At 43.2% G+C, this 57,671-nt stretch carries 45 protein-coding genes, 1 pseudogene and 1 riboswitch (2 of these 47 running past the window's edge); of the genes and pseudogenes, 35 read left to right on the top strand and 11 right to left on the bottom strand.

Going from position 1 to position 57,671, the window contains the following annotated elements; translation table 11 throughout:
* A protein-coding gene (locus JHD44_RS11900) for an isocitrate lyase (RefSeq protein ID WP_199462963.1) crosses the window boundary here: on the bottom strand, positions 1 to 361 show its beginning. The gene continues 1,235 nt to the left of window position 1, outside the view; 361 of the gene's 1,596 nt are visible here — the first part of the coding sequence; the start codon lies at positions 359 to 361; the stop codon falls past the left edge of the window.
* Between the two features lie 364 nt (positions 362 to 725).
* Here JHD44_RS11900 and JHD44_RS11895 point away from each other — a divergent pair, with 364 nt between their 5' ends.
* Together JHD44_RS11895 and JHD44_RS11890 are read left to right on the top strand one after the other, a co-directional pair.
* Positions 726 to 2,900, top strand: a complete 2,175-nt coding sequence (locus JHD44_RS11895) for a malate synthase G (protein ID WP_199462962.1) — start codon at positions 726 to 728, stop codon at positions 2,898 to 2,900.
* A 149-nt stretch (positions 2,901 to 3,049) separates the two neighbouring features.
* Positions 3,050 to 3,658, top strand: a complete 609-nt coding sequence (locus JHD44_RS11890) for a hypothetical protein (RefSeq protein ID WP_199462961.1) — start codon at positions 3,050 to 3,052, stop codon at positions 3,656 to 3,658.
* 51 nt (positions 3,659 to 3,709) lie between these two features.
* On the opposite strand, the gene JHD44_RS11885 is transcribed toward JHD44_RS11890, so the two are convergent.
* Positions 3,710 to 4,195 (bottom strand): 6,7-dimethyl-8-ribityllumazine synthase, encoded by a 486-nt coding sequence (locus JHD44_RS11885; protein ID WP_199462960.1) that lies wholly within the window; start codon positions 4,193 to 4,195, stop codon positions 3,710 to 3,712.
* A gap of 100 nt (positions 4,196 to 4,295) precedes the next feature.
* A riboswitch (FMN riboswitch) is annotated at positions 4,296 to 4,442 on the bottom strand.
* Positions 4,443 to 4,656: 214 nt separating this feature from the next.
* Here JHD44_RS11885 and JHD44_RS11880 point away from each other — a divergent pair.
* The 19 genes and pseudogenes from JHD44_RS11880 to JHD44_RS11795 all read left to right on the top strand — a co-directional run bounded on the left by JHD44_RS11880 (position 4,657) and on the right by JHD44_RS11795 (position 29,558).
* The gene (locus tag JHD44_RS11880) at positions 4,657 to 5,193 is read left to right on the top strand and encodes a PAS domain-containing protein (RefSeq protein WP_199462959.1); all 537 of its coding nucleotides are present in this window, start codon (positions 4,657 to 4,659) and stop codon (positions 5,191 to 5,193) included.
* Between the two features lie 4 nt (positions 5,194 to 5,197).
* Positions 5,198 to 6,193: pseudogene (locus JHD44_RS11875) on the top strand (methyl-accepting chemotaxis protein); the annotation flags it as partial.
* Between the two features lie 6 nt (positions 6,194 to 6,199).
* Complete coding sequence (locus JHD44_RS19235) at positions 6,200 to 6,694, top strand: CZB domain-containing protein (RefSeq protein WP_418903731.1); 495 nt, start codon at positions 6,200 to 6,202, stop codon at positions 6,692 to 6,694.
* A gap of 74 nt (positions 6,695 to 6,768) precedes the next feature.
* Positions 6,769 to 7,068: an MliC family protein gene (locus JHD44_RS11870; RefSeq protein WP_199462957.1), complete on the top strand. Its 300-nt coding sequence runs from the start codon at positions 6,769 to 6,771 to the stop codon at positions 7,066 to 7,068.
* 100 nt (positions 7,069 to 7,168) lie between these two features.
* A complete protein-coding gene (gene cobJ, locus JHD44_RS11865; RefSeq protein WP_133560675.1) occupies positions 7,169 to 7,945 on the top strand; it encodes a precorrin-3B C(17)-methyltransferase in 777 nt (258 codons plus the stop codon).
* A 21-nt stretch (positions 7,946 to 7,966) separates the two neighbouring features.
* Complete coding sequence (cobM, locus tag JHD44_RS11860) at positions 7,967 to 8,746, top strand: precorrin-4 C(11)-methyltransferase (RefSeq protein WP_199462956.1); 780 nt, start codon at positions 7,967 to 7,969, stop codon at positions 8,744 to 8,746.
* A gap of 9 nt (positions 8,747 to 8,755) precedes the next feature.
* Positions 8,756 to 9,832 carry a cobalamin biosynthesis protein CobW gene (cobW, locus tag JHD44_RS11855; RefSeq protein WP_199462955.1) on the top strand — a complete coding sequence of 359 codons (1,077 nt, stop codon included), beginning with the start codon at positions 8,756 to 8,758 and terminating at the stop codon, positions 9,830 to 9,832.
* Between the two features lie 12 nt (positions 9,833 to 9,844).
* On the top strand, positions 9,845 to 13,693 hold the full coding sequence (cobN, locus tag JHD44_RS11850) for a cobaltochelatase subunit CobN (RefSeq protein WP_199462954.1): 3,849 nt from the start codon (positions 9,845 to 9,847) through the stop codon (positions 13,691 to 13,693).
* Positions 13,694 to 13,758: 65 nt separating this feature from the next.
* Positions 13,759 to 14,994 carry a sirohydrochlorin chelatase gene (locus tag JHD44_RS11845; RefSeq protein WP_199462953.1) on the top strand — a complete coding sequence of 412 codons (1,236 nt, stop codon included), beginning with the start codon at positions 13,759 to 13,761 and terminating at the stop codon, positions 14,992 to 14,994.
* A gap of 124 nt (positions 14,995 to 15,118) precedes the next feature.
* On the top strand, positions 15,119 to 16,903 hold the full coding sequence (locus JHD44_RS11840; RefSeq protein WP_233402072.1) for a diguanylate cyclase domain-containing protein: 1,785 nt from the start codon (positions 15,119 to 15,121) through the stop codon (positions 16,901 to 16,903).
* A gap of 117 nt (positions 16,904 to 17,020) precedes the next feature.
* The gene (locus JHD44_RS11835; RefSeq protein ID WP_325097095.1) at positions 17,021 to 17,605 is read left to right on the top strand and encodes a hypothetical protein; all 585 of its coding nucleotides are present in this window, start codon (positions 17,021 to 17,023) and stop codon (positions 17,603 to 17,605) included.
* 289 nt (positions 17,606 to 17,894) lie between these two features.
* A complete protein-coding gene (locus JHD44_RS11830; protein WP_199462950.1) occupies positions 17,895 to 19,850 on the top strand; it encodes a methyl-accepting chemotaxis protein in 1,956 nt (651 codons plus the stop codon).
* A gap of 164 nt (positions 19,851 to 20,014) precedes the next feature.
* The gene (locus tag JHD44_RS11825; protein ID WP_199462949.1) at positions 20,015 to 20,782 is read left to right on the top strand and encodes a substrate-binding periplasmic protein; all 768 of its coding nucleotides are present in this window, start codon (positions 20,015 to 20,017) and stop codon (positions 20,780 to 20,782) included.
* Between the two features lie 19 nt (positions 20,783 to 20,801).
* Complete coding sequence (locus JHD44_RS11820; RefSeq protein ID WP_199462948.1) at positions 20,802 to 22,838, top strand: putative bifunctional diguanylate cyclase/phosphodiesterase; 2,037 nt, start codon at positions 20,802 to 20,804, stop codon at positions 22,836 to 22,838.
* Between the two features lie 112 nt (positions 22,839 to 22,950).
* Positions 22,951 to 24,540: an ABC-F family ATPase gene (locus tag JHD44_RS11815; RefSeq protein ID WP_199462947.1), complete on the top strand. Its 1,590-nt coding sequence runs from the start codon at positions 22,951 to 22,953 to the stop codon at positions 24,538 to 24,540.
* A 105-nt stretch (positions 24,541 to 24,645) separates the two neighbouring features.
* Positions 24,646 to 26,016 (top strand): HD-GYP domain-containing protein, encoded by a 1,371-nt coding sequence (locus JHD44_RS11810; protein WP_199462946.1) that lies wholly within the window; start codon positions 24,646 to 24,648, stop codon positions 26,014 to 26,016.
* Positions 26,017 to 26,557: 541 nt separating this feature from the next.
* Positions 26,558 to 28,420, top strand: a complete 1,863-nt coding sequence (locus JHD44_RS19130) for a methyl-accepting chemotaxis protein (protein WP_199462945.1) — start codon at positions 26,558 to 26,560, stop codon at positions 28,418 to 28,420.
* A gap of 150 nt (positions 28,421 to 28,570) precedes the next feature.
* Complete coding sequence (locus JHD44_RS11800) at positions 28,571 to 29,227, top strand: NAD(P)H-binding protein (RefSeq protein ID WP_199462944.1); 657 nt, start codon at positions 28,571 to 28,573, stop codon at positions 29,225 to 29,227.
* Between the two features lie 97 nt (positions 29,228 to 29,324).
* Complete coding sequence (locus JHD44_RS11795) at positions 29,325 to 29,558, top strand: DUF2789 family protein (RefSeq protein WP_199462943.1); 234 nt, start codon at positions 29,325 to 29,327, stop codon at positions 29,556 to 29,558.
* Between the two features lie 56 nt (positions 29,559 to 29,614).
* Here JHD44_RS11795 and JHD44_RS11790 read toward each other — a convergent pair whose 3' ends face one another.
* The gene (locus tag JHD44_RS11790) at positions 29,615 to 31,789 is read right to left on the bottom strand and encodes an esterase-like activity of phytase family protein (protein WP_199462942.1); all 2,175 of its coding nucleotides are present in this window, start codon (positions 31,787 to 31,789) and stop codon (positions 29,615 to 29,617) included.
* Between the two features lie 262 nt (positions 31,790 to 32,051).
* On the opposite strand from JHD44_RS11790, the gene JHD44_RS11785 reads away from it, so the two are divergent.
* Positions 32,052 to 34,100 (top strand): EAL domain-containing protein, encoded by a 2,049-nt coding sequence (locus JHD44_RS11785; protein WP_199462941.1) that lies wholly within the window; start codon positions 32,052 to 32,054, stop codon positions 34,098 to 34,100.
* A gap of 51 nt (positions 34,101 to 34,151) precedes the next feature.
* Here JHD44_RS11785 and JHD44_RS11780 read toward each other — a convergent pair whose 3' ends face one another.
* Positions 34,152 to 35,234, bottom strand: a complete 1,083-nt coding sequence (locus JHD44_RS11780) for an ABC transporter substrate-binding protein (RefSeq protein WP_199462940.1) — start codon at positions 35,232 to 35,234, stop codon at positions 34,152 to 34,154.
* Positions 35,235 to 35,449: 215 nt separating this feature from the next.
* On the opposite strand from JHD44_RS11780, the gene JHD44_RS11775 reads away from it, so the two are divergent.
* From JHD44_RS11775 to JHD44_RS11760, 4 genes are read left to right on the top strand one after another with little or no spacing between them, the layout of a single operon-like run.
* A complete protein-coding gene (locus JHD44_RS11775; RefSeq protein ID WP_199462939.1) occupies positions 35,450 to 36,505 on the top strand; it encodes a FecCD family ABC transporter permease in 1,056 nt (351 codons plus the stop codon).
* A 2-nt stretch (positions 36,506 to 36,507) separates the two neighbouring features.
* Positions 36,508 to 37,341 (top strand): ABC transporter ATP-binding protein, encoded by an 834-nt coding sequence (locus JHD44_RS11770; protein WP_199462938.1) that lies wholly within the window; start codon positions 36,508 to 36,510, stop codon positions 37,339 to 37,341.
* On the top strand, positions 37,331 to 37,771 hold the full coding sequence (locus JHD44_RS11765; protein WP_199462937.1) for a pseudoazurin: 441 nt from the start codon (positions 37,331 to 37,333) through the stop codon (positions 37,769 to 37,771). Before JHD44_RS11770 ends, JHD44_RS11765 begins: the two co-directional genes overlap by 11 nt.
* 8 nt (positions 37,772 to 37,779) lie before the next feature.
* Positions 37,780 to 38,991 carry an MFS transporter gene (locus tag JHD44_RS11760; RefSeq protein ID WP_199462936.1) on the top strand — a complete coding sequence of 404 codons (1,212 nt, stop codon included), beginning with the start codon at positions 37,780 to 37,782 and terminating at the stop codon, positions 38,989 to 38,991.
* Positions 38,992 to 39,039: 48 nt separating this feature from the next.
* On the opposite strand, the gene JHD44_RS11755 is transcribed toward JHD44_RS11760, so the two are convergent.
* The 4 genes from JHD44_RS11755 to JHD44_RS11740 form a co-directional block, all read right to left on the bottom strand.
* Positions 39,040 to 39,609: a porin family protein gene (locus tag JHD44_RS11755; RefSeq protein WP_199462935.1), complete on the bottom strand. Its 570-nt coding sequence runs from the start codon at positions 39,607 to 39,609 to the stop codon at positions 39,040 to 39,042.
* Between the two features lie 226 nt (positions 39,610 to 39,835).
* Positions 39,836 to 40,444 carry an OmpW family outer membrane protein gene (locus tag JHD44_RS11750; RefSeq protein ID WP_199462934.1) on the bottom strand — a complete coding sequence of 203 codons (609 nt, stop codon included), beginning with the start codon at positions 40,442 to 40,444 and terminating at the stop codon, positions 39,836 to 39,838.
* 224 nt (positions 40,445 to 40,668) lie between these two features.
* Positions 40,669 to 42,789 carry a glucans biosynthesis glucosyltransferase MdoH gene (gene mdoH / locus JHD44_RS11745; protein ID WP_199462933.1) on the bottom strand — a complete coding sequence of 707 codons (2,121 nt, stop codon included), beginning with the start codon at positions 42,787 to 42,789 and terminating at the stop codon, positions 40,669 to 40,671.
* An 11-nt stretch (positions 42,790 to 42,800) separates the two neighbouring features.
* Positions 42,801 to 44,360 carry a glucan biosynthesis protein G gene (locus tag JHD44_RS11740; RefSeq protein ID WP_199462932.1) on the bottom strand — a complete coding sequence of 520 codons (1,560 nt, stop codon included), beginning with the start codon at positions 44,358 to 44,360 and terminating at the stop codon, positions 42,801 to 42,803.
* A gap of 301 nt (positions 44,361 to 44,661) precedes the next feature.
* On the opposite strand from JHD44_RS11740, the gene JHD44_RS11735 reads away from it, so the two are divergent.
* Entirely contained in the window at positions 44,662 to 45,240 is a 579-nt protein-coding gene (locus JHD44_RS11735; protein WP_199462931.1) for an NnrU family protein, read from the top strand.
* Positions 45,241 to 45,295: 55 nt separating this feature from the next.
* On the opposite strand, the gene JHD44_RS11730 is transcribed toward JHD44_RS11735, so the two are convergent.
* Both JHD44_RS11730 and JHD44_RS11725 read right to left on the bottom strand, forming a co-directional pair.
* Positions 45,296 to 47,203 carry a methyl-accepting chemotaxis protein gene (locus JHD44_RS11730; RefSeq protein WP_199462930.1) on the bottom strand — a complete coding sequence of 636 codons (1,908 nt, stop codon included), beginning with the start codon at positions 47,201 to 47,203 and terminating at the stop codon, positions 45,296 to 45,298.
* 157 nt (positions 47,204 to 47,360) lie between these two features.
* Positions 47,361 to 48,251: a LysR family transcriptional regulator gene (locus JHD44_RS11725; RefSeq protein ID WP_199462986.1), complete on the bottom strand. Its 891-nt coding sequence runs from the start codon at positions 48,249 to 48,251 to the stop codon at positions 47,361 to 47,363.
* Between the two features lie 98 nt (positions 48,252 to 48,349).
* Between JHD44_RS11725 and JHD44_RS11720 the strand changes: the two genes are divergently transcribed.
* The 8 genes from JHD44_RS11720 (at position 48,350) to JHD44_RS11685 (ending at position 56,931) form a co-directional block, all read left to right on the top strand.
* Positions 48,350 to 49,573, top strand: a complete 1,224-nt coding sequence (locus tag JHD44_RS11720; protein WP_199462929.1) for an MFS transporter — start codon at positions 48,350 to 48,352, stop codon at positions 49,571 to 49,573.
* A 219-nt stretch (positions 49,574 to 49,792) separates the two neighbouring features.
* A complete protein-coding gene (locus JHD44_RS11715) occupies positions 49,793 to 52,198 on the top strand; it encodes a putative bifunctional diguanylate cyclase/phosphodiesterase (protein ID WP_199462928.1) in 2,406 nt (801 codons plus the stop codon).
* A 42-nt stretch (positions 52,199 to 52,240) separates the two neighbouring features.
* Positions 52,241 to 53,188, top strand: a complete 948-nt coding sequence (locus tag JHD44_RS11710; protein ID WP_199462927.1) for a 2-hydroxyacid dehydrogenase — start codon at positions 52,241 to 52,243, stop codon at positions 53,186 to 53,188.
* A 35-nt stretch (positions 53,189 to 53,223) separates the two neighbouring features.
* Entirely contained in the window at positions 53,224 to 53,571 is a 348-nt protein-coding gene (locus tag JHD44_RS11705; RefSeq protein ID WP_199462926.1) for a 5-carboxymethyl-2-hydroxymuconate Delta-isomerase, read from the top strand.
* Between the two features lie 37 nt (positions 53,572 to 53,608).
* Complete coding sequence (locus JHD44_RS11700; protein WP_199462925.1) at positions 53,609 to 54,568, top strand: phospholipase A; 960 nt, start codon at positions 53,609 to 53,611, stop codon at positions 54,566 to 54,568.
* A gap of 69 nt (positions 54,569 to 54,637) precedes the next feature.
* Positions 54,638 to 55,204, top strand: coding sequence for a hypothetical protein (locus tag JHD44_RS11695; RefSeq protein WP_199462924.1), 567 nt, complete (start codon positions 54,638 to 54,640; stop codon positions 55,202 to 55,204).
* A 141-nt stretch (positions 55,205 to 55,345) separates the two neighbouring features.
* Positions 55,346 to 55,861 (top strand): phosphatase PAP2 family protein, encoded by a 516-nt coding sequence (locus JHD44_RS11690; RefSeq protein WP_199462923.1) that lies wholly within the window; start codon positions 55,346 to 55,348, stop codon positions 55,859 to 55,861.
* The gene (locus JHD44_RS11685) at positions 55,858 to 56,931 is read left to right on the top strand and encodes an MJ1255/VC2487 family glycosyltransferase (RefSeq protein ID WP_199462922.1); all 1,074 of its coding nucleotides are present in this window, start codon (positions 55,858 to 55,860) and stop codon (positions 56,929 to 56,931) included. The genes JHD44_RS11690 and JHD44_RS11685 overlap by 4 nt, the downstream gene beginning before the upstream one ends.
* 46 nt (positions 56,932 to 56,977) lie before the next feature.
* On the opposite strand, the gene JHD44_RS11680 is transcribed toward JHD44_RS11685, so the two are convergent.
* On the bottom strand, positions 56,978 to 57,671 hold the 3' portion of the coding sequence (locus JHD44_RS11680) for a dienelactone hydrolase family protein (RefSeq protein WP_199462921.1). The gene runs 203 nt beyond the window's last position; only the last 694 of its 897 coding nucleotides appear in the window; the start codon falls outside the window, past its right edge; it ends in the stop codon at positions 56,978 to 56,980.

Below are 57,671 nucleotides of genomic sequence, written 5' to 3'. Positions count from 1 at the left end.
GCATTGATTGATCTGGAAGTGGACCAAACTCAGAGCGCAGTGCTGCGACCATCCAGCCTGAAAGGTACAAGTAACGGCGATCAGTAGAGTTAAAGTGCTTTTTAATGGAGATCATTTTTTGCTGGCCGATGAAACCGTGCCAGCAACCTAGAGATTGAGTGTATTGGCTAGGATCACGATCGTAACGCTCCATGTCGGCACGCATGATTTTTGCTGTGTAGCGAGCAATATCTAGACCTGTTTTGAAGCGGTTCTGAGCACGCATGCGGGCCGCGTATTCAGGGTTGATGGCTGCCCAAGGCGAGCCATGCTGAGCGATTAGGGTAGCAGTTGCGTCGATATCGTTTTTGTAATGTGACATTGCAGATTCCTCTTTATGGTTTGGTCGCTTCACCGCTTTCTACGGTCGTGCAGTTCTTGATCACCATTTCAGTCTGCGATGTTTTTTATAATTTATCTAATCTATGTTTGTTATTGTGATCATATTTTTTGTGAATGTGTTTTTTTGTTTTAATGGGTTCATAGTGAGTCTCATATCACTTTAAATGCACATTTTGTAAGAAATTTACCAAAAGGTAATCAAGTTTCGAAATAAAAGTTTATTCATGGTTTTTATATGTGTATTTACTTTGTGAATGTGGTTTTCTGTATTTGACGTGATTTAGTACAGTTATTAACAATAAATAATCTGGCACGAGTAAGCTGGTATAAGAAAGGAAAGCGCTATGAAAGAACGAGTTCAACAAGGCGGTCTACAGATCGCATCAAGCCTATTTACACTAGTGAATGAACGCATCGCACCAGGAACGGGTATTGATCCAAAGGTCTTTTGGCAACGCTTTGAGGAAATTGTCACGGACTTAGCGCCTAAAAATAAAGCGTTACTGGCAAAGCGCGATGAAATTCAACAACAGATTGATGATTTTCATCGCGCACGTCATGGGCAACAGCATGATGCCGCAGCATATAAACACTTTTTATCAGAAATAGGGTATTTATTACCTGAAGGCGAGGATTTCAAAGTATCGACAAAGAATGTAGATGCTGAGATTGCCTTACAAGCTGGTCCTCAGTTAGTGGTGCCTGTAAAAAATGCGCGTTTCGCTCTAAATGCCGCCAATGCACGCTGGGGTAGTTTGTACGACGCGCTCTACGGCACTGATGCAATTCCTGAAGAAGAAGGTGCAGAACGCTCAGGCGGCTACAATCCAGTCCGTGGAACTCGAGTGATTGCATTTGGCCGACAACTGTTAGACCAAGCTGCGCCATTGGTGAGTGGTTCCCATGCTCAAGCATTGCAATACCAGATTGTTGACGGTGAGTTAGCCGTGACCATGAAAAATGGCGACGTAGTACAGTTAAAAGAGACGGAAAAATGCGTTGGTTATCAAGGTAAGTCGGATGCCCCTACTGCAGTGCTGTTAAAAAATAATGAGCTGCATCTCGAAATCCAGATCGATCCAAATGGCTTTATTGGTCAGCACGATCAAGCTGGTGTACAAGATATTTTAGTTGAAGCAGCAGTATCAACCATTATGGATTGTGAAGACTCGATTGCGGCTGTGGATGCGGAAGATAAGGTGGAGGTGTACAGCAACTGGCTTGGTTTGATGCAAGGTACCCTTGAGGAGTCGTTTGATAAAGGCGGGAAAACGGTGACTCGTTCCATGAATCCAGATCGCAAATATCTAGATAAGTCTGGAGAGTCATTTAGCCTTCATGGCCGCAGTCTTTTGTTTATTCGTAATGTCGGTCATTTGATGACGAATCCAGCCATCTTAGATGCAAATGGAAACGAAGTACCTGAAGGTATCATGGATGGCATGATCACAGTGTTAGCTGCAATGCATGACTTACAAGGCAATACGAAGCGCAAAAATAGCCGTGCTGGCAGCGTTAATATTGTAAAGCCAAAAATGCACGGTCCTGAGGAAGTTGCGTTTACAGTTGAATTGTTTGGTCGTATTGAGCAAGCCTTGGGATTGGATCGCAACACCTTGAAGGTCGGTATCATGGATGAAGAGCGTCGTACGACGGTAAACCTAAAAGAATGTATACGCCAAGCGAAAGAGCGAGTGGTATTTATTAATACTGGTTTCCTTGATCGCACCGGAGATGAGATCCATACCTCTATGCTAGCAGGGCCTTTTGTACCGAAGGCCGCTATGAAGCAGCAAGCTTGGATCAAAGCCTATGAAGATTGGAATGTTGATGTAGGCATTGAATGTGGTTTGCCGGGTAAAGCGCAGATTGGTAAAGGAATGTGGGCGATGCCTGATGAGATGGCCGCGATGCTTGAGCAAAAAATCGGCCACCCTATGTCTGGTGCCAGTACCGCATGGGTTCCCTCACCAAATGGTGCAACGTTACATGCTACTCACTACCACACGGTGAATGTGCGTGAACGTCAGGCAGAGCTTGCGACGCGTGAGCGAGCTAGCCTAGATGATATTTTAGACATCCCATTAGTTGACGACCCAACCACATTAACAGATGAGCAGATTCAATTTGAACTGGATAACAATGCTCAAGGGATCTTGGGTTACGTTGTTCGTTGGATCGATCAAGGAGTAGGGTGTTCTAAGGTGCCAGACATTAATAATGTTGGTCTTATGGAAGACCGAGCTACGCTACGGATTTCATCACAGCATATTGCGAACTGGCTAGAGCATGGTATTTGCAGTGCAGAGCAGGTGATGGCATCAATGAAGCGTATGGCGGCAGTGGTCGACGAGCAAAATGCGCAAGATTTGGCTTACACAGCGATGGCGCCTAATTTTGACGGAGTAGCGTTTAAAGCAGCTTGTGATTTGGTGTTCAAAGGAAAAGAGCAGCCAAATGGCTACACAGAGCCACTGTTGCATGCTCGACGTTTAGAGTTTAAAGCACTAAACGCCTAACACAAATTGTTTAGTGATCGCTCGGTTTGCCTTGCATCAGGGGAACCGAGCTTTTTTATTTGTTTCGTAGGGCGATTCTCCCTAATCTATAGCACTAAATTACTCAGGAAGAGTGATTTGATAAATGGATGATGTTTAAGAGAGACAATATGAGACAGCTATTAGGTGTGTTGGGACTGACACTGGCAACCTCCATGGCTTCAGCAGCCACGGAAACCGTTGAAAACAATGTTGGTACTTTGTTGCTTGAAGGAAGTGTGGGCAGTGAATACTCTCAGTTTGGTGTAGGGCTTGGGATTAAGCCAGAAAATAACCGACCAGGTTTTGGTGGGTTGTACTACGAGCAGGTCGATTTAGACCACGGGGTAGGCACTCGAATCCAGTTGTTAGGTTTTCGCGGGTTTAGTGTCGAGGGAACTGGAGACGACCCTCGTGGTGCGGACATTACTCTCGGATTAAGCCGAACTGAGCATGGTGATTACAAGCGAACAGGACTGAGTGGTAAGGCTGCTCTTTTTGTTCCTTTGACGCAGAAGCTGACTTGGACTGTCGGCGGAGACATACGGCCAACCTTTCTTTCCTTTGACTGGAACAATGATGTGCTAACTGAGTTCGCAGTGAAAGTAGGTTTGGATTGGCGATTGATGGAGAATTTAGGTGTGTTTGGTCATTACTATCATGAAGGTATTTTATCCGATAGTTTCGATGAAGAGCGTTTGGGTAATGGAGTTGTAGCTGGATTTAATTTGGTTTGGTAGTACATAAAATGAAAGGCAGCTCGAAGCTGCCTTTGTTATGTATTCATTGCATTAGCTTTTGGCTAACTCGGTCAGCAGCATAGTACGGTTTGCTGCTTCCGCAAGCTCTTTCCCTTTCTTCACGAAGTGGCGCTTGAAGTAGCTTGAGTGCTCATCATGCTCATGGAAATTATGCGGCGTTAGAACAGCTGTCAGAACTGGTACTTCCGTTTCAAGTTGAACCTGCATTAAGCCGTTACAGACTGCTTGCGCAACGAAATCATGACGGTAGATGCCACCGTCTACAACAAGGCCACTTGCTGCAATGGCGTGGTAGTTACCTGTTTTCGCTAGTAACTTAGCCTGAAGAGGAATTTCATAAGCGCCAGGAACGGCAATCAATTCTAAATTATCTTCTGAGTAGCCATGGCTTAACATGACTTCCTTGAAGCCTTCCCAACATTGAAGAACAATGTCGCTGTGCCAAGAAGCGTGTAAAAAAGCCACTCGTTTTGTAGCTGGATTAAATGTAAGAGAATTCGTTGAGCTCTGATTCATAAAGTTGTATTCCACAAAAAAATGCTGAATCAGGGCGAACGGGAGGCAAGGCCTAACCGCTTTGAAAACGATCAAAGTCTAAATTGGTAAATCTTGTCTACGCCGTCCTCTATCTTCCGGACTGTAACCGTCGGCTCTGGATTCACACCAGATCTGCTGTCCCTTCTAAATAAAGAAGGCGCTCGCGGGCTTTGAGATTGCGCTCATTACCGCCGGTGGGGAATTTCACCCCGCCCCGAGAACGAAGTCGCCTGAGCGACGTTTGATACTTTAGAACTATTGCCTGTTAAGTGTCAAAGTGAAAACAGGAAATTCATTGCACAAAAACGAACAATTTATGTCAGATAACACTAACTTATAGGTCCTAATTGATTTAGGACAGCTAATCCTTCACTAACGAGAGTAAAATTAATCGCATTATCGCTTAAGTATCTAACAATGGATGATTGAGGAATCCTGTTATGAAAGTTGGTCAAGCAAAGAATTTAGACCATGAGGTTAAACTCAAGGATGATGATTTAATTGTTAGTAAGACAGACAAAAAAGGAAAGATTCTCTACGCGAATCGAAGCTTTATGAATATATCGGGTTTCTCTGAGCAAATGTTACTGGGGGAACCACACAATATAATTCGGCATTCAGATATGCCAAGAGGGGTTTTCCGCTTAATGTGGAAAATGCTGCAAGATGGGGATGAGTTTTTTGGCTTTGTCAAAAACCGGTGTTTAGACGGTGGGTTTTATTGGGTATTTGCGAATGTTACAGCTGATTTGGATGAGCATGGGGCGCTGCAAGGTTATTTTTCAGTAAGACGTCAACCCTCTTCTGCAGCAGTGTCTTTATGTGAGGGTTTATACAAACAAATGAGAGATATTGAAAGCCAATATCCTGGTAATGAAGGTATCAACCGTTCTGTGGAATGGTTGTTAGACCAAGTCTACACAATGGCCCCAACGTTTAACGAAGCTATGTTTACCTTGTATCAAAAAGGGAAGTGAAGCCATGCAAAAAAATCACATTAGTCGCAGTATCCCGTTTTTGCGTACACAGTTTATTGGGCTTGGGGCATTGGTGTTAACACTATTGGTCGCCATGTTGATTAACCATTTTTCCATAAAAAGCACGACATTTAATTTTATTGCTTCTACTTTAATCGCTTGTTCCTTTGCCTTAGTGATCTTCCAAGGGTTACGTTTAGTTGAAACCCTAAATCGACTTTCATTTACGATTTCTGCCTGTCGAAAAGGGGAGTTACATCACCGTATTACTAGTACTAAAGGGCTTGGCGAACTAGGGATTGTTGCGTGGGAGTTGAATGATTTACTCGATCGTATTGAAACGTATTTCAAAGAGCTTGATACGACGTTTACTTTTGTGGCCAAAGGCGATTTCCACCGCAGGCCGATCGCAGTTGGTTTGCCAGGAAATATGAAGCATTCAATCAATGCCGTTCAAGAGTCCGTTGCTGCGATGCATTCGAATGTTTCTTTAATCAACCGTAATGAATTGTCCTCTAAGCTTCATGAGCTCAATACTGAAAATTTAATCGGAAACTTGCGTGAAGCACAATCAGATTTGATGAGAGTAGATCAAGAGGTTAGAAATATCGGGGAGCAAGCTTCAGAGAACGCCAGTTCCGCTGAGCACAGCCTTGGCGCAGTCGAGCAGATTCGACATTCGATTCATACCGTAAGCGAAACCATCATCAAGGTCTCCGATGTAGTTGAAGCCTTAAGTCGAGACTCAGAAAAAGTATCTTCATCGTTGGTAACTATTAAAGACATCGCAGAGCAGACCAATCTATTGGCGTTAAATGCTTCGATTGAAGCCGCGCGGGCAGGAGAGGCAGGGCGAGGGTTTGCGGTCGTTGCAGATGAAGTCAAGCAGTTAGCGAACAGAACGAAAGAAACGGCAGAGTCTGTGGATCAGGTTTTATCTACTTTGAGTCAGCAGGTAAGTGAAGTCAGTCGTATCACCGAAGAGTCCAAGGAACTGAGCGCAAATATGCAGGAATTAGTTGGAGGATTTGAACAGCAGTTTAATCAACTTGCCCGATCCTCTCGTATTTCAGCGCTTAATGTTGATGGCGTGGCGACGGTCATTTATCACTCACTGATTAAGCTCGATCATGTCATTTATAAGCAAAATGGCTATGTAGCTCTGAATGCTGTGACAGAGTCAAATGAGTATAAGGCAGCGAAGGTCGATCATCACTCATGCCGAATGGGTAAATGGTATTACGGTGAGGCAAGAAACTTGCAAATTTCTAAGTCTTCGTCCTTTAAGCAACTTGAGCAGCCACATAAGCAAGTGCATGACTCAGTTCATGCAGCGATTGCGAAAATGTCGACTGATTGGAGCAGCAAAGTTGAATTACGCAATGAGATTGTTGACTCAATGCGCTCCGCTGAAGAGGGAAGCAGCCAAGTTATTCATTGGGTCAATAAGTTAACCGATGAGCATATGGAAGAATTAGAGATACAAATTAGTCGTGTTTAACGGCTAATTTGTATCTAAGGGAAAATAGCGTTAAGTTATATTCTTACTACTCTTATTGATTGAATGGATTCAACATGAAACAGCATTGGGTTTGCGTCATATTGTTAAATTTACTCACCACATATTCTTTTGCTGAAGATCCTAAGGGGCTACTCAACTACCACTGCCAAGGGTTAAATGTTGCAGTGGGATTTGAACAAGATAAAGCCAGAGTCGTAATTAATCACTACGCTTATATCCTTGAGCGCTCATATTCCGCATCGGGCTCTCTATATTTGGGTGATGTATTAAGCTTTTGGGATAAAGGTCAAAAGGCCACCTTGATTTATAGTGGTGACCGCTCCATCACCTGCAAACTCCTTGCAAATAAATAACTAACCTCTTGAACATTCCTCATTTTTTTACAGGTCGATTTCATGCGTCTTACTTTGGTGGCAGTGTATAATCGCTTCAAAATCAAATGAGAGTGAGAGTATGAGCAAGCTATTTGTAATGGGAATGGGGCCTGGTGATTTAGGTTTAGTTGCACCGAATGCTACCAAGGCTTTAGCGGCTTGCTCTGATTGGGTTGCCTACGGTTATTACTTAGAGCTATTAGGTGAGCTAAGTGAGGGTAAAACCTTTCATGATTTACCTCTCGGAGAAGAAATTGGTCGAGCTCGTTTAGCGCTTGATCTTGCCGCACAAGGGAAAACCACTGCACTCATATCCAGTGGGGATATCGGCATCTATGCCATGGCTACCTTGGTATTTGAACTCTTGGATCAGCAACTTCAAGGTAAAGAAAACCATCCTGAATGGCTGGATGTCGAGATCGAGGTCATCCCTGGTATTTCTGCAATGCAAGCGGGAGCAAGTCGCGTTGGTGCCATGCTTGGTCACGACTTTTGTACTGTGTCTTTAAGCGATTTACTGACCCCATGGGAAACCATTGATAAGCGTATTCATGCCGCTGGCGCAGGCGATTTCGTCATTTCCTTCTACAACCCTGTCTCACGTAAACGGGATTGGCAGCTAAATCATGCTCGTGATGTGTTGCTGCAATATCGACCAGCTTCCACCCCAGTCATGATTGGCCGTCAATTAACGCGTCCAGAAGAAGAGATTACCTTTACGACTTTAGGTGAGTTAGATGCCAAAGATGTGGATATGTTCACCATGGTCAGTGTAGGTAACAGTGAGTCGCGCCATATTGTAAACGGTGAAAAACACTGGATTTACACGCCTCGTGGTTATTCAAAGAAGCTTTAACGACAAATTAAGGGTTTATTCATGACAGTATTCTTTATTGGGGCTGGGCCTGGTGATCCAGACTTGATGACAGTTAAAGCATTGAAGACCATTGAGCGCTGTTCAGTGATCTTGTATGCGGGATCGCTGATCCCTACAGAAGTGATTGATAACGTACGTGACCGTGCTGAAGCGATTTACGACACCGCGTCTTTGAATCTTGATGAAACCACTGAAATCATTCGCCAAGCTGCCGCTGAAGGAAAGCACGTGGCGCGCTTGCAAAGTGGTGATCCTGCTCTTTACGGTGCGATCGGGGAACAAATGCGCCGTCTCGATGCCTTAAACATCGATTATGAAGTGATCCCTGGCGTCAGCGCGGTGGCGGCCTCTGCTGCTATGTTGCAAAAGGAACTGACGTTATCCGGTGTTTCTCAAACGGTGATCATGACCCGCTATGAAGGTAAAACACCTTTTCCTGAACGTGAGCGTTTGCCGACGCTTGCGAAAAGCGGTGCCACATTAGCGATTCACCTTGGCATTACTCGCATACATAAGATTGTCGAAGAACTCCTCCCGCATTATGGTGAGGATTGCCCTGTCGCAGTATGTTATCGCACCAGTTGGCCTGATCAGGACTACGTGACAGGGACATTAAAGGACATCGTAGAGAAAGTGCGTGCGAAGAAATTTACCCGAACCAGTTTAATCTTGGTTGGACATGTATTAGATACAGAAGACTTTGCCGACTCGTACCTATATGACAAGTCACAAGCTCATATTTACCGCAAAATTCACCGTAAAAACGATGGTGAGGCGTAAGGATTGACTATGCAATTAAATAAGATTCCAACAACGGTCGTCACTGGCTTTTTAGGCAGCGGTAAGACCACACTGTTATCAAATGTTCTTAAGCAAGCAGCAGGTAAGCGCATTGCTGTGATTGTGAATGAGTTTGGTGAATTAGACATTGATACGGACCTGCTTCGTTCTTGCCCGCTAGATTGTGAAGATGAGAGCGCAGCACAACGTGGCGAAGACGGCTTTTACGAACTGGCAAACGGTTGTATCTGCTGTACGGTAGAAGAAGAGTTCCTACCCGTGATGCAACAACTCGTGGCGCGTCGAGATGATATTGACCATATTCTGATTGAAACCAGCGGCTTAGCTTTACCAAAGCCATTAGTGCAGGCCTTTAACTGGCCTGGCATCAAAGAGCATTGTACGGTGGATGCTGTGATCACTGTGGTGGACGGACCAGCTGTGGCTGCGGGCCGCTTTGCTCACGATGAAGAAAAAGTCCAAGCGCAACGTCTGGCGGATGAGTCGTTGGATCATGATCCATCTTTACAAGAATTATTGGATGATCAGTTAAGCGCAGCGGATTTGGTGGTTGTCAGTAAGAATGACCTTCTAGATGCTTCACAACGTGAGCGTGTGAAGCAAGTGATCGAAAGTGAGGTGGAATCCAGCGTTAAGATTACTTACATCGAAAACGGTGAAGCGGCTCTAGACGTATTGCTGGGGCTGGAAGCGGCCACTGAAGCTCGTATCGAAGACGTTCACAATCACCACGATCATCATCATGCACACGGACACGATCATGATCATGCCCACGATCATTTTGATTCGTTTGTGGTTAAGTTAGGTGAAGTGGATGCTGACTCTCTGCAAGACACGCTAGAAGAGCTTGTGGAAAATAATAATATATACCGTATCAAAGGCTTTGCTGCCGTGAATGGTAAGCCTATGCGTCAAGTGTTTCAGGTTGTTGGTACGCGTCTTGACCGTTACTTTGATCGCTTATGGCAACCGGATGAGCTACGCCAAACACAGCTTGTGTTTATCGGCAAAGGCATCAGCAAAGACCAGATTGAAGACAAACTCAACGCGGCTCTGACCGCTTAAGCGAGAAACACTGTGCATTTATTGGCAGCCAAACCGGGTGGCTTTGTAGACGATGAAGGTATCATCGATTTAGGTCAAAGCCCTGCTGATATTATTGTCTTAGCGGCTGCCGACTCGCTGTTGAGTGCTCTCGGTCAAGCGCTAGATGCTTGGCAAACGGATCACTCCCCCTCTGTACGTTTGGCCAACTGGATGCAGTTGGTCAAACCTGCCGCTTACGATCTCTACGAAGACGCTGTTTTAGATAAGCCAACGCAAAAAGGGCGTGCGCAAGTTGTCGTGCTGTCTCTCCTAGGAGGGCAGCATTATTGGCCTTATGGCTTTGAGCGTTTACAAGCGTGGGCTAAAGCTAAGCGTAATCGTCACCTGATTATTGTTCCTGGTGATGACAGTGCCGATCCTGAGATTATGCAGGCGTCTTCTGCTGATCAAACTAGCGTACAACGTGTATGGCGTTATCTGCGTGAAGGTGGGCAAGCCAATGCAGAGCATTTGTTTCGTTTTCTCGATCATTATTATTTCTCAGGCCAAGAGAATTGGGTTGAGCCTATTGCCATCCCCAATGCGCTAATGGTGCTTGACGGCAAAGCCACCGATTTATCCTCTTGGCAGTGCCATTATCAAGCTGCGTTAGCGCAAGGTTATCAGGTTGGCTTAGTGCTGTATTACCGCTCTCACTTTCAAAGTGGTAACATACAGGTCTTCACAGATTTATCGAACATCTTGCTTGAGCAGGGCGTGGTGCCATTAGAAATCGCCTTGTCATCGTTAAAAGACTCAATCAGTCTGGAGCTGGTCAATACGCTCATTGAACGTACTCAAGCTACGGTGATTTTGAACTGCACGGGCTTTTCCGCCAATCGTGCCGGCAGTCCTGATTTAGCTTCGGAGCCGACCGACTTTCAATCAGCTTTTGAGCATCCGTTACCCGTATTGCAGCTGATTTTATCGGGCAGTACCGAAGAGGATTGGCAAGCGCAAACTCAGGGGCTTCGCAGTCGCGATGTGGCGATGCAGATCGTTTTACCGGAAATGGATGGCCGAGTGATTACTCGTGCGGTGAGCTTTAAAGCCCTGTCTCATTTTCACGAACAAGCGCAGATCGATTTATTGCGTTATGAATTACACACCGAGCGGGCCACCTTTGTGGCGCAGCTGGCTAAGCGTTATGCCCGTTTACATGCCTTACCTAATGGCGAAAAGCGAATAGCCTTTATCCTCGCCAATTACCCCACCAAAGATGGCCGTATTGGTAATGGCGTGGGCTTAGATACGCCTGCTTCCAGTGTGAATTTATTGCGCGCCTTAGAACAAGCGGGTTACCCAATAGAAGATATTCCCGAAGATGGTAATGCACTGATCGAAGCTTTGTTAGGCGCGGTAACCAATAATCCGAATACCTTGCATCAGCGTGGATGCTGGCAAAGTCTCAGTCTTGATGACTACCTAGAACATTTCTATCAATTACCCATCGAAGCGCAAAATGCCGTGTGGGATCGTTGGGGTCCTCCGGAAGAGGACCATAAATGCCGCGCCGTAGACGGCGAATGGCGCATGATGTTGGCGGGGATTCGCTTGGGTAAAACCTTTGTCGGTATTCAGCCTGCCCGCGGTTTTAACTTGGATTTGGCAGCCAACTACCATGATCCAGATCTGATCCCACCGCACAGCTATTTGGCTTATTACTTTTGGTTGCGACATGTCTATCAAGTGGATGCTATTGTTCATGTGGGCAAGCATGGCAACTTAGAGTGGTTGCCGGGTAAAGGTACAGCCTTGTCAGAACATTGCTGGCCAGACATCGCCATGGGGCCAACACCGCATTTTTATCCGTTTATTGTGAATGATCCTGGGGAGGGCGCACAAGCCAAGCGCCGCACTCAAGCCGTCATCATTGATCACCTCATGCCGCCCATGACCCGCGCTGAAAGCTATGGCGATATGGCGGAGCTGGAAACCTTGGTGGACGAGTATTATCAAGCCCTAGGTATGGATACTCGCCGTGAAGCATGGCTGCGTGACTCAATTTTAGAAAAGGTCAAAAGCAGTCATTTGCTAGAAGAACTCACCGGCGTGCAAGCAGACGATGATGAGTCGGTATTGGAAGAGCTAGATGCTTACCTTTGTGAAATCAAAGAGTCCCAAATTCGTCATGGTTTGCATCGTCTAGGGGAATTGCCTGAGAAGGATAAATTGGCGGATACGCTGGTGGCGTTACTTCGTCTGCCACGTGGTTCCAGTATGACCAGCATGGGCATCTTGCATGCGTTGGTAAAAGACCTAGTACTTCAAGAGCCTGACTTTGATCCGATGGAAGCCACTCGTGATGTTTGGCAAAGTGAAAAGCCAGAGTTGTTGGTACAAGTTTCTGACCAAGTTTGGCGTACCCATGCGGATGCTAAAGAGCGTTTGGAATTGTTAGCGAAAGAGTTAGTACTTACTTCGTTGATTGAGCAACAACCTATCGATCGCCAGCAATTGCCTAATACTGCGGCGCTATTAGCCCATGCTCGACAGACATTGGTGAAGGCTTTGGAGCAAAGTGCTCACGATGAAATTGATGCCTTGTTAAAAGGCTTATCTGGACAGTTTATTCCACCAGGGCCAAGTGGTGCACCGACCCGTGGCAGATTGGATACCTTGCCAACGGGGCGTAACTTCTTTTCCGTGGACAATCGTGCGATCCCATCTCCTGCGGCTTGGGCCATTGGCCAAAAGTCGGCTGAGGCACTGGTGCTACGCCATTTACAAGAGCATGGCGATTACCTTACAAACTTAGGCTTATCTGTATGGGGCACGGCCACCATGCGTACCGGTGGCGATGACATTGCCCAAGCCTTTGCGCTGATGGGCGTTCGTCCTATTTGGGCACCGGGTTCTAATCGTGTGACCGACTTTGAAGTCTTGTCCTGTATGCAACTGGGTCGTCCACGAGTGGATGTGACGTTACGTGTATCAGGCTTTTTCCGTGATGCATTTGCCAATGTAATGCGTTTATACGATGCGGCGGTGCAAGCAATCGCTAACTTCGAAGAGCCTGGCAACGGTAATACCATACGTGCCAATGTTGAGTCGCGTAAGCAAGTGTTAGTCAGTCAAGGCTTTAGCGTAGAAGAGGCTGAGCGCCAAGCCTCTTACCGTGTTTTTGGTAGCAAACCGGGTGCCTATGGCGCAGGTTTACAAGGCTTAATCGATGAGCGCTGTTGGGATACTCAAGCAGACTTGGCCGAGGCCTACTTAAATTGGGGCGGCTACGCGTACGATGGTGATTTACGTGATGGCGTTGAAGCAAAACAAGCGTTTGCTAACCGTCTTAGCCAATTAGAAGCCGTGGTGCAAAACCAAGATAACCGCGAGCACGACCTATTGGATTCGGATGACTATTACCAATTCCAAGGGGGAATGAGCAATGCTGTGGCCCAGTTAAGTGGTCAAGCACCTAGTGTCTATCATAATGACCATTCCAACCCGAGTCAGCCTAAAGTTCGCACTTTAAAAGAAGAGTTGAACCGTGTAATACGCGGCCGCGTATTAAATCCGAAGTGGATTTCGTCTATGCAAGAGCATGGCTATAAAGGGGCATTTGAAATGACCGCGACAGTGGATTATTTGTTTGCCTACGATGCCACGACGGATTTAATAGCAGATTATCAGTACCAACAGGTGACAGAGGCTTTGCTGCTGGATCCTGTTAACCGAGATTTTATGGAACGTAATAATCCGGATGCACAATTAGAAATGGGCGAACGGCTTCTTGAAGCAATCCAGCGTGGTATGTGGTCCGAGCCAGAAGACTATGCAGACAAAATCCAATCGCTATTGCTTGAGATAGATCAGCGTCAGGAAACACAATGCCGTTAACCTTGTCTATACAATTAAACCCTATAAAATATGCGCGAATTGCGTAAATTAACCCAGAGAGAGATATGAGTATTTCAACCCAAGAGACAAAGAAAGGCATTATGATTTGTGGCCATGGAAGCCGCGATAAAGATGCAGAACGTGAGTTTGGCTTGGTGGCCGAAGGGCTAAAAGCCCGTTTTCCTGATCTTCCGGTTGAATACGGCTTTTTGGAGTTCTCTGCACCAAACATCCACATGGGGTTAAATAGCCTGATCAAGCAGGGTGTTAATGATATTTATGCCATTCCAGGTATGCTGTTCGCAGCAACACATGCTAAGAATGATATCCCATCGGTACTGACTACGTATCAAGAAAAAAATGATGGGCTGGATATGCATTACGGCCGTGAGCTGGGGCTGCAGGAAGACATGATCGAGGCATTTCAGGCACGAATCTATGAATCTCTTGGCCTAGACCCAAACAACCCACCTGATGAACTGTACGACACCATGTTAGTTGTGGTGGGGCGTGGCACTTCTGATACCTCTGCCAACGCCGAAGCCGCTAAGCTAACGCGTATTGTAAATGAAAACATGGGCTTTGGTTGGGCCGATACGGTCTATTCAGGGGTAACTTATCCATCTGTGGGTGTTGGCCTTGAGAAGTTAGTCAAACTGGGCTTTAAACGCATCGTAGTGGCACCGTACTTCCTGTTTACGGGGCGTTTGATTAAGCGCATCCAAGGTTACGTGGACAAGGTGGCACAGGAAAATCCGGGCATTGAGTTTATCCAAGCTCATTACCTAAGTGATCACGAGCGCGTCATTGATGCGTTTGAAAACCGCGTTAATGAAATCATGGACGGTTCGCTATTTAATAGCGCAGAAGAGACCTTGATGAGCTCTTTCAAACGACGTTTAGCGGCGGGTGAAGTGGATGTGCATCATCATCATGCTGAGTTCGTGGACCCTGAAGACGATACCCAAGGCCTGTCAGAGTCGGATCAAAAACATGAGATGACCTTTGGCACGATTAAAGCTATTGATCATTCTCATAGCCATGCGCACGAACATTCCCACAGTCACGATCATAGTCATGGCCACCATCATCACGGGCATACACATGGCCATTCTCATGATCATGGGCACCATCACCATGGAGTTTACCAACATATTGGGCATCCAATGGGGCCTCGTACTATGATTGGTGAAGGTATTTGCTGTTGCTTTATGGGGCAGTTTACGGAAGAGATTTTAGAGCAAGAAAAAGATCGTATTGAAGGCGACTGTAGTAAGGCAGCGCAAGCGCATCAGCGTTAATGATAAAAAGCTCTGTGATTACAGAGCTTTTTTTAGCATAAACTCTTAACTTTGTTACATTTAATAATATGACTACGATAAGAGCTATCTAGTATGTTAGCAACATAGGTGATGATTAGTGGAGATGTTTATGGGCTACAGGCCGACAAAATTTAAGCTCTACCTCAATGCTATGTTGCTGTTTGTATTCTTAATGGTTGCTAGTTTGGCAGTTGTCATACTTGAACAGTCTCGTTATGAAAAAGCTTTATTGAAAAGAGACTATTCCGTTGGTTTGGTGGAAGAGTTACGTCAATCCTCTAATGATCTAGCAAAGTTATCTAGAAATTATGTGACAACGCTAGACCCTGTCTATAAGTCTTTATTCATCGAATTGGTGGGAATCCGTAATGGAACATTGCCCAGGCCTAAAAGCTATTCTCTTGTCTACTGGGATCTAAATATATTCACCGCTAGAGACGAAGAAAAATATGGTGAAGCAGTTCCTCTGCTAGATTTGTTACGCGATGCAGGGCTTACAGATGATGAGTGGCGCCGCGTCGTTACGGCAAAATACAATTCTGATGCATTAGTGGGTATTGAGTTACGAGCTATGGAGTTGGTTGACGAAGACACTCCTGTAGATTTTGATAAGCGTAACCTAGCGTTTGATATGTTAGCTGATGATTATTTTGTCAATACAAAAGTTGACATCATGAAGCCGATTTTTGAAGCTGAACAAATGATCATATCTAGAACTCAAGCGAAAGTGGATCTAGTAAAGAGAAATCTATATTTCGCCACGATGTTTTTGCTAGTTGTGAGTGTCCTTCTGACGTGGTGTATCTTTAAAACTGGCCAGCACTTGAAGCAGGTTATTGGCTGCTCTATCCCAGAGTTGCAGCGTATTATTAAACGGTTGGGTAAAGGTGACTTTTTAACAGCGGTTAGTATTGATGACAAAAACCAAGAAAGTGTCCTGGGATGGTTAGCTAAAACACAAAGAAGTTTAGCAACATTAAATCTGGCGCATTTTCGAGCTATTGTCGACTCCTCTGATGACGCAATCATCAGTAAAAATATCCACGGCATCATCGCTAGCTGGAATCAAGGTGCTGTTCGATTATTTGGTTACTCTGCCGAAGAAATGATTGGCAAACCTCTATCCACCATTATTCCGGAAGAGCGCCAACATGAGGAGCCTGAAATTCTTGCAAAAATAGCTCGTGGAGAGAAAGTAGATCACTTTGAGACGCAACGTCTTCACAAAGATGGCAGTTTGATAGACCTTTCTGTAACAATCTCACCAATTTTTAATAGTGAGGGCGAAGTGATTGGTGCTTCCAAAATTGCTCGAGATATCTCAAAAGCAAAAGCTGCTGAGGCTGAAATACATAGACTTGTCTATTTCGATACGTTGACGGGGTTGGCAAATCGTCGCTTCCTATATTCAAAATTACCTGAATCATGTAAAGATGCAGTGATAGATAAAACTCAACTTGCGGTTTTCTTTTTAGATTTGGATAACTTTAAACCATTGAACGATACAAGAGGTCATGAATCTGGAGACGCTTTACTCAAACAAGTTGCGACGCGCATCAATGGTATGATGAATGATTTAGGCTATGCCGCTCGAATAGGTGGAGACGAGTTTATTATTGTTATGCAGGGGCCTAGATGGTCAGATTCTAACTCAAGCAATTGGGTGGAAGAATTTGCTCATTCTATTGCTGAGTCCGTCAACGAACCTTATGATCTCGAAGGTTTATCTTACAATTGCTCAATGAGTATTGGAGGAGCCATTATGGATTCATCCGGTCAAAGCGCAGAGTCACTTATACAACAAGCTGATCATGCGATGTATCAGGCGAAATCCAAAGGCAAAAATCAGTTCGTTCTCTATTCCTCATCAGATCGTTCAATTAGCTAAAAAGGTTTTCTGATTGATTCTAAAGTCATGATTAGAGCCACCATTTGAAATATGCTATTGTCTGCCACAATCCTCTGAATGACCTCAGAGATATGTATATCAGTTTGGGAGAGAAAGGTGTCTGAAATACAGCAAGAGCAGGTTCTGAAACTCGATAAAGTTCGTGATGCGTGGTTACCTGCCGTTGAGTTTTTATTTGGTCCAGCCTACGAAAAAGCTCAGTTTTTGGGATTTGAGGTAAGCTCTGATATTGCCCAACCTGAGTTTATTTTTCCGAATACAAGTCAGCCATTCGATTACAAAGTTATTATGCCTGCTCGCACTTTCACGAACGAAGTGATGTTGCTTGCAGATATTATGCAGGTTTTGGTTAGAGGCCTTTACCCGAAACAATCTGAAGATGAAAAGTATACAGCGTTAAGTGAAGGCGTTGCAGTATATGGTGCAGTCACTGCTATCAAACAAGTATTTGGTGAAGAGACTCTAGATTCATATTTAAATGCGCTGAAAGATAATGGTTTTGCTTATTATGATGCATTTTCTTATGTGGCGGTTTTGTTGACGGAAGACCCAAAAGCGATTGTGAAGCTACGTGAAATTAAGCCGTTACTTTATCAGATAAAACGTGAAGACTTTTCCGCTGTAGGAATTGTTATTGATCGGAAAATAGCTGACATTCTTACGTATACTTTCCGCGCATAAATCCTTTCTGTTCCTTTCTTTATTTTAGGTTGCCTTATGACTAGTAGCGACAGATAATCCTTTATTCTGTCGCTACTAGTTGCTCGAATGAGGCTCTCTATTGTTACAGGTGCTACAATCATTTATAAGTAGAGTGGATACTTATAAATGATGATTTAATCATTTATACACGCACCACGTAGCAAGGACATGCTGTGTTTTGGGTGATGCTGGTTGTGATAGAACAACTAAGTTTTCGACTTAATAGAATAATGGGTATAGCCCAGTAAAACAGTATGAAGAGGTTTCAATGACAGTTCGTGCCAAGATTATGGCGTTAGTCGCTGCGGGAGTAATCTTGCCCGTTTTAATCGTTTCTCTGGTGATCATAAGCAGTATTCGCTCGGATGCAGTGACGAAGTTTGGTGATCAGAGCCGCTCGGAACTGGGGCATATTGATGCCTTATTTTCGATGTATCTTAATAATCTTGCAGAAAATGCAGCGTTTTTTGCACGATCTAATGCTGTTAATGCGATTGAACCTGGCACAATTGAAAGCTATGCCAACAAACCTGTCCAAAAGATGACACCTGAATCTAACTCTCCTCAGGAACAAGCTGCCTTTTCATTATTTGACGACTTTGGTGAAACCCATCCTGATTTGGCTTATATCTGGATCGGAACGGCGGATAAAGGGTATTTACAATGGCCTCGTGGTAATAGTGGCGAAAACTATGATCCGACGCAGAAAGATTGGTTTAAACTATCTGTCAATGCTACTAAGCCTGTTCGTATCCCTGCATACCGAGATACATTCACAGGGGCCCCGTTAGTTGATTATGTTCAGCGGTTTGAAGGAAAAAATGGCGCCTACGGAGTTGTTGGTGTGGATGTGACTCTAAAGAAGTTGACGGAATTACTAGCAACAGTGAAGTTTGGAGGTCAAGGTTATGTCGTAATGGTTGAAGATACTCAAACCATTCTTGCCGATCCTGCTGATCCAGAAAACAACTTCAAAAAGCTGTCAGAGGCCTCCCGCCCTTATTCGGTACTAAACGATGCTGAAGACATTCAAGTGATCACGATTAATGGTGAAGAGTGGTTTGCTCAAGTTTATAAGTCAGAAGCATTAGGATGGAAGTTCATCGGTTTAATTCCGAGTACGGTTGTCTATGCTCAAGCGAATCAGCTGATTGTAAATATTGCCATTATTTCATTGGTTATGATTATTATATTTTTATTAATTGGATCATTCTTATCCAAGGTGGTGGTCAAACCAGTTAAAGTTATGGCAGAAAGCTTGACTGATATTAGTCAAGGTGAAGGCGATCTTACCCAGCGATTAGACACTTCAGCAAAAGATGAATCAGGTCAAATGGCCCAAGCTTTTAATCAGTTTGTTGCCTCAATTGATGGTATTGTCGGACGGACAAAACATTCATGTGATGAAATTGGTAAAGTAGCTCACCATTCAGAGTCATTGTCTGCTGACTTGAGTGGGATTGTGATGAAACAGGCAAATTCGGTTGATCATTTGTCAACAGCCTTCAATGAAATGGTGGCTACGGCTAATGAAGTTGCATCTAATTGTAGTTCTGCTGCTGCTTCTGCTGAGCACAGTGAATCGCAAGTACAGGAAGGTAACCGCCTTATTCAGCAAACTATGGACTCTTTGAATCAATTAGAATCTGAGATCAATAGTTCAAATGAATCCATGAGCACACTTTCTCAAGAATCAAATAACATTGTAGGTATTTTAGATACCATCAAAGCCATTGCTGAACAAACCAATTTATTGGCTTTAAATGCAGCTATTGAGGCTGCGCGAGCGGGTGAACAAGGCCGTGGGTTTGCCGTGGTGGCAGATGAGGTTAGAACATTAGCTGGTCGAACGGCCGAGTCGACAGATGAAATTGATAAGCTATTAACACGCTTACAGCAACAAACAAATACTGTTGCTGATAAAATGCAGAACAGCGTTTCAGTTGCACACAATTCAGTAGAGCTTGCCTCTCAGACTTATCATGTCTTTGAGCAAATTTTGTCTTCTGTGTTGACCATCAAAGATATGATGATTCAAATTAGTGCTTCTGCAGAAGAACAGCATTTAGTTGCTGAAGAAATCAATAATAATGTATTAGTTATTCATGATGGGGCAGGGGAATCTCGAGACTTAGCGTCTCAAGTTTCTCAAACGGCTTCCGCATTGAATAACTTAGCGAGCGACTTACAATCCATGGTTAGCCGTTTCAAATCGAGTCAATAAGGGCTGTATAAAGCTCTAGTAAAGCCTCAGGAAAGTGCTTTCTTGAGGCTTTTTTGTTTGTATTTTGACTGTGTTGTTTTATTTTACTGGAAGTAGTTAGACCTTCTTACTACGAATTATGTAGGGTGTTATCACATTTAATCCAGCTTATGAGGTTACTATTTATGATAGCCAAATCACTCTTTAAGCTTTCCTCTTGTTCTGTGGCACTAATGATATCGTTAATACTTGGGACAAATAGTCATGCGGCAACAATGACGTTTTCTGTGGTTGATTACCCCCCATATATATTAGTTGATGAAAAGAATAATCGTATCAGTGGTATGGATGTCGATATTGTTAAGGCGGCTTTTGCTTCACAGGGGCAGGAAGTTAGCTTCAATGTGCTGCCGTGGAAGCGTATTGTTAAATCAATGGAGTTAGGTCTAATTCTGGGCACAGTTTCATGTTCTAAGCGTGCTTCAAGAGATGCATTCATGCTTTTTAGCGAGCCTCTTTCAAATGTGTCTAGATCTATTGTTAGCCGAACATCTTTAGATACAAGCCAAGTTCAAGAGTTATCAGATTTATCTAAATTTTCTATCGTTACCGTTGATGGTTGGGGCATGCAGAAAAAGTTGATTGAAAATGAGCTTGAGCACCAAAGCGCACCAGATTTAGACAGCGCAATCAAAGCTGTTATGTATCGAGATGTAGACTTGCTTTATATGGCCGAGTATCCTGCGCGTTATTCCATAAAAAAATTAGATATTGAAGAAGACTTAAAAGTAACCTCTTTAATAAATGAGCCGAGCCTACCTTTACATCTTTGCATCAGTCGTGATTTTCCTAATGCAACGGATATTTTGCGGACTGCCAATAAAGGCTTATATACGATTAAAGAAAATGGTCTTTTGGACGAAATTCGAGCTAAATACCTTTCTCATAACTAAGATATAAAGGACATCTACATTGAAATTGGGGCAAAGGATAGCATTTCGACAAGCGAAGATTATCCTCATTACATCGTTTCTAATTGGCGGCTTTTCTGCCCTGTTGCAGTTTTACAACGATCTAACCCATGTACGAGAGAACCTAACCGAGAGCATTGAGCGTTCTGTTAGCCTCTACATGCCTAGCCTACAGCGCTCGATTTACAACTTAGATGACCAACAAGTGCAAAGCACCGCTGAAATAATCCTAGCTGATCCATTATTTTCGGCGGTAGAAGTCTTTGATGATTTCGGAGACCTAAAAGGTCGTGCAACACAAGCAAATTATGCTCCGGTGAATTGGCTGTCTAATTTTAGTTTCAGCTTGCTTGGCATACCTAGGCAACTTTCTCGAACGATAAAAATCCCGAGCATTGTTGAACGTGATGCGAAGTTATTACTTTCAATAGATAAGCAATATGTTGCGAGTGGATTGACCAGTCGCGCGGTGACATTAGCCTTTTCAGGTTTAATTGCGACGCTACTTTTAAGCAGTATTTTGTTTGTCGTATTTTACTTCGCTTTGTCCAAGCCAATACAAGAGATTGCTCGTTGGGTTGCAAATTTAGATCGTGAAGTGCGCAAAGAGCCTATGAACCCTCCTTATACTAAGACGGATGAGTTAGGAGAGTTAGTTCAAAGTGTTGAGCAAATTTGGCATAAAAAAGACCGAGCAAACCGTCAAATTAAAGCCTTAGCTTATTACGATACGTTAACCGATTTGGCTAATCGGAGAATGTTTATTGAGTCTTTAGAAGACCAGCTCAATCAACTAAAGAGTCAAACCAGTTTTGGTGCAGTTATGTATTTGGATATTGATCGCTTTAAAACTATTAATGACTCGTTGGGTCATCAAGTCGGCGATCAACTTTTAATGACGTTCGCGCAGCGTTTGAAAAGAAGTTTACCAAAAGATGCTGTGACAGCTCGCTTTGGTGGCGATGAATTTGTGATTATGCTTCCTGCTCAATATGAACTGGAAGCCCAAGCAGTCACCTCAGCGAAAGAGCTCGCTGCGTCAGTCAATGCATTAGTGTCTGTTCCTGTGCAAGTAGGTCGGCACTTGATTCATTGTACGACCAGTATTGGCCTTACAACATTTCCACAAAAGGATGATAGTAGCGCTCACATACTTCGCCGTGCGGACACCGCATTATACCAAACTAAAGCTGAAGGGCGTCATGGCTATCGATTTTTTGATGTCAGCATGCAGCGTTTGGCTCAAAGTCGTTGGCAGTTGGAGGAGGGGCTTCATAAAGCGATTTCTCAACAAGAACTTGAGTTATGGCTACAACCGCAGGTAACCGTACAAGGGGTTATTTCTGGTGCGGAAGTATTATTACGTTGGCAACACCCAGATAAAGGAATGATTTCACCACTTGACTTTATTTCTGTTGCAGAGGAATCAGGACAAATCAGCGCTATTGAAGAATGGGTATTAGAAGAAACGCTTAAGAAGGTGAAAAGCTGGCAGGAAGCTGGATTACCTAAAACGTTTCGCCACATCTCAATTAACATTAGTCCTTCACATTTTATGCAGGCAGATTTTATCTCGCGAATTGAGCCTATTTTAAAGAAATACCCTTTAGATAATATTGATGTAGAGTTTGAAATTACGGAAAACTTATTAATTGACAACTTTGCCCAAGCTACTAAGTCAATGAAAGTATTGCAGGAACAAGGGATTTCCTTTTCGATAGATGATTTTGGAACGGGCTATTCATCTCTACGCTATTTGAATCAATTACCCATCAATGTATTGAAAATAGACCGTTATTTTATCGCTCCTATTAATACCTTAGAAGATGAGGCTCCTATTGTTGATGTCATTTTACTTATGGCTAAAAAGCTAGGACTTGAGGTGATTGCAGAAGGAGTGGAGACGGAGGTTCAGCGTCAATTTCTTGCCGAGCGCGGTTGTCGTTTGTATCAAGGCTACTATTTTTCAAAACCATTACACCATGGCGAATTTTACGCAATGATTTGTCGCCAGCAGGTCATTGTTCCTTCAGAGTAGAAGAATGATGACTTTTTCATCAATTCCATAGACTTTTCATACATAGGCTTTATAGTACGCCCATCAATCACTAAGCCCCTACATGGGGCTTTATCAATTTCTGGATACCCCCATGATCGTAGCTTCTAACGTTACCATGCAGTTTGGTAGCAAACCTCTTTTTGAAAACATCTCCGTTAAATTCAGTGATGGCAACCGTTATGGCCTAATCGGTGCTAACGGCTGTGGTAAATCCACCTTCATGAAAATCCTTGACGGTAGCTTGATTCCAACATCAGGTAACGTTTCCGTTAGCCCTAACCTGCGGGTAGGCAAGCTAAATCAGGATCAATTTGCTTTTGAAGAATACTCCGTAGTTGACACCGTAATTATGGGTTACAAGGAGCTGTGGGAAGTAAAAAAAGAGCGTGATCGCATCTACAGCTTGCCAGAAATGAGTGAAGAAGATGGTATTAAGGTTGCTGAACTTGAAGGCGAGTTCGCTGAAATGGATGGCTATAGCGCGGAAAGTAAAGCGGGTGAAATTCTGCTGGGTGCTGGTATTGATGAATCGTTACACTTTGGCCCGATGAGTGAAGTCGCACCGGGCTGGAAGTTACGTGTACTTTTGGCGCAAGCGCTATTCTCTGAGCCAGATATTCTGCTTCTAGACGAGCCGACTAACAACTTGGACATCGATTCGATCCGTTGGCTAGAAGAGATGCTTAACCAGTACAAGTCGACCATGGTAATCATTTCCCACGACCGTCACTTCTTAAACTCTGTGTGTACCCACATGGCGGACATCGATTATGGTGAACTACGTGTTTACCCAGGTAACTACGATGACTTCATGTTAGCGTCGGCGCAAGCTCGCGAATCTATGATGGCAGCGAATGCTAAGAAGTCGGCCCAAATTGCGGACCTGAAGCAGTTCGTAGCTCGCTTCTCGGCTAACGCATCGAAAGCAAAACAAGCCACCTCTCGTGCGCGTCAGCTTGAAAAAATCAAATTAGAAGACATCAAGCCTTCTAGCCGTCAGAATCCATTTATCCGCTTCAATCAACAGAAGAAGCTTCACCGCCAAGCATTGATTCTTGAAAATCTAGGCCACGGTTTTGAGGGTGAGAAGTTGTTCAAAGGTGGTAACTTGATTCTTGAGGCAGGCGCCCGCTTAGCAGTTCTGGGTGAAAATGGTGTGGGTAAAACCACCATGCTGCGTTGCTTAATGAACGAAATTGAAGCGCAAGAAGGCACAGTGAAATGGGCGGAAAACGCGACGCTGGGTTATTGTCCTCAAGATAGCAATGATCTGTTTGATAATGATATGACCCTGTTCGAATGGATGACGCAATGGCGCAAACCATCAGATGATGATCAAGTCGTACGTGCGACTCTTGGTCGTATGCTGTTTTCTGCCGATGACTTTAATAAGAAAGCAAAAGTATGCTCTGGTGGTGAAAAGAACCGTCTAATCTTTGGTAAGCTGATTCTTGAAGAAACGAACGTTCTGCTGATGGATGAACCAACAAACCACTTGGATATGGAGTCAATTGAGTCGCTGAACATGGCCTTAGAAATGTACCCAGGTACATTGATTTTCGTAAGTCACGACCGAGAGTTTGTATCCTCTCTTGCGACAGAAATTTTACATATAAAAAATCATAGAATTGAACACTTCCAAGGAACTTATGACGAGTTCTTAGCATCAAGAGAGTTATAACGCTAATATTAAAAGGGCCACTTTGAATGTGGCTCTTTTTTTAATCTTTTCGTTGTGTTGTTTACGTAATTGTAAGACCGACAGAAAAAATAGGTTGGCCAGAGTATGGAATTGTCTTCTCTAAGTGCACGAATCCCTTTATCAGAGTTGGTATTGTCACTTACCACCGCTCTAGATATGACCGAGGGGCAACCACCAGAACATTGTATCCGGTGCTGTTGGATTGGTATGCATATAGGTCAGCGGTTGCAGCTCGATGAGCAACAGTTGCACAATTTATTTTTTACGTTGCTTTTGAAAGATGCCGGCTGCAGTAGTAACGCTGCACGAATCTGTGAGCTTTATCTTACCGATGATCGTTCCTTTAAAAAGGATTTCAAAACGGTGGGGACCAGCCTATCAAGTGTTATCAGTTTCGTTGTTCGTAATGCTGGTAAAGGAGAGAGCTGGATGTCTCGAATTTCGACCACCATTGATATATTGAAAAATGGTGGTGATTACGCGCAAGAGTTGATTCAAACCCGTTGTACTCGTGGTGCTGATGTGGCAAGAGAGCTGCGCTTTGAAGAACCTGTAGCGTTAGGAATTGCAAGCTTAGATGAGCATTGGGATGGTAGTGGTCGACCTAATCAGTTATCAGGTTTATCAATTCCGCTTTACTCAAGAATTGCTTTGCTTTCACAAGTTGTTGATGTTTTCCAGGTTGAGAATAATTTAAAGGCGGCGTTAGAGGAGGTTCAGGAGCGCTCTGGGACTTGGTTTGATCCAGAGCTTGTGCAGATATTTGAGCAACTCATGCAGGACAATGCTTTTATAGAGGGGCTTTCACACCCTGAAATACGCAAGCGAGTTATGGCACTTGGGCCGGCTCAAGCTCATGTACTTTTGGATGAAGAGTACTTTGATTGCATTGTGGCCGCTTTCGGTAAGATCGTTGATGCGAAAAGCCCATATACTTCCGATCATAGCCAACGAGTAGGTGTTTACTCTGTTTTAATCGCTGAAGAGCTTAAACTGAGTGAACTTGAGTGCACCTGGGTTAAACGTGCAGCGCTTTTGCATGATATTGGTAAACTTGGTGTTAGCAATCAGATCTTAGATAAACCTGGGCGTCTAGATAAAGACGAATGGCTTGCCGTGCAACAACATGCGGCAAATACTGAGACGATTTTAGAGCACATAACGCCTCTAAAACCTCTTGCTAGGATCGCTGCCTCACACCATGAGAAACTCGATGGTTCTGGTTATCCGAGAGGTTTAGATAGTTCTGAAATCCCCTTAGTGACGCGTATCATTACAACGGCGGATATCTTCGATGCTATTTCAGCGGAGCGCCCATACAGAGCGGCAATGCCTGTTTCAAAAGTATTATCAATTATGGAGGAAAATCTCCATTCCGCTATTGATGAAAGGTGCTTTATTGCACTGAAAAATGCTCTTGAGCGCATCCCTAAAGATTGGTTTGTATCAGAATAGCATTAGAACGGATTAAGCTTTGCAATATCTCAGTGTTACACTATGAATGAACGTGCCTTCTTTAATGAGATTTCAAGGTGGATCTATCCAATGAAATGCCCAAAGTGCCAAGCTACAGTGACACTTAATCAGCTAATAAAAAGCTTTTTTAAGCCGACTCAATGTCAAGCTTGCGCAAACTCGATCGTCGTTACTTTAAGTATTAAACGCGGCGCCTTACTTTTACTCCCCGTTGCGGCCACCTTATTTTTAGTTAAGCCTTTAGCGTTTCAATGGCAGGTTGACGCAACATTTTTAAATGCCTTTATTCTTTTCTTATACGGAATATCCTGCTTAACGGTACGTTCAGCTTGAATTGATAAGCTTATAAAATATTCTAATGGATTGTGTTTTTTTCTGTAACAAAACAGTCACATAAACTTAATAAAGTCTACAGACTCAATCAGTGTGCTCTTACTTCTGTCTGCTACACTGAGTTAGTAAAGGAAGCTGTCTTATATACCATGCATGGATAGACACTTTTCAATCAGTAGGTAATCCTGTGCAGATCAAGCAGAAGCTTATTCTAAATACCAGCGTTGTCGTGGTATCTCTTGTTATATTAATCATTGCCTTCCTATTTGCAGAAATTCGTTTGAAAGAGTTGATCCAAGGGAAAGAAATGGCTCAACGCCAAGAGTCTGAAATGCTGCTGTTAAGGCGTCATGAAAAAGACTTTTTGGCTCGTGGCGATGAAAAATATGTATCGCGCTTTGAAGACGTAGCGCAGCGAATCATCGAACAGCAATCTGCTCTTGATGCTATGTTTATTAAGAGCGGTGTGGATGTAAAAGCGTTCAGTAATTTAACCTCACTGTTTGGCGATTACCGGAATAAATTTGTAGAGCTGGTAGATGCTAAGAAGGCAATGGGCTTGAGTCCAGACGAAGGGCTTGAAGGGCAACTGCGTTCGGCGGTGCATGATATAGAAACGGCGCTTAAGACATTAGATCAGCCTGCAATTATGGTGACTATGTTGCAACTAAGACGACATGAAAAAGACTTTATGTTGCGACTGGATGCCAAATATTTTGAACGCTTTGAGACAACAATATCGACACTGCTAAGTCAGCTTCAGACTGCTAAGATTAGCAATGGTGAAAAGCAATCTTTGACGAATCTCGCTGAGATATATCACAGTAAGTTTTCAGACTACATAGCACAGCAGCAGCGAATAGGGCTTTCTAGTGAAGAGGGTATCTTAGGCGAAATGCGTCATACGATTCATCAAACTGAAACCAAGCTTGAGGCGATGGTTTCAAGTATGTCACAGCAAACGGAGTCCTTATTAACCAGAGTCGAGTGGTTGATGACTAGTTTATTTTTCGTCATCGCTTTGATCGCAAGTTTGGTCGCTTGGCGAGTGGGGGCTTCGATCAATCGTCCTTTGGCCGCTATTCGTGAGGCCATGCTTGAAATTGATCGATCGAGAGATTTAAGCCTTAGAGTGACCTATCAGGGTAAAGACGAAATTGGTGATGTTGCTCGAAGTATTAATCAGATGCTAGAGGGCTTTCAAAAAGTCGTTGGTTCTGTCAATGAGACCGTGTTGAACATGAAGCAACAAACTCAGCAGCTCTCACAAACCGCTGAACATACGGCGAAAGATGCGGAGCGTCAACGCGATGAAACAGATTTGGTTGCAGCTTCAGTAGCGCAAATGGTCGGCACAATTGAAGACATTTCACGTAACATGGAAGTGGCGGCCGACAAGTCTCAAAATGCTCAGCAAAGTGTTTCTGACGGTCAGACCAGAGTCAATTCAGCTGTAAGTCTTGTGAATAAATTATCAGGGCAATTACAGTCTTCCGTTCTTTCTGCTCAAGAACTTGCTAAAGAAAGTGAAAGTATTGGTACTGTGCTGAACGTCATTCAAGATATCGCAGAGCAAACCAACCTGCTTGCATTAAATGCAGCAATAGAAGCAGCTAGGGCTGGGGAGCAAGGGCGTGGATTTGCGGTCGTTGCTGATGAAGTTCGTGCTTTGGCGAGCCGCACTCACGACGCTACCGTTGAAATATCAGACATCATAAACTCGTTGCAGCAACGTACTCAAAGTATTGTCACCATCATGCAATCTTGTGGTGAGGAAGGACAGCGCAGCCGTGATGAAGCCTCTGTCATCGGTGATGTATTAGAGCGAATTACTCGTGAAGTGAATGAAATCTCTGTAATGGCACAATCGGTGGCGTCGGCTATTGGCCAACAATCGGTCGCAGCGAATGAAATCAATCGTAATGTGGTCATTATTAATGAGATTTCCATGGATACTACCGAAGCGGTTAGATTGAATTCGCGCTCAAGTCACGACATTTCGGAGTTGGCACATCAATTAGAGGATGTTGTATCACGATTTAAGCTTTAATGAATCATTCTGTTTGTCTAAAAGCCACTTTCGGGTGGCTTTTGTGCTTTCAGAGCTTATAGACTCCATATTGTTTTGCCTTTTCTTGCGCACGTCCTAGATCATAGGCTGCTTTAATAAAGCTTATCCGTTTTGTGATTTGGAGGCGACATGTCTAATGTATTTGTAATCGGTGCGACAGGGAAAATCGGTAAACGCTTGAGCCCTATGCTAGTTTCTGCAGGACATAAGGTAACTGGGCTGGTTCGCACTAATAACCATGATGACTGGTGTCAGCAAAACCAAGTAACCGGTGTCTACGGTGATATGATTGATATCAGCATTGAAGAACTGTCTGATTTGATGGCGGGCCATGATGTCGTTGTGTTTTCGGCAGGCGCTGCGGGCAGTGGTTTAGATCGAACTCAAGCGATCGATGGTGACGGTCCTGTAAAAGTCATTGAGGCAATGAAACGAAACAATATTCGTCGTTTGTATTTAGTTTCTGCTTTCCCTGAAGCTGGGAGAAAAAAAGACTTGGGGGAAGGCTTTGAGTTTTACATGGAAGTGAAAAAGCAAGCAGATGCTGAAGTTGCTGCTACAAGTCTTGATTGGGTTATCCTTCGACCCGGTACATTACTCGATGAAGAAGGCGATGGTGCAGTCAGCCTAGGAAAAGCTATCCCTTACGGTACAGTGAAGCGTGGCAATGTGGCGAAGGTCTTAGCGAGTTTGATTGATTTACCTCTGATTAGGCGTGAGATTATAGAGCTGACAGATGGTGAAGAAGCCGTTGATGTTGCCCTTTCAAACTTTGCAAAAACGTAACGAATGATCCTTATTTATCACGTAGCGTTATAGCTTTGGTTACGCTAGGCTATAAAGAGTCGATTAAATAACCAACAGCTCCTCTTTGGAGGTTGATATGGAGACTCACTCATTTTCCTTAGTTCATTTGGTTGAGCAATTAGGGTTAGAGGGCTCAGAGCGTAGCATTGAAATGCTTGTCGCAAATATTGCACCGATTCCAAGTAATTTAGAACTTTGGGAGGCTCCAGAATGGGAAGCCTCTCAAGCTGAAAAAATTAAGGAATGGAAAACCCCTTTATCGCCATGGAACGAAGCGATTGACCAGCTTGATTTGTTACTAAGGGCTTGAAAATAGCAAATGGCGCTCTCTTGAGCGCCATTTAACATCTCCGCCAACAATAAGTATTATCTAAATTCACCTACTTTAAAAAAGAATGTTTCGCCTGTACTGTCATCGACTCCATCGTTATCTGTCACCGCATAACCCATGTTATTGGCATCAATAGTGAACCCTTCAATTTTATCAACAACGATACCATTTTGAGCTTTAAGCTCTGGTAAAAAGTCGTACACTAACTCTTTCTTGACGGTCGGAAGCGGTTTACCTAGCTCTGCTGTTTTAATATTCGAAAGTGCTACTTTGTATAAGCGTTTCACTTGGGCCTTATCAGCAAGTTGATTATCACGTTCAATGATGTAGAAATGACCATTATGAACGGTTATTTCAGACAGTCCGATCCAGCCCTGTTCTACTTTTTCTAATGGGTAATGCGCTGCTGACCATTTCTCAGCTTCTATGTTGTACGCCAATAACTTTGTTTCCGATTTCGCATCATCTTTCCAAGGTCTTTGGATGGCAATCCATAACTGATTATCAATGAGAGTGAGGCCCTCTGCACCAAAGCGCTCTTGGTTTTCAAGCAGCTTGGCTGGGAATGAAATAGTTTGATCAATTTCTCCAGACATAGCTACATGATAAAGAGCATGAGGGACTTCCTTTTTATCATTGCCTTCAGAGGCTAACCAGAAACCACCACTTGGATCTACTACGATACCTTCTAGGTCCAGCTTCTCAGCAGGTTTGCCATCACGTGTCACCACAAGCTTATTGGTAATTTGTGCCGGAGTTTGTGTGGCATCAATGGTAAAAATCGCAGGCTGACTACTGTAGAAACTATCGCTAACAGCATATAGTTTACCGGCTTGCTTAGGATCTGCTGCAAGACCTGATAAAGCTCCCCAGCCAATCGGTGTGCCAGCTTTATCAAGGTTGGAGCGGATCTGCGGGTAACTTGGCGCTTGGTCGTCCAGCTGATATAGCATCACGTGTGAGCGAGGGCCTTTATCTTCGATCAGATCTTTCTCGTTTGCCGTCGCGATCAGGTTACGAGATGGGATAGCGATTGCCGATTCTGGTGCAATACCGGATGGCAACATTTGAACTAACTCTGGAGCTGCTCCAGTGTCTTTGTAAACACCGACAACTGAACCGCGTTCTGACATCACAAAGATATAGGTTTGGCCGTTGAATTGACCCACTTCTAAGCCTTCTGGCTCAGAGCCTTTCTTACCGGAACGTTTTTCTGGGTAATGACCAACACGAACGACTTCATGCTCAAAGCTTGCTCCGCTTTCAAACAGCACTTCGCCTTGTTTATTAAAAATCGTAAAACCTCGGGCGCCGCCTTGATAGTCCCCTTCGTTTGCAATCACGAAACGATCGTTGTCTAACCACTTAACGGCATCAGGCTCACGTTTTACGGCCTCAAGGGTGCCTGTGAATGTCAGAGCACCATCCTTTTTAATATCAATGTTAGACAGATCTACCGTACCAGCGCTGAAGTGGTTGGTTATTTTTGCTGTTTTTGCATCAACAATAACAATATGGTTATTTTCTTGTAGGGTAATGACCACTTCATTGTGCTCATTAAACGCGACAAATTCAGGTTCAGGATCTGTTGGCGCAATATCGGCAAGACCCGTTAGGGATATATTGTGAGCTTTCTTACATTCACCAGAGGCAGGGTCGAACTCAATAATGACTACGTAACCCGCTGGAAGCTGAGGAATTGCACCATCATTTAGGTCCTCATCACGCTCATTCTCAATCGCGACCGCAATGTAGCGGCTATCTTTTGAAACCGCTACGGAGTCTGGTTGACCGCCTAACTCACAGCGTTGAATTACTTTTTGTGAGGCAACGTCTACGATCGCAAGATAGCCACTTGGTTTTGTATAGCTTTCAGAAGTGTTAACCCCCGCTACAACCCATTTACCAATAGTTGCAACCGAAGTCGGTTCGCCATTTAGGTCTAGGAAACCTTTGGCTTTGGGGTGTTTTGCATTTTTGATATCGACAAAACCAATGCCGCCAAGGGGGCTGTCGGAATAGATCAGTGTATTACCGTCTTCGGTAGCGGTGATGATTTCTGCGGATGTCTCGGTCTCCAGGTTATTAGCACCTAGGTTTTTTGCCACAGGGAAACTTGCTATACGGTTGAAGGATTCAGCAGAAGCTGTAATAGCTGTAGTGGAAAGGCAGGCAGCAATCAATGTGCGCTTGAAGGTGCGACGTAACATGAGCGACTCCGTGTTAAGTTATTCATTTTTTTAAATAACCTATCAGTGCATTCTTTCATTTAAATGAGATTTTTATGGCATAAATATGACGTATAGACGTCTATTGAGTGTTTTTGAAAATGCAAAGTTGTATTGGGAAACCACTGATCAGCTTGTAACGTAAAAATGCGAAAACTTTCAAATTACTACATTTAAACAACGGTGGTTTTCGAAAAATACGTCTAAATTGCTCAGACGATCTTAATTCTTTTGGTGAAACCTAATGGTCAAATACCTTAATCAATATGAAGCAATTGTTTCTTCTTCAGATGACGCGATCATAAGCAAAGATCTAAACAGCATTGTTACGAGTTGGAATAAAGGGGCTGAAAAGATCTTTGGTTACACGGCTGAAGAGATGATTGGTAATTCGATTACGGTTTTGTTTCCTGTTGACCTAATTCATGAAGAGGCGATGATTTTAAGCCGAATCTCAAGTGGAGAGTTGGTTGACCACTTTAAAACAAAACGAATTCGCAAAGATGGAGGTGCCATTGATATTTCGGTAACCGTTTCTCCTATTTGTGATGCCAATGGTACCATCATAGGGGCGTCAAAAGTCGCTCGAGATATTACGCAACAGGTCGTTCTTGAGCAGCAAGCGCTTCAATTTCAAGCCATTATTAATTCAACCGAAGATGCGATTGTTAGCAAAACCTTAGATGGTTTCATTCAAACATGGAACCCCGCTGCAGAGATCATGTTTGGATTTTCTGCTGCTGAAGCAATAGGTCAACATATTACTCTTCTATTTCCTGCGGACCGAATTCACGAAGAAGAGAAACTCATGCGAGCCATACGAGAAGGCAAGCAAGTTAAACATTTTCGCACCACTCGGATTAGTAAAGATAACTCTAAAATTTACGTATCCGTTTCTTTGTCGCCAATTTATGACCACAATGGAAACCTAGTAGGTGTTTCTAAAATTGCTCGTGATGTTACACATGAGCTTAATGAGTCGCTTACTCCTATTAGCAATAGTCATGACGGTTTAACGGGGCTTTTGAATCGCTATGGGATGATGCAATGCATGGAAGAATTATTGCATTTATCTAATATAAGAAATAAAAAGTTCGCACTTTTATACCTTAACATTAATCACTTTGCAGCGCTTAATCAGCAATTCGGCTTTGCGTTCGGAGATCAGGTACTCATTGAAATTGCTAACGTTCTTCGAAAAACCGTCAGAAGTTCAGATGAATGTGCTCGTTTAGATAAAGATGAGTTTTTAATTTGTCTAATGGGGCTATCTTCAAACGAAGACCTTTCTATTTCGATTAACAAAGTAGCTGATGCGATTTCTTCGATACACGAGGTCAACAACACAACGATTGACTTGGATATCAGTGTTGGTGTCTCTGTGTTTCCTGATGATGGACATAGTACTCAAGCATTAATGAGCCGTGCTGATCATGCGCAGTACAGTATTAAGGGCCTAAAAGGTCGGAATGTGGCTTTATTTTCGGAGTTGTCAAACAAGACATTCTTAGATGAAGACCAACTGGCTACCAGTCTGAAGCAGGCTATTGATAACAAAGAAATCGATTTACTTTATCAGCCAATTGTCAATATCGATACAGGTATCGTAAAACGGGTCGCGGCACTAGCACATTGGCGACATCCCTCTCATGGTATCATCGAAGCTAGCGTGTTTATTCCTCTAGCTGAGCGATATGGACTCATTAGATCACTTGATGAGCTAGTTTTAGATAAGGCTTTGGCACAGTTATCGAAATGGACGTCTTTATACGGCATGGATTTTCAAATGTCGATTAATCAATCCCAATACGACCTAATTAATAAAGAGTTATGTAGTCAGAATCTATTGAAGAAGCTACATCAGTACGGTCTCAAAGGTGAGAATATTATTATCGAAATTTCTGAAGGTAGCCTAATTCAGCAATCGAAAGTCATGTCTGCGATACTTAAACATTATGAAAGTATAGGCGTTCAGGTCGCGATAGATAACTTTGGTACAGGGTATTCGTCATTAGGGTGTCTAAAAGATTATACGTTTAGTATGTTGAAGTTAGATAGAACGCTGGTCGATGCCATCATGTTTAATCAAATGGATTTTATTTTAGTCGAGGGGATTTTATCTATTGCCAAACAATTAGGCATACAAGTGATAGCAGAAGGGGTCGAAACGCCTGAGCAAGTAGAGGTCTTACATGGACTAGGGTGTAATTTGCAAGAAGGATATTACTTTTGTAAACCGATTCAGTTCAACGATTTTGAAGAATTCATTGTCGCTAACGATGGGTTACATTAAAGTTAGCCCTTAAATACACAGGCTAACTTTAATGTAGGGTTGAGATTATATTTACTCAATCACAAATGTGCCGTGAGGAACAACTGGCAAATATGCTTTATAGAAGTCTAAGTAAGCTTGTTCAGGGTTAAGATCTTGGAAAAGCTCTGGGTAAAGTATTTTTGCGTAAAACTGAATCATTGGCCCATCAAGAATCGATCGTACTGCACCATGATATGCTCCATACATACGATCATTTTGAACCGCCGAAATAGTAGACCACCCCGTGCGCTCTTTGAATCCTGCTAGACGTGATTTGGCTTCGTTTTCGTCAACACCTTGACCCATGATCATGGCATCATCACCTGAGCCAGTTTCATATCCTGTCATTACTATTACATCTGGGTTGGCTGCAATGATTTGCTCGGGGTTTAGTTTTCCCCACCATTCAATATAAGGTGCAGAGATGTTGTCGCCGCCAGCCATAGTGGAAATAGCGCCCCACATGTTTTTACCAAATGTGTAGCCAATCTCATTAACGCCCGCAGCGCCATACTCAGTGTAAACCGTTGGCTTAGGTAGGTTGGCTTGCTCGATACGCGTTTGAATCATGCTAAGATTTTGCGTGTATTCATCTGCAATTTTCTTGGCACGCTCTTCTTGGCCTGTAATGACACCAATAATTTCAGTACTTTTAACATGGCGCTCAAGAGTTTGTGCATTGTAGTCCACTACAATGACCGGAATACCTGCGCTTTCTAGTCGTTCAACATCGCTTCCCAATCCCTTGTATTGCCAATCCGCTAGCATAATTAAATCAGGGTTTAGGCTGATTACTTTTTCCACTGAAAACGTTTTTGTATCTACTCGGCCGATCCCTGGAATTTGATCTAGAGAAGGGCGGTGCTCGAGGTACATTTCCCAGTTCGCTGGGCGCGCTTGCCAAATGTATTTAGACATACCAACCACGTGGTCATAGGCCGCTTCAGTACCAATAGCCATGTAGTCTTCAGGGTAAAAGCCGACAACAACGCGTTTAGCTGGCGCATCAAATGTGACCTGTCGATCAAGAACATCTGTAACAGTGACATCTTGCGCAAAACATATCGACGAAGTTAATAGTAAAGTAGAAAAGGCCGTAATTTTTGGCAACATAGTGCTTTTCCTTAGTTTAAAACTCGAAATCAGCAATTCCATTGATCAGAAATACCATTTATTCCTTGTGACGCATTCTACAGTTATTTAAAATGGTTCTGCAAATCATTATCATTTTATTTATATGTGTAAATAATATGAATTTCGCTTTTTTGTATTTTTTGCTGAGATATATTTTTTCGATCAAATTGACCCTGAAAAAAGATTATAGATACATGCAACACTCTATTATGCTAGCTGAGGCTCTGGATTCGCAGAGGCGTTCTGAAAAGCGTCGTTGGTTCATGCTGGCTGCACTATTTTCTCTATTGTTACTGTCGTTTGTGCTTGATATCGCAACCGGGCCATCTTTGCTTGATTTAGGGGATGTGACCGACGCCTTACTAAATAAACTGGGTGCTCCTATTGAGGTGGCACGTACTACGGAAGTGATTGTCACAAATCTTCGCCTGCCGATTGCGTTAATGGCGATTATTGTCGGTGGTTCCCTCGGTGTTGGGGGGGCAGAAATGCAGACTTTATTAAACAATCCTATGGCTAGCCCATATACGCTAGGAATGGCAGCGGCGGCAGGTTTTGGTGCAGCGTTGATGTTGTACATTGGTTCTCTGGGGTTGAGTTCACAGATAGCTGTACCAATCGGCGCATTTGTATGTTGTATGTTGTCTGCAAGCTTGCTATTTGGTCTGGCTATGATGCGCCATATCACTTCGGGACAGCTTATCCTAGCGGGTATCGCATTGCTGTTTTTGTTCCAGTCATTACTTTCTCTGGTACAGTTTGTCTCTTCTCCTGAACTAAGCCAACAGATTCTGTTCTGGTTATTCGGCAGTTTGACTAAAGCTAACTGGACAAATGTGACCATTACTGCGGTAGTAACCTTTGCTTGCATGTCTGTGCTACTTAAAGACTCCTGGAAGCTGACTGCGCTTCGCTTAGGTGAAGAAAGAGCAAAAAGCTTAGGAGTCAATGTCACCAGACTGCGTCTAAAAACCCTTATCTTAGTTGCAATCATGACAGCGACGGCCACCAGTTTTGTTGGAATTATCGGTTTTATCGGGATTGTTGCACCAAATATTGCTCGTATGTTGGTGGGTGAAGATCAGCGTTATTTTTTACCGCTCTCTTTTTTAGTGGGTGCATTTTTACTCTCTAGCGCGTCGGTATTGTCTAAAGTCATTGTGCCGGGTGCACTATTTCCGATAGGTATTGTTACCGCAATCATTGGTGTACCGTTTTTCTTTTGGTTGATCATCGGTAAGAGGCGATAACGATGTTAAAAGTTGAGAACCTTGATTTATCGTTTGATGACCTGGTGTTAGCAGACGATATGAGCTTCGAATTAGAGCCAAGCAAAACCCATGTCATTATTGGGCCCAATGGCACCGGTAAAAGCACCTTGTTAAAGACGCTATTTGGCGATATTCATCCTCAAAAGGGACTAGTGTCCTTTGCTGGAGCACCTCTTACTAAAGCAACGTTATCTACTTGGCGTACCCAGTTTGGTTATATGCCACAAGACATTCGTTTAGACGTAGGCTTAACGGTTTTAGAAGTTGTTCTGCTCGGTCAGTTAAATGCTTTGTCACTCAAGCTTGGTGATCAGCTGTTAGAGGAAGCATTGCAAGCACTGGATCAAATTGGGTTGCTGCATCTGGCAAACCGTGATGTACGAACTTTGAGTGGCGGTCAATGTCAGATGATTTTATTCGCTCAGGCCTTGATGCGTAAACCCAAGATTCTAATGCTAGATGAGCCTGTAAGTGCTCTGGATCTTCATTTTCAGCAAGTGTTGTTAGACCACTTAGATCAACAGACAAAGCAAAAAGGCTGGGTCTCGCTGATGATTCTTCATGATCTTAATCTTGCGGCGCAATACGCAGATAATTTGTTGGTGCTAAAAGGAGGGAAAGTGGTCGCACAAGGAGCACCGAAAGAGGTCATTACTCCAGCTATGGTGGAAGAAGTTTATGGGGTCAAGGCGGATGTGCAACTAGATAGTCTAGGCGTACCTTTCATTCGTACACAAAGGCGTGGCGCTCACGCCTATGTCAGTATGAAGGAGTCTTTACATGCATCAAAACCGGAATCATCTTATGTTAACTAGATCGCTGTTCTTTGCGGCTGTCACCTCAATAGCTTGCACTTCTGTATTTGCTAAAGACTGGCAAGTACAGATGTTAAGCTATGGGAAGAAAGGACCTATGGTGTTTGAGCCGGATTTCATCCAAGCACAAGTGGGAGATACGGTCACTTTTTTACCTACTCAACCAGGTCACCATGTCGCTTCAGCTTTGACACCAGATCAGCAAAAGGAATGGTCATCAAAGTTAAATGAGACTTATACCGTAGAGCTCACTAAAGAAGGTGTGAATTTGTACTATTGCCCGCCACATTTGATGATGGGGATGGTCGGAGTGATTCAAGTGGGTGAGGCGGTAAATAAAGCATCTCTTGATCAGTTTTATCCTTCTTTTCGTAACAAAATTGCCCTTAATCCTGAGCGTGTCGACGCTATCCTAGAACAGGTTGAATAACCCATAGCATGAACGCTAATCACTTCTTAGCAGACTGGCGCGCATTATCAGCAGCCAGTCGTGTCCTCGTTATCAATGGCTTTACCTTTAATCTTGGCTTTTACATGTTGCTGCCTTATCTGGCAGATCACTTGCAAAGAAACCTTGGCTTGAGTCCTTGGCATGTAGGGGTAGTGATTGGCTTACGGGTGCTAAGCCAGCAAGGCTTATTTTTAGTTGGGGGCACTCTAGGAGATTACTTAGGTTATAAGAAGCTTATTTTGCTAGGCTGCCTTGTTCGAGTTGGTGGGTTTGGGTTATTAGGCTTTGCCGCAAGCTTTCCATTACTACTACTAGGAGCGTTTTTAACCGGCTTTGCTGGTGCATTATTCACCCCTTCGAGTAACGCGTATTTGGCACATGAAGCACCCGATCAAACACGTCGTGACCGCATCTTTGCCATGCAAAATTGGACCAGTGAATCAGGTATGTTTCTTGGTCCTCTGTTGGGGATTGCATTAGTGACCATCGACTTTATGTGGGTCGGTTTTGGCGCTGCATTATTGTTTTTCGGGTTGTTTGTCATCCAGTGGCGTTTTTTACCTGAATTGGCTGACCAAGAAAAGCGCAGCCGCAGCGAGGGTGCGTTTTGGCGGCACTGGTTAAACATGCTTAAAAATACAGCATTTCTTAAGTTTATTGCTTACGCTTGTGCATTCCATTTATTCTTTCATCAATTATATTTAGCATTGCCTAACGAAGTAGAGACACGAGCATTGGACTCAAGCGTGATTACTTGGGTGTTTATGACGTCATCTATTTTAGGAATATGCTTTCAATTACCCATTAGTCGTTTGGTTAGTCGGACGATAGGAAGTGCCAAAGCAATGGGCTTGGGGCTTGCACTGATGGGGAGTTCTTATTTGCTGTTCTTACCAAATATTATGTCACTCCCTGGCGCTAACTTTGTTCTGTACGCTGCTATATTCAGTGTTGGTTCAATGTTAGTTCTCCCATTACTTGGCTCTTATGTACCGAAATTTTGTTCTAAATCTGAGCTGGGCAGCTATTACGGGATGTATTCTTGTGTTGGTGGTTTAGCTGCATTTACAGGTAACGTATTAGTGGGAACGTTACTGTCTTGGCCTACTGTGCCAAGAGAGTTGATTTGGATTGGGTTTGCTGTGATTGGTCTGATCGCAGGCTATCGTTTACATAGTCATGTGAAAAGCATTGCGTAAACGAAAGAAAGCCCATAAAAGGGCTTTCTTTGTTACTTGATAGGTTGCTTAAAAGCGGTATTCAACACCAACACTTGCTTGGTTAAAGTTTGTGTCAAAATCACTGTCTTCATCTAGATCATCTGCACTCAGTTCTGCGTCGTACCAAGTGTATTGGGCATTAAGAAGCAGTTGCTCAGACAGTTTGAAGTTTAAGCCCGCACCTGCAAATAATGCTTCATCATCAGAGCTGCCTGTTACGCCAGCGACAGAATAATCTGTGTCGTACCAAATTTGACCGGCTTTGGCGAAAAACTCAATTGAATCGGTTAATGGCAGAATACCTTTAAGAGCTGCGCTGTAACCATCTGTTTCAGCATTTGCAAGACTGCCACCGTAAGAACCGAAGTCAGTGTAGCTACCTTCCAGAGCAAAGAACTCGCTAAAACGATAGCCAATAAGACCTTGCCATACATCATTATTGTCATCAAAGTCGTCGTCGCTATCGACTTTTAAATAGCCGTAGTTACCACCAATATAGAGGCCGCTTTCGTTTGTGCTCCAATCTTCTGCGTGAGCAATTCCCGCAAATGATGAAAGGGCAATAGTACTAGCAATGATTGGCATAACTTTTTTCATGGTGTTACTCCTTGTGACCAATTTTTAAGAACGAGATCAGTGTTGATCGGATTGGTTATGGAGTAAATATGAATAGCGTCAACTTCAAATTTGCTGTGCGGTTTGTTCTGCTTAGCTGCAATAAGTTGTCAATTGAGGGCGAGGTTTTGGGGATTCTTGACGTTTTAAAACATGAAAGTCTCGATCTATGAGCGAGACTTTCAAGAGGAAATCTTAGACTAGATGATTAAAACTTGTAACCAACGCTGGCCATGAAAGCAAGCGGGTCGATATCTAGTTCAGCAGATTTAACACCGTCTAGTTTAACATCGGTACTAATGTCCATGTACCAAATTGAAGCGTTTACGAATAGGTTTTCAGATAGGCTGTAATCAAGACCAGCTTGAACAGCAAGACCAAATGAATCATCAAGTTCTAGATCCGTGCCAGCGATAGCGCCTTCCGTTTTCTCATCAAAGAATACCGTGTAGTTAAGACCTGCACCAACATATGGGCGTACTGCACTGTCAGCTTGACCAAAGTAATATTGAGCCATCAATGATGGTGGTAGATGAGATACTTCACCAATTTTTCCTGCACCTGCTAGTGTCACATCGTGTGTAAACGGTGTGGCAGCAAGTAGCTCGATACCAACGTTATCTGAATACATATACGTTGCAGTTAAGCCTATCTGTACATTGCTTTCAACGCCTAGGTCTAGACCTGTGCTGCTTTCATTTGGTACGACATCGACCAAACCGCCACGAATAAACATGTCACCCGCTTCGTGTGCCATAGCCAGAGGGGCACTTACAAGTGCAGCGGAAATTAAGGCGAATTTAGTTACAGATTTCATATCCATGTCTCCTGGTGGGTGCAAATCAAATAAGATGTGCTCACCATACTCTTGTACGCAAAAAAGAAATTGATCTAGATTAATTTTTGAGAGATGTGTGCGAGTGACGAGAGATTTCTATTAATCTATGTCATGAAAATGGTCATGCTAGAACGCTTTGCGCGTAAAAGTATTGGATCATGCTCGATTGAATAGTCAGCCACCACTAGGTGGCTGACTGGTATTTATGCAGATTGGCGAGCGTTTTGAGATGCTTCTGGTAGAAACTTCTGTAAGCTCAAAAATACAGAGCGGTACTTGAGAATTGACAGTAGCTCTTGTTCATTCAGATGTTCGTAAAGCTCATCAATAGAGTCACTGTGCTCGATTTGCCATGCAGCACAGACCTTATGTCGATCAAACTGTTTGTTTTCAAGCTCTGGGAGTTGAGCTAAGTGCCAATAGTAAAACTCTCTGTTATCGACATAGTCTTTGAGAGTATTAGAGCTGCTTGCGTGATGCTCGAGTCTCGCAATATGTTGCTCTAGTAAACTTACGATTTTACTTGGTCTACGTTCCTCTGGGCCTTTTAAGAGGCCCAATCTAGCGAGTACATTGCCTCGTTTAGAGCCGCCACTTAACCAAGAAAGAGGAATTGAGAAAATCAACCCAAATGAAATGGGCAGCGACCAATAAAATAGTTGTGGGCTCAAAAAGTAGGCGCTGGCCGCAAGTAACATACCAAACAATGTATGGTAAATGTGTGCACGTGCAGCCTCAGACCAGCGGTTCGCCCCGTCATCTCGTGACTGCGGCTTCCAGCCGCTGTCTCGGCCCTTTAACACGTCCACGACCACTAAGAATTGCGAGAACATCAAAATAGGTGCGTAAAGGGCCGAAATGAGTACTTCCAGTAGAGTATCTATGGTTAGCATAATTGGCCCGCCAAACTGACGGCAAACACGCCAATGCAGCATTACATTAATCCAGCCATAAAACTTAGGGGCTAACACTAACGCCATGGAGACGACGAATAGCGAGCGTGCCCTCTCAAAGTCAAATACTGGCCAAGTTGGAAAAAGCGATAGATTATTAAAATACTCAGGTCTGACAAAGTGAGCTTGAATTGCAAGAGCAAAACCGACGGCGATCAGTGCAAACCAAAAAACAGCACTGAAGTAGGAGAATATGCCCGTCATCAAGTGCATTCGAGAAACGAAATGCAGGCCTTTAGCTGGAACAAATGCTTTGTGCTGCAAGTTCCCCTGACACCAACGACGGTCACGAACCATGACGTCAATCAGTGATGGCGGTGCCTCTTCATATGAGGCCTGCAAATCGGTATCAAAGCGTACGCCCCATCCAGCTCGGCGCAAGAGTGCCGCTTCTATAAAGTCGTGACTCATGACATGACCGCCAAATGGTGCTTTACCAGGAAGGATTGGCAAACCACAAGCTTCAGCAAAAGCGCGAGTTCGGATAATAGCGTTATGACCCCAGAAATTTGAAGCATTACCATGCCAAGTGGTTAACCCTGCTGCATAAATGGGGCCGAAGCATTGATTGGCGAACTGCTGAATTCGGCTATAAAGCGTATCGGCACGTATAATCGTTGGAAGTGTTTGGATTAAACCTAAGGTGGGTTCTGCCGCCATACGACGAGCCATCGACATCAAGCACTCTGCACTCATCAAGCTGTCTGCATCAAGTACAATCATGCAGTCATATTCAGCGCCAAAACGGGTTACCCAGTCTGAAACATTGCCCGCTTTTCGCTCAGCATTATTAAAGCGGCGACGATAGTAAATAGGGCAACCAGTCTGATCATCATTGAGAATGGGATGAAAAGCCTGTTTCTCGCGAATGCTATTTTCAGCTCGATTGGTATCACTCAGAATGAAAAAGGCAAACTTACCTGGCGCATTCTCCAAAAGATCTTCCTGCATGGCTTCAATGCTGGCTCGAATCCGCATGGGGTCTTCATTGTAAACTGGTAATAAGATTGCGGTAACGCCGTCGGGTTCTGCTTCCAAGCGCTTTTTGCGAAATGGTGACAACTTGAATAGCAGGCCGAGGGTTGCTTGACTAAAAGCGAACGAAATCCATGTAAAATTAATGCAGAAAAGAGCAAGAAATAACCACTGTAACCAAGTAATATGGTTGGTACTCAATACCTCATACATTTCTTTCGCGCCGTAAACAGAGAGCCCTACGGTACAAATTAGTACGAAAAACCTAGAAAGTAAGGTGGTGAAAAAAAAGCGTTGCTGCTGCTTTTTTGTCTCTTTTCTCTGCTCATTAATGGCATGTCTCGGCATGTCGAGTACGGCATCTTTGGGTAAAGCGTAATTTGTTGAGTATTTCATCTTATGATCCATCATTCTCCCGTCCATCGATATAACCACGTCTCTGCAAGTGGTTTATCGTCTTGTTTTAGCTGTAGTCTAATTTCAGCCGTATCGGCTTCTTCAGGGTCAAAAGTGACAAAGGCTCGAACACCTTGCTGATAAGGGTTGGCAACTAATTTAGTGTCAACAATTCTGCCTTGGCTGATGCTGGCGTCTACTTGAAGGCTTTCAAGAATGGATACCTTCACGTCCTCGTAATCAATAACTAACTGTGGCTCAGATGACGACTCGTTCACCGCACTACGGACAATATGTGGTTGTCCAGATAATACTGGTGTGTCATTAGTGAGAGTTAAGCGGTATGAATATTCAAAAGGCTGACCCTTTTTAAGGGGAGCTTCTGGTTGCCAGTAAGCAACAATATTGTCGTTACTTTCAGACTGAGAAGGAATTTCAACCAGCTCAATATGGCCTTTGCCCCAGTCATTCATTGGTTTCACCCAGATAGAAGGGCGGCGCTGATAAAGGGCTTCTAAATCTTGATAGGCACTAAATTGGCGCTGGCGCTGAATCAAGCCGAAACCTTGTGGTGATTCATCCATAAACGCACTGATTTGTAGATTGTCTGGGTTAGACAATGGACGCCATAGCATTTCCCCTTGACCTGTTTGAATCTGCAGGCCTTCTGAGTTGTGCACTGCTGCTCGGTGGTCTGCTGATGGGGATTCGTCCATTGTCTTATTAAACATGTACATCGATGTTAAAGGTGCTAAACCAACATGATCTAAATCTTTTCGCGGGAACAGCGTGGATTCCACTTCGATTCGTGTTGGTGATCCTGGGAAGATGCCAAATCGATAAGCTCCGGTAACACTTTTGCTGTCAAGCAAAGCGTGCACAACAATCGCTTGCTGTGAGCTTGAAGGTCGCTCTATCCAAAAGTGGCGGAACATAGGAAATTCTTCCCCTTTAGGCTGTGCGACATCAACCGCGAGGCCTCTAGCCGAAACGCCATACTTTTGGCCTTTGGAAATGGCGCGAAAGTAGCTGGCACCTTGAAAGACAATAAATTCATCCTTCTTATCATCGGTGTTGATGGGGTAGTGCAAACGTAATCCTGCGAACTTACCTAGATCAGCGATCAGCTTACTGATATTTTCATTAGGAGTAATAAAAGATTCGGATGTGGCATTGATAGGATAAGCTCGCCCACTCTCAACTGCATCGATTTCCACTAGATCTTGATATAAAAAGCCTGGTGCGAATAACTGGATCGAAAACTGTGTTGGCGCATCTCCCCAGACAGCTTGATTTTGCTGAAAGTTGATCTGACGATACGTATCGTAGTCCAAATTAATTAATTCAGGATCTGCTTTCTGCGGCGCTTTCATAGGCTCTGCAGCAAGTGCTTTCGCTAAATCGATAACGGTTTGGCGAGAGAAGCTGTAGCCTGTCCGCTCAGGTTTCATCACGCTAGAGGTTTGTGCTTTGTTTTCATTAGTGCTTGGCAAGCTTTCTTCTGCCCAAGATGCATTTGATAATGCTAAGCTCGCGATCACAGGTAATGTTAACGTTGAAAGTTTCAGCATATAAGTTCGTTATTCGCTTAATTAAATAGAGTTCTAAGAGGATTGGTAAGAACCACTTATCTGACCATGGTTATTAATCATAATGATAAATTGGCTTGATAATGTGATTATGGTGTCGGGAAATTGCAAAGAAAACGAAATGTGAGATAGTCGCATCCGGAAAATGTAAAGACTGTATAATCGCTTGAATAATATAGGAAATATGACTTCAAACATGGCGGGTTATGCACTCAATTTTGCTGCTCTGCACTCTGTTTGATAAATGTTTTAGAAGTTTTTTTAGCTTGATTTGGAGAGGACGATGGCGTTATTGCTCGTAGGGTTAGTTTTATTCATAGGAATTCATTCGATACGGTTATTCGCACCAGAGTGGCGTCAATTTATGATGGAGCAGCTGGGCACAAAAAATTGGAAATTGATGCATTCTGCTGTGGCTGTAACGGGGTTGCTGACGATAATTATGGGCTATGGCTATGCCCGCTACAGTGCTGAGTGGCTTTGGTATCCTCCAGTTTGGACCCGTCATATTGCAGCGCTATTAGTCTTGGTTGCATTTTTCTACGTGATTGTAGCGGCCATGCCATACAGTAAAACGAAGTCCCGAATTGGCGTACCAATGGTCGTGGGCGTTAAGCTATGGGCTTTTGCTCACTTGATTAGCAATGGTACTACTGCTGATGTGGTCTTATTTGGCAGCTTTCTGGCGTGGGCGGTCATAAATTTCGTAATCTCAAAGCGCCGTATTAGAAGTGAAAAAGTAGTATATCAAGCGCCTGACTTTAAATACGACATTCTTGCTTTAGTACTAAGCTTAGTCGCGTATTACATTGTCGCTTTTCATCTTCATGCATGGCTGATTGGGGTTGCGCCATTTGCCTAGCCAAATAAAGCAGGGTTGATGCTGGCAACCCTGCTTCGATGATGAGTTAACAATATTAACTTTTAAAGTAATGGATGTTTTCGTTGAGCTCTTTGGTTAAGTCAGCTAACTGGTTAGCTGTGGCTTCATTTTTCTCTGCAAAGGTCACCATCTCACGCGCTCCCTCATCAACTTCGGATGTGTTTTCGCTAATACCTTTTGTAACACTTGTTTGTTCCTCTGTTGCACTGGCTATCTGAGTTGCTCGATCGCTTATACTGGTTATTAGCTGTTTGATTTGGTCAAAGCTTGCACGTGCTGTATGAATATCCGTTACACTTTTCTCTGCTTGTTCGTAACTCTTTTGTATTTGAGTGACGGCCTGACGACTACTAACTTGTAAGTTTTCAATCATCTTTTGAATTTCTTCGATTGAACTATAGGTTCGTTGACTCAGAACGCGTACTTCGTCAGCTACTACAGCGAAGCCGCGGCCTTGCTCTCCGGCTCGAGCTGCCTCAATTGCTGCATTGAGGGCAAGTAAATTCGTTTGCTCGGCAATGTCAGATATAGTGTTCAGGATAGAATTAATACTCTCAGCATCTTCACTAACTTTTTGAATGACCTCTGAGACATTACCAACCTCTTGGGCAAGTTGTTGGATGCTGGTTTGACTAGTGTCTATCTGAGATTGTCCCGATGCACTTGTAGAGACTGCGTTATCTGCATTACGAGCCGTTTCAAGTGCATTGTCTGCGATTTCTTGAGTAGCTTGGGCCATTTCATGAACGGCTGTTGCTACCATCGTAATACTGTTTTGTTGGGCAATTAATCTGGTGTGGCTGTGTTCTGAAGTATCGTTAATAGCACTGGTTTGTAATGCAATTTTACCTTCAATAGACTTGATATTATTGATAGTACTCTGCAGCCTTTCCACAAACTGATTAAAAGCGGTGACCAACGCCGCAACTTCATCTTGGCTGTTAACTGAGATACGAGCGGTTAAATCTGCGTCTCCGTTAGAAATATCCTGAAGCTTTGTAGTAACAGTTCTAAGGTCTTTTAATAGCCACTGCACCAATTTAAAAATAATCAAGGAGATAACAATCAGTGATATCAGAACGGAAATGATGGCAGAGGAAGCAAAATTATGGATAGGGGTCATTAATGTTGCTTTATCCATCACTAATGCAACAGACCAATTGGCTTTAGCAAGTTTCTGGATATAAACAAACTTTGGAACGCCAGCTACCTCAAGCTCTTTGTAAATAGGGGAATGTTGAGAGGCTTCAATCTCTTCATTAGTAAGTTGATAGTCTAGTTCATCAATATTCTTTTGTATGAGGGACTTATCCTGATGTGCGATGACTTGCCCTGATTGCCCCAAAAGAATGAGTTCACCATTGCCCAAAACTTTCAGTTCCAATATACGATCCAGTAAATCTTCAAGGAATACTAACCCTCCAATTGCTCCGATAAAACGTCCGTTGACAATAATTGGTTCAACGAAAGTCATGGACAACTTTTTGGTTGAGGCTGAAATATAGGGGGCAGTAACATACGCCGTTTTACTTGCTTTTGCTTCTTTGTACCAAGAGCGCACTCGAGGGTCATAACCTGCACCGTTTAAGCTTGGATCATGTCTATACATATGCCCATTTTCTAACCCGAGAAAAGTCATCCCAAAGCCTAGGCTTGATTGGGCTTGTTGAAGAACAGATAAAATCTCGGTTTCATTTTCATTTTGAGTAGAAAGAGATTTTTCCAAATGGTGTTTTACCGAGGCCATGGTTGATTCTCGGTCTGAATACCAGTTCGTTAAATAAACGTTGATAGCGGATGCTTGTGAAGCGGATTCAGATCGGATGCTTTCTTGATTTGCAGAGTAAAACTTGCTGTAAGCAAGCCAGCCCACAGAGATGGAGACAATGAGAATGGCAAAAATGCTTTGTAAAGTAATTTTGCTCTGAAGTGAAAGTTTCATGACTTCGTCCTTTGGTCATTATGAAGATTGCTTACAAAAAGTAACATTGATGTGACTGAGACAATGGGAGGATACGATTTTTTACATTTTAATCAATGCTTATGTCTCAATAGGGATTCCTTTAGTGAGGTTTTCGCAGTTTTCTTGGTTGTTAAGTTCATGTGCTAGGTTTATTTCGCTCTGTTTCTTCTATTAGGAATGCTAGGAAGGTGCGGTTAGCTTTTGAAAGGTAGCCATCTTTACGCCAGGCAATATTGATATCCAGCCAAACTTCATCAGAAAACGGTCGTGTGACCAGCCCATCGTTCTCTTCTATTACCATTCCAAGGAGCGTTGTAATTCCAAACCCCTGTTGAACAATAGATTTTATGAGAGGGATCAGGTTAGTCTCAAAGCCAATGTTTGGCTTAACTCCTTGTTGCTGGGCTAATCGGTCAATAACGCGTCGATGAAAAAAACCTTCTTTGAACATAACGAGCTCTTCTTGAAAGAACAGTTCAGGCTCAATGCTTCGTAATGCTACGAAAGGGTGGTCTTGGTTAATAGTGACTAACATTTGTTCTTTTAAAAGCCCGTGAGTTTCTAATGAATCGTTTGGCTTTTCAGCAACAATTACACTTAGGTCTATTTCTCCACTTTCTAGCATTTGCTGGAGTTTCCATGTGCCTCCTTCAATCACTTGAAGTGTTAGGTTTGGGTACCGATGGCGAAATGCCATTAGAATAGGAGGGAAGTAGTAAGAGCCAAGCATACTGGGAATCCCCACTCTGACTTCACCACTTTTTAGCCCACTGAGCTCTTCCATTGCAGATTGTGTTTGGTCTGCTTGTTGAATGAGTTTTCTAGCGTATTCGTAAAGCACTTTTCCTTCATCTGTTAGGCTTATTTTTCGATCGCGTCGATGGAAAAGAGTAACGTCTAGCTCTCGTTCTAATTTTTTCATCGCCATGCTTAATGCAGGTTGAGCAACATAAAGTTGTTCAGAGGCACGTGTAAAACTTAAGGTGTCGGCAATAGCTAAGAAGTATCTAAGTGGTTTTATCTCAATCATTTATTTTGATCCAAATGATAATTTTTATATATTTTATTGATAAATTTATTGGGCGTATAGTTCCTTCATTAATTGTCTTTTGAAGGTGAAATGCATTGATTGAATCCAGTGGTTGGGCATTTTGGCGCGGAACGTTAGCGCTTATTATTGGCTCGTTTATGGTGTTTGCTAATGTTTACGTAACCCAACCGTTGCTACCTATGATCGCTCAAACGTTTGCAATTAGTGAGCTACAAGCGTCGAGTAGCTTTACGATTACAACATTAACTTTGGGCTTATCTTTATTAATCTACGGTCCTTTATCCGATGCGCTTGGTCGTAAAAAAATCATGGTGGTGACTTTATTTGGGGTGACTCTTACGACATTTGCATTAAGTTTCGTCAGTGATTACAGCAGCCTTATAGTTTTGAGAGGGCTTCAAGGTTTTTTTCTTGCCGGCTTACCTGCAATAGCGGTTGCTTATCTGGGTGATGAATATACCCCTCATGCCATGGCTGTGGCAGTCGGGCTTTATATCAGTGGGAATACAATTGGTGGCATAGGTGGGCGCTTAATTGGCGGTTTTATCGGTGAGTGGCAAGGGCCCTCAGCTGCATTTATGGTGATGTCTGTTGTCAGCATGGTTTGTTTTACCTTGTTCTGGGTTCTGTTGCCGAACTCGCGAAACTTCCACGCTAAACCTTTCTTGATAGGAGATTTTATTACTAATGTAACGCTGCATCTTCGGAGCCCAGTTTTGCTGATGTGCTACCTGATTGGCGGCTTTAACTTTTTTATATTTATCAATCAATACAGCTACATTACCTTTGTTCTCGAGGACGCACCATATTCATTGTCGGCAAAGTATGTCAGCCTTCTTTTTTTGACCTACTTAAGTGGTACCGTGGGTTCGGCATTTTCAGGAAAGTTAGCCGCATACATTTCTCAGCCTAAGATCATGACGATTGGGACAGGCATCCTTATGCTAGGGTCTTTGATCACCCTGTATCCCTCTTTGATTGCAATCATTGTTGGTTTATTTATCAATTGCTTTGGCTTTTTCCTTTGTCACTCAACTACAAGCGGATTTGTTAGCAAAAATGCCAAACAGGCTAAAGCAAGTGCCTCGTCACTGTATTTAGTTTTTTACTATCTCGGAGCGAGTGTTGGTGGTTTTTACCTTGACCCTTTTTGGCAACTGGGTGGTTGGTCCTCGGTAGTATTAGGTTCTTGGTTGGTTCTTGGTGGGGTACTAGTATTAACCGTTGTATTGTCAAAGTATCATCAACGCAATACAGGCATGCCTCATGATGGTTCGATATTCTTACCTTACAAATAAAAGAGCCAGCTTTATTTAACGGATTTTTAGTAAAAAGTCTGCTCTTTATATGCGGCTATTTAATAGCTAAAGCTAAGTAGAGAATAGTTGAGCAAAATCATTCCAAGGGTGGTTTGCATAAGACTATTAACCCTGTATAGTCATGCGTTGGTAAGTTATAAGAATATATCGAGAATACCTTTTATTGTTTGTCATAGAGGCTGAAGTTGTAGGGTAAGAATGATATCCGCATTAAATCGATCACTTTACATCAAACAGTCTTTAGCAACGCTAATTTTTGCGATTGTTCTCAGTTTAGTACTTAGTTTTTTTCAAGCATATCGCACTATTCAGCAAGAGCCATATCGAATACAAAAAGAGTTCAACGACACTTTGTCCATCGTTGAACGACCCCTTTCCCAAGCACTATTTCGTCTAGACGTTACTTTCGCTCAACAACAAGTTGAAAGTTTGCTATATAACCCAGCCATTCAGCAAGCAACTGTTTATGATGAAAATGATCACATTTTTGCTCAAGCAAGTGCCCCAACTCTCTCGCCGTCTTTATCTAATGATGTTGCTAACTTCTTATTACGTGAGCAACTCTCTGTCGGGCGTTTATTGAACTTTAGCGGTATTGAGATTCCTCTAGGTCGCATACAGTTAGAGTTAGATCGTCGTTATTTGGTTGAGCAAATTATCGCTTTTAATAGCCAGCTATTTATTCAAAACTTGGTTAAAGATGTTTTGCTTGCTCTGATTCTTTCTTGGCTATTTTATGTGATTGTCACTCGCCCTGTGAAGCAGTTGACATGGTCATTGGCAAAAGTAGATGAAGTGAATGGAGTATCTGTACCAGCAAGCTTTGATGTATTACACAGCAATGATGAACTAGGACGTTTGAAAGCAACCTTTAATGCGCTTTGGCTGCGTTTAACCAATGCTCTGGAGGCGTTAGATCGAAGTCATCAACACTCAAAAGCCATGATCAGCCACGCGGCGGATGGGATTGTTGTGTTAGATAGAATGCTTAGAGTGCAGGTCGTCAATGAGGCGGCAGAAAAGCTCTTAAATAAATCCTCAGAAGATATGTCGAATTTACCTCTGACAACTGTTAAGGGAGGAAGTTTTTGGGCATCTTTAGAGCACTCATTGCGAGATTTGCCTGTTGATCAGACCATGACTGCTGAAACGACGCTATCTAATAATCTAACTCTTACCCCAATTGAAATACGCATTAGTAAGTACGAAGTACATGGTGAAGTAGAATTTGTCTTGCTTATGCGTGATTTGTCTGAACGTAAAGAGGCTCAAAAACGAATCAATAGGCTTTCATTTTATGACTCACTTACTCGGTTGCCGAATCGCGCATTAATGATAGATCATTTGCAGAAATGTATGAGTGAAATGAAACCTGCCAGTTTCGGTGCATTGATCATGCTGGATTTGGACCGCTTTAAAACGATCAATGATTCGCTAGGACATAATATAGGCGATCAATTATTGTTAGAAATAGTGGATGGCCTGTTGCCACTTGTTCCGCCAAACACCACATTTGCTCGAGTAGGTGGGGATGAGTTTGTCTTTCTGTGGGGAAATGTTCGTGGTGACATGGAAGAAAGTAACGTTTCCATGAATAACTTTATTCAGCGCGTACTTTTTGAATGCTCTCAACCAAAGCATGTAGAAGGACATGATTTACATGTCACTGCGAGTATGGGGGTGTCGTATTTTGATGGTTCAGAAGAATCTACTGCAACCATTCTAAGGCAGGCTGATACCGCTCTTTATAAGGCAAAAGAGTTAGGGCGGAATACGTGTGCCTTTTTTCAAGAGGACATGCAATCCACATCAGATGCACGTTTGCAAATGGAAAAGTCTCTCCATCGTGCATTAAAAGAAGATGAGTTTGAGGTGTATTACCAGCCGCAAAATAATGACAAGGGTGACATTATAGGCGCAGAAGTTTTATTACGTTGGAAAGACCACGATCGTGGTTTTATTTCTCCAATGGAATTTATTCCTGTTGCTGAAGAAATTGGTCTTATTCATGACATCGGCAGAATTGTACTACAGAAGTCTACAGAGCAAGTGGCTACTTGGCGTCAACAAGGTCTATGGCAGGATAGCTGGAAAATTTCAATCAATGTGAGCCCTATGCAGTTTGCCCACGCTAATTTACTAGACTATGTGATAGAGGCTTTGGATAAGAGTGGTTTACCAGCTGAATTAGTCGATATCGAAATTACCGAAACGGTTTTAATGTCTGACCTTGATAGTGCCTTGGCAAAGATGGAGCAGTTGCGTGATTTAGGCATCAGTTTATCGGTTGATGATTTTGGTACCGGTTACTCTTCTTTAAAATACCTGAAAGATCTTCCAATTGATCGATTGAAAATTGATCAATCATTTGTCAGAGACTTAATAAATGATAAAGATGATTACGCCATCGTATTGGCCGTTATCGCTATGGCTAACGCTTTATCGTTAAATGTGCTGGCTGAGGGAGTTGAAACACTAGAGCACTTTCAGCAATTGCAATTAATGGGCTGTTACAGTTACCAAGGGTACTACTTTAGTAGACCTGTTTGTGCCACGGAATTCGAGAAGTATTGTAAATCTCACTTCGAAACTGAAGTAATCTAGCGAAATTTATTTCAGTCAGGTTAAGCGGTTAATGGAGAGGTTATGTTGAAGTCCACGATTCCTTTTGTTAGTTCCCTAGATAAAGCTGAAGAACAGTTATGGTTGGATATGCTGTCATCATCGCTTCCTGATGAATTAATCTTGCCTTTATCAATGATGTCAGAACACGAAAAGGAAAACTCTGATATCGCTGTTATAGCAAACCCTGATCCTAACCAGCTGAAACTACTGCCTAACCTAGTATGGGTTCATAGTGTTTGGGCCGGTGTTGAGAAACTTCTTCAAGCGGATGTGGCGCCAAATTTTAGCATTGTTCGTTTAATTGATCCTGAATTGAGTCGAACAATGAGTGAGGCTGTGCTTGCGTGGTCTCTTTATCTTCATCGTAATATGCCCGATTATAAAGCTCAACAATCGAAAGCGGTGTGGAAGCCCTTACCTTATGTCTCGGCTAAGCAAAGAACAATAGGCGTACTTGGGCTGGGGGAGCTAGGTGCGCAATCCGCAAAAAGGCTTATCGATTTCGGTTTTTCCGTAGTGGGTTGGAGTCGAAGTGCCAAATCAATATCAGGAATGAATTGCTACGATGGCGAACAGGGATTAGAAAAGGTTCTCAACCAGAGTGACATTCTGGTCTGCTTATTACCACAAACCCCTGAAACTGAAGGGTTATTGAGTTATGAGAACCTTGCTAAACTAAAGCCAGGGGCCCAAATCATCAACTTTGCACGTGGAAAGATTCTTGATGAAGATGCTTTAATGTACGAGTTAAATGTAGGGCGAATTCATCACGCTGTATTGGATGTTTTTCAGCATGAACCTCTGCCACGCTCTCACCCGTTTTGGACGCATCCAAATATCACTGTTTTGCCTCATATTTCTGCACCAACTACGCCTCAAAGTGCTGTAGAAATCGTTGCTCAAAACATACGCAATTACCGACATTTAAATATGTTACCCCCTACAGTTAATATACAGTTAGGATACTGACACTTTCATAACAACGTTAAAAATAGGAAGTCTTCATGCCACATTGTATTATTGAGTACAGTCAAAATTTAGAACAAGAGGTTCCACCACTCGATTGGATGGAATCGGTTCAACAAGCTTGCATCGAGTCTCAGTTATTTTTGCCTGCTGATATAAAGCTAAGAGCTTTTGCATGCAAACACTTCATCACAGGTGGCGTTCAAGATGCATTTGTGCACGTATCTGTCCGTATGCTTTCAGGGCGAACGAAACAGCAGAAATCTGAACTTTCACAGTCTGTCCTAGATGCTTTAAGTCGCTTTTCAGTAAAACAGGTTAGTCTATCAGTTGAAATAATTGAGATGGATAATGACTCTTATCTAAAGAAAGTGATTCCTGCTTAATTGAAATAAGAGACGCAGAAAGCCCTAGGAGTAATTAATGTCATATAGAAAGTTCGGTTGGTTGCTTTTGGGGGTTGGTTTTGCATCTGGTGCTTGGGCTGAAGACGTAAAAAATAGTGCCAATGAGCAACCTAGTTCACAAGCCTCCTCATTGGAGCCGGAAGTACCTGAGCCCATTTCCGAAAGGGCTCGTAAAGCTAAAGGCATGGTAGAGCAGAGAGTTCAGCGTGAGGAGCAAACATCCAGCGACCCGTTTGTTTTAACTCCGCATAGGCCCAATTATTTTTTACCTGTTTACTATACGCAAAAGTCAGGAGACAGGGACTCATATAATAGCGCTAACCCTGATGATACTTTGCAAGATACTGAGTTTAAGTTTCAGGTGAGTATGAAATTTCCTGTGGCGAAAGGTGTTTTAGGCAATGACTCAAAGTTGTGGTTTGCTTATACCCAAGAGTCTTATTGGCAGGCTTACAATAGCAAAATTTCTGCACCTTTTCGGGATACTAGTTATGAGCCTGAAGCTTTTATTCGAAAAGAGACAGACTTTTCATTTTTCGGTACAAAATTGACGCATGTAAACCTTGGTATTGATCACCAATCAAATGGTCGCGGCGATCCTCTTTCACGTTCTTGGAACAGAGTGTATGCAGACTTTGTTTTTGAGCATGAGAACACAGTTGTTTCTTTGAAGCCTTGGTATCGAATTCCTGAATCTGAAGAAGACGATGATAATCCAGATATAGAGGAATATTTGGGGCATGGTGAATTGACTCTTGTGCATGTAGTCAATGATGTGACCTATGACGTGCTTGTGAGAAATAATCTAGACTTTTCCAATAATCGTGGGGCAGTGAGATTAGGAGTAAGTTTTCCTATGTGGGGTAAGGTCAGAGGGTATGCCCAGTATTTTGAGGGGTATGGTCAGTCACTTCTAGATTACGATAACTATACGCGCTCTTTTGGTGTTGGTTTCATGTTATCCAATTGGCTATGATGGGCTTTGCAATATTTTTGCAATATTGCATTGTTAGTTTATGGGGCTATAACCTTAAGGAGATACCTCATGACTAAACGTTCATTACCATTTGTTGGCTTACTTGCTTCTTCATTGCTACTTACTGCTTGCGCAGGATCAAAAACTAAAACAGGCCCTGAAATGGCATCTGAAGCTATGCCAGTAAATAATCAAGACCTGTATGAAGTGCATGAAGAAGGTCGCATTTATTTGTTCGATGATCGTGCCACTTACAAAGACTTTTTAGCTGTAGGTGAAACGTCTTACCGTAAAGTGCGCATCGGTGAGGGGCCAAAAGGTGAGACGTTGGTGTTTGGTTTGACCAATGAAGACAAGAAGAAGACAAGCGGTATTGCTAGTATCGACATGTTTGATGGTGACCTGAGTGGTGCGGAAGATTTCTATGGTGAAATGCGCATGGAAGGGCGTATTTATGTATTCCAGTCACTGGAAGAGATGAATCATGCGCGCATCGTTGGTGAAGTGCCTCTTCGTTATACTGATATCGCTGCCGGTCCAAATGGAGAAACGGTTGTTTACGCTTTAAACGGCGAAAACAAGAAGAAAAAGCCTGTAGAGCTAATGGCTAAGTTCAAAGAAGCGAACCAAATGTAATTCGTTCCTTATTTCGATTGTCTTAAAAAAGCGCCTTCTGGCGCTTTTTTGTTGTCATAAAAGCATCATCCTGCTGCCACGAAAGTGACACCATATCAGCCTATTTTAGGAATATAAAAGGCATGTATAGGTGGGATAAGTATGAATATACTGAACAGCATTCATAACATGGACGTAACAACATTTTATTGGTTAATGGCTCGCAAAAGGCGTCAAATGCTGACGCGAGCGAGTCGAATTATTTCTATGTCAGCGGACGGTCCGCTATACGTGCTTATTGCATTATTGTTGTGGAGTTTTGGCCATTCGCTTTGGACCGCAATCATTGCGTTCGGATTTATTGTTGAGCGTTTGCTGTATTTTGTCCTAAAGCGAAGTTTTAAACGAAATCGCCCCGCGGATATTTTGGACGATTTTACCAGCTTTATTCGGCCGTCAGATCAATTTTCATTTCCTTCTGGTCATACCTCAGGTGCTTTCTTTATGGCTTATTGCCTAAGTGAGTGGTTTCCAGAGTTTTATATGAGTTTTTATAGTTGGTCTGTCATGGTTGGAATGTCGAGAATTTTTCTAGGAGTACACTTCCCAACAGATACTGCGATGGGCGCAATTCTTGGTTCGACGTGTGCAATGTTGTCGTTTGAGGTGTTGGTATGAAAGTGTTGTATGGAGTACAAGGAACGGGAAATGGGCATATCACTCGTGCTCGTGCAATGAGTGAAGAGTTTGCGCGTTTAGGGGTTGAAGTTGATTATGTTTTCTCAGGTCGAGCAAATACAGATTACTTTGATATGCAGTGCTTTGGGGACTATCGAACATTTCAAGGGCTTTCGTTTGTTGCAAAGAATGGCAAAATTAGTTTGCTTGGAACCTATCGTAATGCGCATATCACGCGCTTGATAAAAGATATTTATACCATTGACGTATCTTCATACGATTTGGTGTTAACAGACTTTGAGCCAGTAACTGCGTGGGCTGCTCGTAGACAAGGCAAGCCCTGCATTGGGTTAGGACATCAATACGCTTTTCAATATAACATTCCTAAGTACAATGCGGATTCATTAGGGGCGTTAATCATGTCATGGTTTGCGCCAGTATCGAAAGGCGTCGGAGTGCATTGGCATCATTTTGGACAGCCAATATTACCTCCGATCATCCAACACACTTCCACTAGTGAGATAGCGATCGAAGATCAAGTCTTAGTGTACCTTCCTTTTGAGAATTCTGAAGACGTATTGGAAATGTTGGAGAGTGTACCTTCTTATCAGTTTCGAATGCATTGTAGAGATATTGAGCCTGGTCGTTATGGCAACGTCGAAGTTTTTCCATTTAGTCGTGATGGGTTTCAAAAAAATTTGAGAGAGTGTCAATCTGTGCTTTGTAATGCAGGATTTGAACTCAATTCAGAAGCATTGCATATGGGGAGACGCATTTTGGTCAAGCCTTTGCATGGTCAAGTAGAACAGTTATCAAATGTGGTTGCCTTAGAGTATTTAGGGTTTGCTAAGGCTACAAATGAGCTTTCCCCAAAGGTAATACATCAGTGGCTAAACGAAACAAAAGTCGTGCGTGTATCATTTCCAAACGTTGCTAAAGGCATTGCAGAGTGGATAGCGGAGGGTGCCACTGCACCTGTTGAAGAGTTGAGTGCATCAATGTGGCAAGCTGTTAATCCCGCAAACGGTATCCCATTTAACAAGCAGAAAGACATGCCGCAAACAGTTTAATCTAGAGGGGGCTGCCACCGATATTGTAGCGATGGCAGCCGACTGACTAACTCAGATGCTGGTTAAAGAAGTCTAACGTTCTTTGCCACGCTAACTCAGCACTTTTTTCATCATAGCGCGCCGTTGAATCATTATGGAAGCCATGATTTACGCGTTCATACATATGAGCTTCATATTGTGCTCCTAAAGTCTTTAAAGCGTTTTCATAATCTGGCCAAGTTGCATTGACTCGTTGATCAAGCTCTGCAAAATGAAGTAACAGAGGCCCTTTAATGCTTTGTAAATCTGATGTTGGTGGCGTTCCATAAAAGGGAACTGCAGCGTTAATCATGTCAGGCCATGACGCCGCTAGTTGGTTAGAAACATAGCCCCCAAAACAAAAGCCTACAACACCAAGCTTATCTGTAGTGATGGGTTGGGCTTTTAAGTAAGTGGCTGCATCGCCGAAATCACCTAGTATTTTATCCCTGTCCAAGGTTTTCTGCATTGCTCTACCTTCATCATCGTTACCAGGATACCCCCCAAGAGGAAACAGCGCGTCAGGTGCAAAGGCGACAAAACCTGCTTTCGCAAGACGTCGAGCGACATCTTCAATATAGGGATTTAGACCTCTATTTTCATGTACTACTAGAACAGCAGGTGCAGGTGTTTCACTGGTCGCATTTTTAGGTGTGACTAAATATCCTCCTGCACGGCCATGGCCATTTGGCGCATCAATTTCGATGTAACGTGCCGTAATG

It is taken from the genome of Marinomonas ostreistagni, assembly GCF_016461785.1.
Classification (GTDB): domain Bacteria; phylum Pseudomonadota; class Gammaproteobacteria; order Pseudomonadales; family Marinomonadaceae; genus Marinomonas; species Marinomonas ostreistagni_A.
The sequence above is the reverse complement of the archived record's forward strand: the minus strand, read 5'-3'. Positions and strand labels throughout refer to the sequence as shown.

What these genes read in the sequence shown, in the direction of transcription:
- cobJ (WP_133560675.1), top strand. Translation starts at nt 7,169, where the DNA reads ATGAGCAAGCTATTTGTAATGGGAATGGGGCCTGGTGATTTAGGTTTA.
- JHD44_RS11705 (WP_199462926.1), top strand. Translation starts at nt 53,224, where the DNA reads ATGCCACATTGTATTATTGAGTACAGTCAAAATTTAGAACAAGAGGTT.
- mdoH (WP_199462933.1), bottom strand. Translation starts at nt 42,789, where the DNA reads ATGAAATACTCAACAAATTACGCTTTACCCAAAGATGCCGTACTCGAC.
- JHD44_RS11750 (WP_199462934.1), bottom strand. Translation starts at nt 40,444, where the DNA reads ATGAAATCTGTAACTAAATTCGCCTTAATTTCCGCTGCACTTGTAAGT.
- JHD44_RS11830 (WP_199462950.1), top strand. Translation starts at nt 17,895, where the DNA reads ATGACAGTTCGTGCCAAGATTATGGCGTTAGTCGCTGCGGGAGTAATC.
- JHD44_RS11885 (WP_199462960.1), bottom strand. Translation starts at nt 4,195, where the DNA reads ATGAATCAGAGCTCAACGAATTCTCTTACATTTAATCCAGCTACAAAA.
- JHD44_RS11690 (WP_199462923.1), top strand. Translation starts at nt 55,346, where the DNA reads ATGAATATACTGAACAGCATTCATAACATGGACGTAACAACATTTTAT.
- JHD44_RS11695 (WP_199462924.1), top strand. Translation starts at nt 54,638, where the DNA reads ATGACTAAACGTTCATTACCATTTGTTGGCTTACTTGCTTCTTCATTG.
- JHD44_RS11795 (WP_199462943.1), top strand. Translation starts at nt 29,325, where the DNA reads ATGGAGACTCACTCATTTTCCTTAGTTCATTTGGTTGAGCAATTAGGG.
- JHD44_RS19235 (WP_418903731.1), top strand. Translation starts at nt 6,200, where the DNA reads ATGCAGGAATTAGTTGGAGGATTTGAACAGCAGTTTAATCAACTTGCC.
- JHD44_RS11735 (WP_199462931.1), top strand. Translation starts at nt 44,662, where the DNA reads ATGGCGTTATTGCTCGTAGGGTTAGTTTTATTCATAGGAATTCATTCG.
- JHD44_RS11710 (WP_199462927.1), top strand. Translation starts at nt 52,241, where the DNA reads ATGTTGAAGTCCACGATTCCTTTTGTTAGTTCCCTAGATAAAGCTGAA.
- JHD44_RS11790 (WP_199462942.1), bottom strand. Translation starts at nt 31,789, where the DNA reads ATGTTACGTCGCACCTTCAAGCGCACATTGATTGCTGCCTGCCTTTCC.
- JHD44_RS11815 (WP_199462947.1), top strand. Translation starts at nt 22,951, where the DNA reads ATGATCGTAGCTTCTAACGTTACCATGCAGTTTGGTAGCAAACCTCTT.
- JHD44_RS11890 (WP_199462961.1), top strand. Translation starts at nt 3,050, where the DNA reads ATGAGACAGCTATTAGGTGTGTTGGGACTGACACTGGCAACCTCCATG.
- JHD44_RS11845 (WP_199462953.1), top strand. Translation starts at nt 13,759, where the DNA reads ATGAGTATTTCAACCCAAGAGACAAAGAAAGGCATTATGATTTGTGGC.
- JHD44_RS11770 (WP_199462938.1), top strand. Translation starts at nt 36,508, where the DNA reads ATGTTAAAAGTTGAGAACCTTGATTTATCGTTTGATGACCTGGTGTTA.
- JHD44_RS11765 (WP_199462937.1), top strand. Translation starts at nt 37,331, where the DNA reads ATGTTAACTAGATCGCTGTTCTTTGCGGCTGTCACCTCAATAGCTTGC.
- JHD44_RS11800 (WP_199462944.1), top strand. Translation starts at nt 28,571, where the DNA reads ATGTCTAATGTATTTGTAATCGGTGCGACAGGGAAAATCGGTAAACGC.
- JHD44_RS11775 (WP_199462939.1), top strand. Translation starts at nt 35,450, where the DNA reads ATGCAACACTCTATTATGCTAGCTGAGGCTCTGGATTCGCAGAGGCGT.
- JHD44_RS11760 (WP_199462936.1), top strand. Translation starts at nt 37,780, where the DNA reads ATGAACGCTAATCACTTCTTAGCAGACTGGCGCGCATTATCAGCAGCC.
- JHD44_RS11715 (WP_199462928.1), top strand. Translation starts at nt 49,793, where the DNA reads ATGATATCCGCATTAAATCGATCACTTTACATCAAACAGTCTTTAGCA.
- cobW (WP_199462955.1), top strand. Translation starts at nt 8,756, where the DNA reads ATGCAATTAAATAAGATTCCAACAACGGTCGTCACTGGCTTTTTAGGC.
- JHD44_RS11840 (WP_233402072.1), top strand. Translation starts at nt 15,119, where the DNA reads ATGTTTATGGGCTACAGGCCGACAAAATTTAAGCTCTACCTCAATGCT.
- JHD44_RS11895 (WP_199462962.1), top strand. Translation starts at nt 726, where the DNA reads ATGAAAGAACGAGTTCAACAAGGCGGTCTACAGATCGCATCAAGCCTA.
- JHD44_RS11780 (WP_199462940.1), bottom strand. Translation starts at nt 35,234, where the DNA reads ATGTTGCCAAAAATTACGGCCTTTTCTACTTTACTATTAACTTCGTCG.
- JHD44_RS11755 (WP_199462935.1), bottom strand. Translation starts at nt 39,609, where the DNA reads ATGAAAAAAGTTATGCCAATCATTGCTAGTACTATTGCCCTTTCATCA.
- JHD44_RS11785 (WP_199462941.1), top strand. Translation starts at nt 32,052, where the DNA reads ATGGTCAAATACCTTAATCAATATGAAGCAATTGTTTCTTCTTCAGAT.
- JHD44_RS11730 (WP_199462930.1), bottom strand. Translation starts at nt 47,203, where the DNA reads ATGAAACTTTCACTTCAGAGCAAAATTACTTTACAAAGCATTTTTGCC.
- JHD44_RS11685 (WP_199462922.1), top strand. Translation starts at nt 55,858, where the DNA reads ATGAAAGTGTTGTATGGAGTACAAGGAACGGGAAATGGGCATATCACT.
- JHD44_RS11700 (WP_199462925.1), top strand. Translation starts at nt 53,609, where the DNA reads ATGTCATATAGAAAGTTCGGTTGGTTGCTTTTGGGGGTTGGTTTTGCA.
- JHD44_RS11870 (WP_199462957.1), top strand. Translation starts at nt 6,769, where the DNA reads ATGAAACAGCATTGGGTTTGCGTCATATTGTTAAATTTACTCACCACA.
- JHD44_RS11825 (WP_199462949.1), top strand. Translation starts at nt 20,015, where the DNA reads ATGATAGCCAAATCACTCTTTAAGCTTTCCTCTTGTTCTGTGGCACTA.
- JHD44_RS11880 (WP_199462959.1), top strand. Translation starts at nt 4,657, where the DNA reads ATGAAAGTTGGTCAAGCAAAGAATTTAGACCATGAGGTTAAACTCAAG.
- JHD44_RS11740 (WP_199462932.1), bottom strand. Translation starts at nt 44,360, where the DNA reads ATGCTGAAACTTTCAACGTTAACATTACCTGTGATCGCGAGCTTAGCA.
- JHD44_RS11810 (WP_199462946.1), top strand. Translation starts at nt 24,646, where the DNA reads ATGGAATTGTCTTCTCTAAGTGCACGAATCCCTTTATCAGAGTTGGTA.
- cobM (WP_199462956.1), top strand. Translation starts at nt 7,967, where the DNA reads ATGACAGTATTCTTTATTGGGGCTGGGCCTGGTGATCCAGACTTGATG.